The 57671-nt window shown below is 53.5% G+C and carries 54 protein-coding genes (2 of these 54 only partly in view); 23 read left to right on the forward strand and 31 right to left on the reverse strand.

Features of this window, described 5'->3' with window-relative positions; genetic code table 11:
- Positions 1-44, forward strand: partial view of a TRAP transporter substrate-binding protein gene (locus KIH26_RS11190; protein ID WP_213445245.1) — the 3' portion only. It extends 1078 nt beyond the left edge of the window; 44 of the gene's 1122 nt are visible here — the last part of the coding sequence; the start codon falls outside the window, past its left edge; it ends in the stop codon at positions 42-44.
- Here the strand turns inward: KIH26_RS11190 and KIH26_RS11195 are convergent.
- Together KIH26_RS11195 and mutL are read right to left on the reverse strand one after the other, a co-directional pair.
- Entirely contained in the window at positions 7-867 is an 861-nt protein-coding gene (locus tag KIH26_RS11195) for an alpha/beta hydrolase (protein WP_503005166.1), read from the reverse strand. The genes KIH26_RS11190 and KIH26_RS11195 overlap by 38 nt on opposite strands.
- Before the next feature lie 23 nt (positions 868-890).
- Entirely contained in the window at positions 891-2750 is a 1860-nt protein-coding gene (mutL, locus tag KIH26_RS11200) for a DNA mismatch repair endonuclease MutL (protein WP_213445247.1), read from the reverse strand.
- A 95-nt stretch (positions 2751-2845) separates the two neighbouring features.
- Between mutL and KIH26_RS11205 the strand changes: the two genes are divergently transcribed.
- Positions 2846-3256 (forward strand): hypothetical protein, encoded by a 411-nt coding sequence (locus KIH26_RS11205; RefSeq protein WP_213445249.1) that lies wholly within the window; start codon positions 2846-2848, stop codon positions 3254-3256.
- Positions 3257-3368: 112 nt separating this feature from the next.
- On the opposite strand, the gene KIH26_RS11210 is transcribed toward KIH26_RS11205, so the two are convergent.
- A complete protein-coding gene (locus KIH26_RS11210) occupies positions 3369-3959 on the reverse strand; it encodes a peroxidase-related enzyme (protein ID WP_213445251.1) in 591 nt (196 codons plus the stop codon).
- Between the two features lie 34 nt (positions 3960-3993).
- Between KIH26_RS11210 and KIH26_RS11215 the strand changes: the two genes are divergently transcribed.
- The gene (locus KIH26_RS11215) at positions 3994-4389 is read left to right on the forward strand and encodes a carboxymuconolactone decarboxylase family protein (protein WP_213445253.1); all 396 of its coding nucleotides are present in this window, start codon (positions 3994-3996) and stop codon (positions 4387-4389) included.
- A 6-nt stretch (positions 4390-4395) separates the two neighbouring features.
- On the opposite strand, the gene KIH26_RS11220 is transcribed toward KIH26_RS11215, so the two are convergent.
- Positions 4396-5283 (reverse strand): lysophospholipid acyltransferase family protein, encoded by an 888-nt coding sequence (locus KIH26_RS11220; RefSeq protein ID WP_249661168.1) that lies wholly within the window; start codon positions 5281-5283, stop codon positions 4396-4398.
- Positions 5283-6137, reverse strand: coding sequence for a lysophospholipid acyltransferase family protein (locus KIH26_RS11225; protein WP_213445256.1), 855 nt, complete (start codon positions 6135-6137; stop codon positions 5283-5285). Before KIH26_RS11225 ends, KIH26_RS11220 begins: the two co-directional genes overlap by 1 nt.
- A 149-nt stretch (positions 6138-6286) precedes the next feature.
- Between KIH26_RS11225 and metK the strand changes: the two genes are divergently transcribed.
- The 7 genes from metK to apbC all read left to right on the forward strand — a co-directional run bounded on the left by metK (position 6287) and on the right by apbC (position 13074).
- Positions 6287-7468, forward strand: coding sequence for a methionine adenosyltransferase (metK, locus tag KIH26_RS11230; protein WP_213445257.1), 1182 nt, complete (start codon positions 6287-6289; stop codon positions 7466-7468).
- A gap of 237 nt (positions 7469-7705) precedes the next feature.
- The gene (locus KIH26_RS11235) at positions 7706-8350 is read left to right on the forward strand and encodes a hypothetical protein (protein ID WP_213445259.1); all 645 of its coding nucleotides are present in this window, start codon (positions 7706-7708) and stop codon (positions 8348-8350) included.
- 104 nt (positions 8351-8454) lie between these two features.
- Positions 8455-9408 (forward strand): phosphate/phosphite/phosphonate ABC transporter substrate-binding protein, encoded by a 954-nt coding sequence (gene phnD / locus KIH26_RS11240; protein WP_213445261.1) that lies wholly within the window; start codon positions 8455-8457, stop codon positions 9406-9408.
- A 12-nt stretch (positions 9409-9420) separates the two neighbouring features.
- The gene (gene phnC / locus KIH26_RS11245; RefSeq protein WP_213445263.1) at positions 9421-10182 is read left to right on the forward strand and encodes a phosphonate ABC transporter ATP-binding protein; all 762 of its coding nucleotides are present in this window, start codon (positions 9421-9423) and stop codon (positions 10180-10182) included.
- Between the two features lie 79 nt (positions 10183-10261).
- Positions 10262-11050, forward strand: a complete 789-nt coding sequence (gene phnE / locus KIH26_RS11250) for a phosphonate ABC transporter, permease protein PhnE (protein ID WP_213445265.1) — start codon at positions 10262-10264, stop codon at positions 11048-11050.
- Complete coding sequence (gene phnE / locus KIH26_RS11255) at positions 11047-11871, forward strand: phosphonate ABC transporter, permease protein PhnE (protein WP_213445267.1); 825 nt, start codon at positions 11047-11049, stop codon at positions 11869-11871. The genes phnE (KIH26_RS11250) and phnE (KIH26_RS11255) overlap by 4 nt, the downstream gene beginning before the upstream one ends.
- 114 nt (positions 11872-11985) lie before the next feature.
- Positions 11986-13074 carry an iron-sulfur cluster carrier protein ApbC gene (gene apbC, locus KIH26_RS11260; RefSeq protein WP_213445269.1) on the forward strand — a complete coding sequence of 363 codons (1089 nt, stop codon included), beginning with the start codon at positions 11986-11988 and terminating at the stop codon, positions 13072-13074.
- A gap of 153 nt (positions 13075-13227) precedes the next feature.
- On the opposite strand, the gene KIH26_RS11265 is transcribed toward apbC, so the two are convergent.
- The 12 genes from KIH26_RS11265 to KIH26_RS11320 form a co-directional block, all read right to left on the reverse strand.
- Positions 13228-14109 carry an alpha/beta fold hydrolase gene (locus tag KIH26_RS11265; protein ID WP_213445270.1) on the reverse strand — a complete coding sequence of 294 codons (882 nt, stop codon included), beginning with the start codon at positions 14107-14109 and terminating at the stop codon, positions 13228-13230.
- Positions 14106-15185, reverse strand: coding sequence for a branched-chain amino acid ABC transporter permease (locus KIH26_RS11270; protein WP_213445272.1), 1080 nt, complete (start codon positions 15183-15185; stop codon positions 14106-14108). Before KIH26_RS11270 ends, KIH26_RS11265 begins: the two co-directional genes overlap by 4 nt.
- A gap of 8 nt (positions 15186-15193) precedes the next feature.
- Positions 15194-16180: a branched-chain amino acid ABC transporter permease gene (locus KIH26_RS11275; RefSeq protein ID WP_213446019.1), complete on the reverse strand. Its 987-nt coding sequence runs from the start codon at positions 16178-16180 to the stop codon at positions 15194-15196.
- A 2-nt stretch (positions 16181-16182) separates the two neighbouring features.
- Positions 16183-16908, reverse strand: a complete 726-nt coding sequence (locus KIH26_RS11280; RefSeq protein ID WP_213445274.1) for an ABC transporter ATP-binding protein — start codon at positions 16906-16908, stop codon at positions 16183-16185.
- Entirely contained in the window at positions 16905-17675 is a 771-nt protein-coding gene (locus KIH26_RS11285) for an ABC transporter ATP-binding protein (RefSeq protein ID WP_213445276.1), read from the reverse strand. Before KIH26_RS11285 ends, KIH26_RS11280 begins: the two co-directional genes overlap by 4 nt.
- Before the next feature lie 19 nt (positions 17676-17694).
- Positions 17695-19200 (reverse strand): extracellular catalytic domain type 2 short-chain-length polyhydroxyalkanoate depolymerase, encoded by a 1506-nt coding sequence (locus tag KIH26_RS11290; protein ID WP_213445277.1) that lies wholly within the window; start codon positions 19198-19200, stop codon positions 17695-17697.
- 156 nt (positions 19201-19356) lie between these two features.
- Positions 19357-20571, reverse strand: a complete 1215-nt coding sequence (locus tag KIH26_RS11295) for a substrate-binding domain-containing protein (protein ID WP_213445279.1) — start codon at positions 20569-20571, stop codon at positions 19357-19359.
- A gap of 138 nt (positions 20572-20709) precedes the next feature.
- On the reverse strand, positions 20710-22206 hold the full coding sequence (locus KIH26_RS11300; RefSeq protein ID WP_213445280.1) for a sigma-54 interaction domain-containing protein: 1497 nt from the start codon (positions 22204-22206) through the stop codon (positions 20710-20712).
- A gap of 114 nt (positions 22207-22320) precedes the next feature.
- On the reverse strand, positions 22321-23109 hold the full coding sequence (locus KIH26_RS11305) for a 3-hydroxybutyrate dehydrogenase (RefSeq protein WP_283770149.1): 789 nt from the start codon (positions 23107-23109) through the stop codon (positions 22321-22323).
- Between the two features lie 21 nt (positions 23110-23130).
- Positions 23131-24666: a S1C family serine protease gene (locus tag KIH26_RS11310; protein ID WP_213445282.1), complete on the reverse strand. Its 1536-nt coding sequence runs from the start codon at positions 24664-24666 to the stop codon at positions 23131-23133.
- A 101-nt stretch (positions 24667-24767) separates the two neighbouring features.
- A complete protein-coding gene (locus KIH26_RS11315) occupies positions 24768-25874 on the reverse strand; it encodes a CaiB/BaiF CoA transferase family protein (protein WP_213445284.1) in 1107 nt (368 codons plus the stop codon).
- A gap of 287 nt (positions 25875-26161) precedes the next feature.
- Positions 26162-27745: a benzoate-CoA ligase family protein gene (locus KIH26_RS11320; protein ID WP_213445285.1), complete on the reverse strand. Its 1584-nt coding sequence runs from the start codon at positions 27743-27745 to the stop codon at positions 26162-26164.
- An 85-nt stretch (positions 27746-27830) separates the two neighbouring features.
- Between KIH26_RS11320 and KIH26_RS11325 the strand changes: the two genes are divergently transcribed.
- The 8 genes from KIH26_RS11325 to fdhF all read left to right on the forward strand — a co-directional run bounded on the left by KIH26_RS11325 (position 27831) and on the right by fdhF (position 40364).
- Entirely contained in the window at positions 27831-28766 is a 936-nt protein-coding gene (locus KIH26_RS11325) for a helix-turn-helix transcriptional regulator (RefSeq protein ID WP_213445287.1), read from the forward strand.
- A gap of 63 nt (positions 28767-28829) precedes the next feature.
- Entirely contained in the window at positions 28830-30488 is a 1659-nt protein-coding gene (boxC, locus tag KIH26_RS11330; RefSeq protein WP_213445289.1) for a 2,3-epoxybenzoyl-CoA dihydrolase, read from the forward strand.
- Between the two features lie 229 nt (positions 30489-30717).
- Positions 30718-32145, forward strand: coding sequence for a benzoyl-CoA 2,3-epoxidase subunit BoxB (gene boxB, locus KIH26_RS11335; protein ID WP_213446023.1), 1428 nt, complete (start codon positions 30718-30720; stop codon positions 32143-32145).
- Positions 32146-32282: 137 nt separating this feature from the next.
- Positions 32283-33590, forward strand: coding sequence for a benzoyl-CoA 2,3-epoxidase subunit BoxA (boxA, locus tag KIH26_RS11340; protein ID WP_213445291.1), 1308 nt, complete (start codon positions 32283-32285; stop codon positions 33588-33590).
- Positions 33591-33598: 8 nt separating this feature from the next.
- Positions 33599-34801 (forward strand): 3-oxoadipyl-CoA thiolase, encoded by a 1203-nt coding sequence (pcaF, locus tag KIH26_RS11345; RefSeq protein ID WP_213445293.1) that lies wholly within the window; start codon positions 33599-33601, stop codon positions 34799-34801.
- A 9-nt stretch (positions 34802-34810) separates the two neighbouring features.
- Positions 34811-35752: a LysR family transcriptional regulator gene (locus tag KIH26_RS11350; RefSeq protein WP_213445294.1), complete on the forward strand. Its 942-nt coding sequence runs from the start codon at positions 34811-34813 to the stop codon at positions 35750-35752.
- Between the two features lie 71 nt (positions 35753-35823).
- Positions 35824-37569 carry an NADH-ubiquinone oxidoreductase-F iron-sulfur binding region domain-containing protein gene (locus KIH26_RS11355; protein WP_213445296.1) on the forward strand — a complete coding sequence of 582 codons (1746 nt, stop codon included), beginning with the start codon at positions 35824-35826 and terminating at the stop codon, positions 37567-37569.
- Positions 37566-40364: a formate dehydrogenase subunit alpha gene (fdhF, locus tag KIH26_RS11360; protein ID WP_213445298.1), complete on the forward strand. Its 2799-nt coding sequence runs from the start codon at positions 37566-37568 to the stop codon at positions 40362-40364. The genes KIH26_RS11355 and fdhF overlap by 4 nt, the downstream gene beginning before the upstream one ends.
- Positions 40365-40407: 43 nt before the next feature.
- On the opposite strand, the gene KIH26_RS11365 is transcribed toward fdhF, so the two are convergent.
- The 6 genes from KIH26_RS11365 to KIH26_RS11390 form a co-directional block, all read right to left on the reverse strand.
- A complete protein-coding gene (locus tag KIH26_RS11365) occupies positions 40408-40575 on the reverse strand; it encodes a hypothetical protein (RefSeq protein ID WP_213445300.1) in 168 nt (55 codons plus the stop codon).
- Positions 40576-40642: 67 nt separating this feature from the next.
- Positions 40643-42934: a RelA/SpoT family protein gene (locus tag KIH26_RS11370; protein ID WP_249661170.1), complete on the reverse strand. Its 2292-nt coding sequence runs from the start codon at positions 42932-42934 to the stop codon at positions 40643-40645.
- 113 nt (positions 42935-43047) lie between these two features.
- Positions 43048-43251 carry a DNA-directed RNA polymerase subunit omega gene (rpoZ, locus tag KIH26_RS11375; protein WP_213445304.1) on the reverse strand — a complete coding sequence of 68 codons (204 nt, stop codon included), beginning with the start codon at positions 43249-43251 and terminating at the stop codon, positions 43048-43050.
- A gap of 46 nt (positions 43252-43297) precedes the next feature.
- Positions 43298-43918 (reverse strand): guanylate kinase, encoded by a 621-nt coding sequence (gene gmk / locus KIH26_RS11380; protein WP_213445306.1) that lies wholly within the window; start codon positions 43916-43918, stop codon positions 43298-43300.
- Between the two features lie 163 nt (positions 43919-44081).
- A complete protein-coding gene (locus KIH26_RS11385) occupies positions 44082-44723 on the reverse strand; it encodes a hypothetical protein (RefSeq protein ID WP_213445308.1) in 642 nt (213 codons plus the stop codon).
- Between the two features lie 96 nt (positions 44724-44819).
- Positions 44820-45749: a YicC/YloC family endoribonuclease gene (locus KIH26_RS11390; RefSeq protein ID WP_213445310.1), complete on the reverse strand. Its 930-nt coding sequence runs from the start codon at positions 45747-45749 to the stop codon at positions 44820-44822.
- Between the two features lie 9 nt (positions 45750-45758).
- On the opposite strand from KIH26_RS11390, the gene KIH26_RS11395 reads away from it, so the two are divergent.
- The 5 genes from KIH26_RS11395 to KIH26_RS11415 all read left to right on the forward strand — a co-directional run bounded on the left by KIH26_RS11395 (position 45759) and on the right by KIH26_RS11415 (position 49737).
- Positions 45759-46757: a serine/threonine protein kinase gene (locus KIH26_RS11395; protein WP_213445311.1), complete on the forward strand. Its 999-nt coding sequence runs from the start codon at positions 45759-45761 to the stop codon at positions 46755-46757.
- A 20-nt stretch (positions 46758-46777) separates the two neighbouring features.
- The gene (locus KIH26_RS11400; RefSeq protein WP_213445313.1) at positions 46778-47686 is read left to right on the forward strand and encodes a PP2C family protein-serine/threonine phosphatase; all 909 of its coding nucleotides are present in this window, start codon (positions 46778-46780) and stop codon (positions 47684-47686) included.
- Between the two features lie 171 nt (positions 47687-47857).
- Positions 47858-48583, forward strand: a complete 726-nt coding sequence (gene rph / locus KIH26_RS11405; RefSeq protein ID WP_213445315.1) for a ribonuclease PH — start codon at positions 47858-47860, stop codon at positions 48581-48583.
- Between the two features lie 45 nt (positions 48584-48628).
- Positions 48629-49234: a non-canonical purine NTP pyrophosphatase gene (locus KIH26_RS11410; protein ID WP_213445316.1), complete on the forward strand. Its 606-nt coding sequence runs from the start codon at positions 48629-48631 to the stop codon at positions 49232-49234.
- A gap of 170 nt (positions 49235-49404) precedes the next feature.
- A complete protein-coding gene (locus KIH26_RS11415) occupies positions 49405-49737 on the forward strand; it encodes a YegP family protein (RefSeq protein WP_213445318.1) in 333 nt (110 codons plus the stop codon).
- A 31-nt stretch (positions 49738-49768) separates the two neighbouring features.
- On the opposite strand, the gene KIH26_RS11420 is transcribed toward KIH26_RS11415, so the two are convergent.
- From KIH26_RS11420 to KIH26_RS11455, 8 genes are all read right to left on the reverse strand, one after another.
- Positions 49769-50905 (reverse strand): glycosyltransferase family 4 protein, encoded by a 1137-nt coding sequence (locus KIH26_RS11420; RefSeq protein ID WP_213445320.1) that lies wholly within the window; start codon positions 50903-50905, stop codon positions 49769-49771.
- Positions 50906-50945: 40 nt separating this feature from the next.
- Entirely contained in the window at positions 50946-51698 is a 753-nt protein-coding gene (locus KIH26_RS11425; RefSeq protein WP_213445322.1) for a glycosyltransferase family 2 protein, read from the reverse strand.
- A 3-nt stretch (positions 51699-51701) separates the two neighbouring features.
- The gene (locus tag KIH26_RS11430; RefSeq protein WP_213445325.1) at positions 51702-52739 is read right to left on the reverse strand and encodes a glycosyltransferase family 2 protein; all 1038 of its coding nucleotides are present in this window, start codon (positions 52737-52739) and stop codon (positions 51702-51704) included.
- Between the two features lie 285 nt (positions 52740-53024).
- The gene (locus tag KIH26_RS11435; RefSeq protein WP_283770150.1) at positions 53025-54107 is read right to left on the reverse strand and encodes a glycosyltransferase; all 1083 of its coding nucleotides are present in this window, start codon (positions 54105-54107) and stop codon (positions 53025-53027) included.
- The gene (locus KIH26_RS11440) at positions 54104-55066 is read right to left on the reverse strand and encodes a glycosyltransferase (protein ID WP_213445328.1); all 963 of its coding nucleotides are present in this window, start codon (positions 55064-55066) and stop codon (positions 54104-54106) included. The genes KIH26_RS11435 and KIH26_RS11440 overlap by 4 nt, the downstream gene beginning before the upstream one ends.
- A gap of 67 nt (positions 55067-55133) precedes the next feature.
- Entirely contained in the window at positions 55134-55790 is a 657-nt protein-coding gene (locus tag KIH26_RS11445) for an acetyltransferase (protein WP_213445330.1), read from the reverse strand.
- Positions 55791-55816: 26 nt separating this feature from the next.
- Positions 55817-56899, reverse strand: a complete 1083-nt coding sequence (locus tag KIH26_RS11450) for a DegT/DnrJ/EryC1/StrS family aminotransferase (protein ID WP_213445332.1) — start codon at positions 56897-56899, stop codon at positions 55817-55819.
- Between the two features lie 25 nt (positions 56900-56924).
- Positions 56925-57671: the 3' portion of a class I SAM-dependent methyltransferase gene (locus tag KIH26_RS11455; protein ID WP_213445334.1), read on the reverse strand. 99 nt of this gene lie beyond the right edge of the window; 747 of the gene's 846 nt are visible here — the last part of the coding sequence; its start codon lies off the right edge, out of view — the gene reads right to left on this strand; the stop codon is at positions 56925-56927.

Raw genomic sequence — 57671 nt, forward strand, 5'->3', positions numbered from 1 at the left:
CGAAAGCTACGAAGGTTTCAACTCCAGCGAAAAAAGCGCCTTGATCGCCTCGCGGTATTGCGTTCGACCGATGCTGTTGGTATTGTGATGCGAGCCACCTTGAACTAACTCGAAACGCTTGGGGCTCGCTGCGGCTTCGTACAAGCGTTGCCCCAGCGCGGGAGCAATCACACGATCCTCACTGCCGTGAACAACGAGGATCGGCGAGCCAATTTTTGCGACTTTCTTCTCAGAATCAAAACGCTGAGAGATCAGCCATCCCAAGGGGAGCCAGCCCCACTTCAAGGTGTTGAAGACATCAGGAATCGAGGTGAAAGTTCCCTCGACTATCGTGCCACGCTCGTCGCTCACTTTGCTGGCCAAATCAATCGCAATTGCGCCACCTAATGAATGCCCAAAAATCAGGCGTGGCTGATTGGGATATTTTTGAGCAATCCAATTCCAAGCGGCTTGCGCATCCTCATACGCCTTGTCTTCAGAGGGTGGCTCGGCCTCACTCTTGCCAAAGCCCCGGTAATCCACCGCCACCACATTGAAACCGAGATCACGCATGCGCTCAATGCGCCAAGCGCTGCCCACCACATTCCAACGCGCGCCATGCAAGTACAGCAACACCGGCTTGGCAGGGTCATTGCCATTGATCAGCAAATGCAGCTTGGTCGGTTTGCCCGTCTCTTTGGAATCAAACGTGACCCAAGCCTCATCCATGCCAGCGGCCATCTCAGCGGTGTTGCCCCAAGTGCGATCAGTTGGGCTGAAAATCCATTCGCCTTGCTTTTCATGAAGCGCTGTGCAACCTGCAAACAATGCCGTGGAGAGCAGGGCTGTGATTGTGAGGCGAACGAGATTTTTGCGCATGGAATGCATGACTCACTCGGTTGCACAAAAGTTCAGCGTCCGCGCAGGAAAAGCGCGTCTAATTCTTTGATGCTGATTTGTCGCCAGGTGGGACGACCATGGTTGCATTGGTCGCTGCGCTCGGTGGCTTCCATTTGACGCAGCAGGGCATTCATCTCTTCCAGCGTGAGCACGCGGTTGGCGCGCACTGCACTGTGGCAGGCCATGGTGGAGAGAATTTCGTGCTGTGCTCTCTGGATCACGGTGCTGGCATCATGCTGCGCAAGCTCGCCCAAAACGCTGCGAGCCAGCTCTACCGCATCGCCTTTCGCCAGCGTGGTGGGCACGGCGCGCACGGCCAGCGTCTTCGCAGAGAAGGCGCTGATGTCGAGGCCGAGTTGTTCTAGGGTGCTTTGGTGCGCTTCGGCTGTCGCTACTTCTACAGGCGTGGCGGCGAAAGTGGCGGGGATGAGCAGAGGTTGAGAGGCGATTCGCGCCGCATCGATTTGCGTTTTCAATCGCTCATACACAATGCGCTCGTGCGCGGCATGCATGTCGATGATGACCATGCCTTGCGCGTTCTGCGAGAGGATGTAGATGCCATGAAGCTGCGCGATGGCTTTGCCCAGCGGCCATACCTTGGATGCATCTTCGCTTGTAGTGATCGGCGCGAAAGTGGGGGCAGAGTTTGAGGGGCTGTTTGTTGTGACGGTTTGCGAGGAAGATGGCCAAAGCTGAGCCACATCACGTACCTCATTCATTCCTAAATTAATAGCACTCTGCGCAGAGTATGCGCCGATATACTGCTGATTTCTCTTAAAAATATCGGGTTCAAAAGGGCTTGGAGCAACTTGAGTGGGAATCAAACCCTGCTCTGCTTGCGCCGCTTGCATCGCGCTCCTGGGCGCAGCCAGTACACCATGCACCGCATGCCGCACCGCTTGATGAATCTCGCGTGAATCCCGAAAGCGCACTTCAATTTTTGTGGGATGGACATTCACATCCACACGCGCCGGATCAATCTGTACAAAAAGCACATACACCGGCTGCCGCCCGCCGTGCAGCACATCTTCGTAGCTGCTGCGCACGGCATGCTGCACCACCTTGTCTCGTACAAAGCGGCCGTTCACATAAGCGTACTGCTGATCTGCGCGTGAGCGAGCGGCATCAGGCAGACCGGCAAATCCAGTGACGCGCACTGCGCCCTCAAAGTGATCTATGGCAAGCGCTGCCTCAATAAAGTCATCGCCTAACACATCTTGAACACGCTGCTTCGCATCCGCAGCGCGCCACTGCTCTAATAATTTTCCTTCATGCCATACCGCAAAGCCCACATCAGGCCGTGCCAGTGCATGGCGGCGAATGGACTCCAGGCAATGCGAAAGCTCGGTGGCATCGCTCTTTAAGAATTTGCGGCGCGCGGGTGTGGCGAAAAATAATTCTTTCACTTCAACCGTCGTACCCTGTGCACGTGCAGTTGGCGTGAGCTCGCCAGAGCGACCATCGAGCAACCAAGCGGTGATTTTAGAGTCATTTTGGCCACTAGCCAGCGAAGAGATTGCGCAGTCAGCTATTGAATTAATAGCAGCTAGCGCCTCGCCACGAAAACCCATTGTGCCCACGGATTCCAAATCAGAGAGCGTAGAAATCTTGGAAGTGGCATGCCGCTTGAAGGCGAGCGGTAACTGGCCACGCGGAATGCCGCAGCCATCGTCCTCCACAATGATCGCTCGCACGCCGCCGCCCAATAGCCGCACAGTGATCTGCGCAGCGCCCGCATCCAGCGCGTTATCCACCAACTCACGCACCACAGAAGCAGGCCGCTCCACCACTTCGCCTGCTGCGATTTGGCTGATCAATTCATCGGGCAGCTCGCGGATGACGGGTGAGGGTGGAGAAAAGGGGGCATTCACAAGTAGATTTTAGTGGAGCAGTGATAAGCTAGCTTCGTGTTGATAACTTCTTAGGGAGCACAACGATAATTCGATTAACACCCAACACGGTTCAGTTGCCCAAGTATTTTTGGGCTCTGTTTGCTTTGTATTCCGTGGCGAGCCTCACGCATTTTGTGCATAACGCGGAGTTCATTGCCATTTATCCCAATATGCCAAGCTGGATCACGCGCGAGACTGTGTATTTGGCTTGGCTTGCGATTGGCTGTTTAGGCTTAGCGGGACTCTTGATGTGGCGCTTTCGATTATTCGCCTTGGGCATGTTATGCATGGGTGCTTATGGCGCCCTGGGTATTGACGGGCTGGCGCATTACACCTTAGCGCTGTGTGGTGAACATACCTTAGCGACCAACTTCACGATTTGGTTTGAGGTGATCACAGGTTTTGTGCTGTTGATCGTTGCGGGGATGTGGCTGGGGCGCTGGGTTTCGGAATTTATCTCATCGCGTCACAGCTCTGGGTTGTGATTGGGTTGTTTTACGCAGCGACATAAAGGAGGAGACGGCGAAGCCGGCGGGGGACAGTCGCGGAGTAGAACAGCCCAAGCGCAACCGTAGCCGCGCTACATCAGCAAGATGTTCAGGTTTTATTCTTAGGCACCCGCCCCATCAAGTAAAACTCAGGATTGGGCATCATTCCGCTGAACGATGCCATGCGGTTGGATAGGCCAAAGAAGGCCGTGATCGCAGCAATATCCCAGGCATCTTCGTCGTTGAAACCATGCGCATGCAAAGCCGAAAAGTCAGCATCATTGATTTGATCTGAATGCTGGCACACCTTCATCGCGAAATCCAGCATGGCTTTTTGGCGTGGCGAAATCTCGGCTTTCAAATAATTCACAGCCACCTGATCGGCCACCAAAGGCTTCTTCTCATAAATCCGCAAAATCGCACCATGCGCGACCACGCAATACAGGCAATGATTCGCCGCGCTGGTGGTGGTAACGATCATTTCTCTATCACCCTTGGTGAGCCCTGATTCACGCCCGACTGTCTCGGGCACCATCAAGGCATCGTGATACGCAAAAAATGCGCGCCACTCGGCGGGGCGACGGGCGAACGCGAGAAACACGTTCGGAATGAAACCGGCTTTTTCTTGCGTTTCAAGAATGCGAGCCTTGATGTCTTCGGGCAACGTGTTGAGGTCTGGGTGAGGGTATCGTGTATTCATGATGGCATGATAGAAGTTTTTTGAAAGGTACACCATGAGCAAGATTTCTCCCGAACCCAAAGGCGATCCGATTTATGACAAAGGCTTGGCACGTCGTAAGGCAGTGTTGGGTGAAGAGTATGTCAACGGCGCGTTTGCGCGCTCAACAGACTTCACTGCGCCGCTGCAAGAGCTCGTTACGCTTCACGCTTGGGGCAACACATGGCAACGTGAAGGCATTTCCCTCAAAACACGAAGCATCGTGACGGTATCGATGTTGGTCGCCATGGGCAAGATGCATGAGCTGAAAATCCATGTGCGTGGCGCGCTCAATAACGGCGTCACACCCCAAGAGCTTCAAGAGATTTTTATGCACGCTAGCGTGTATTGCGGCTTTCCGGCGGCAGTAGATGCATTCCGTACGGCATCCGAAGTGATCGACGCGAAGTAAAAGCCTTCAATAGAAAGACGGCTCGCCTGGCGGGCGGGTCTTGAAGCGCTTGTGAACCCAGTAATACTGATCCGGCGCTTCTGTCACAAGCTCTTGTAGCTCGCGGTTCATTCTTACGGTATCGGCACGCGCATCTCGCGTGGGGAATTGCTCCCATGGCGCAGAAAAATTCACTTCATAGCCCGTGCTTGTCATGGTGTTAGCGAGCGTGATGACTCGCGCTTTGCACAGCCGCGCAAAGCGCGAGAGTGAAGTCACTGTCGCGGCATTCACATCGAAGAATGGCACGAATTCTGCCCCATGGCTGCCGAAATCCATGTCCGGCAGCAAATACAAAGCCTCGCCGGACTCCACCGCAGCAGCGATTTCTCGCACGCCTTCCATGCGCGCAAACAGTCGCAGGCCACCAAAGCGCTCTCGACCTTGTCTGATCCAATCGTCCACCACCTCATTACGCTGGCTAGAATAGATGCTGCACAGGGGGCGAAGCTGCTCTTTGGTGATGGCTACACCACCAGCGTCCAGTCCCACGAAATGCGGCGAGAAAAGCACCAAGCGTGGTTCTTCACGAAGGGCATTCACATCCCCGGTGATTTGCAAGCGCGTGGCCAATTGCGCACGCGTGCCATGCCAAAGCCAGCTTCGATCCAGCCAAGCTTGCGCAAAGCGCACGAAGACTTGGCGTTCAAGTGCGAGGCGCTGCTCGAGCGGCAACTTTGGAAAACAAAGAGAGAGGTTGGTACGCACGATTTTTCGGCGAGGCCAAACGAGTAGATACAGAACTTGCCCCAGTAGCCAGCCCATACCTCGAACAAATGGCAGAGGCAGCGGTGCGATGAGGCGCATGAAGAGCACTCCACCATGGCTGAAGATACGCGACAGAAACTTCATCATCAGAGAGATCCTGGTGGCGACAGCATATCATCCGCGCGCGGTTGCTTGTAGCGCGCATAGCCCCACAGATATTGTTTGGGGCATTCGCGCACCAAACTTTCCATAGCGGCGTTGATTTGCGCTGCTGATTGCTCTGGTGTATCAGAAAGCTCTTTGGCGAATGGTCGCAGATGCACGCAATAGCCTTTGCCTCCGGGCAGACGCTCTCCCCAAGCGAGCAAGATAGTGGCTCCAGTTTGCTTGACAAGTCGTGCTGGCAAGGTCATGCTGTAAGCGGGTTGGCCGAAGAATGAAGACCATACTCCCAAGCCAAGGGGCGGAACTTGATCTGGCAAGATGCCAAGCGCCTGTCCACTGCGCAACGCTTTCACGAGGGTCTTCACGCCGGCAAGTGTGGCTGGCGCAGCAGTCAAGCCGGATCGATGGCGCGATTGGCTCATCAAGCTTTGCAGCCAGGCTTTGCGAGCAGGACGGTAGAGCACCGTGATGGCTTTACCTTGGGGAGCGTAGCGTTGTGCATAGGCTTGCGCCGTGACTTCGAAGCAGCCCAAATGCGGTGTAAGAAATACGATGCCCTTACCACTGGCATGCGCTTCATCAATCAGCGATACACCATCCCATTGGATCGGCACAGGCGCTCCCCACCACAAGCGCGGCAGTTCGGCGACCATACGGCCTGCATGCGCTACTGAACCGCGTACTTGGGATGGTGTGTAACCAGCCAAGCGCGAATTCGTCGCAAAACGGCGGCGATAGGTGGGGGATAACATGTAAGCCAGCCAGCCCAGTGCTGCGCCTAAGCCATGCAGTAGAGGCAGCGGCAGGCCAGCGAGTGACTTGAACAGGGATTCCATCAAATTTGTTAAAATATTGTTGTCGCTGAGTTAAACCGAGCAACTTGCAGAGCGACGTTAAATCTATCTGCTAAAGCGTTCGCCAAGCACTCAAGAGCATTCAAGAGTTTGCGGCAACGCAGATTCATCAACATTGGAGTGTTACACAAATGGCGAACGATTTTCTCTTTACCTCTGAATCCGTCTCAGAAGGCCATCCCGATAAGGTGGCTGATCAGATTTCTGATGCGATTCTGGACGCAATTTTCAAGCAAGACCCCCGCAGCCGCGTCGCTGCGGAAACGCTGTGCAACACCGGCCTCGTCGTTCTCGCTGGTGAGATCACCACCAACGCCAACGTCGATTACATCCAAACCGCGCGCGACACCATTCAGCGTATCGGCTACGACAACACCGATTACGGTATTGACTACAAAGGCTGCGCCGTTATGGTCTGCTACGACAAGCAGAGCAATGACATCGCCCAAGGTGTGGACCACGCCTCTGATGACCACCTCAACATCGGCGCGGGCGACCAAGGCCTAATGTTTGGCTACGCATGCGATGAAACGCCAGACTTGATGCCAGCGCCGATTTACTACGCGCACCGCTTGGTCGAGCGCCAAGCCCAATTGCGCAAGAGCGGCAAGCTGCCCTTCCTGCGCCCTGACGCGAAGAGCCAAGTGACGATGCGCTATGTGGACGGCAAGCCTCACAGCATCGATACCGTGGTGCTCTCCACGCAGCACGATCCCGATCAAAGCATCGACATGAAGACCCTCAAGCCCAGCTTTTACGAAGCTGTGATTGAAGAAATCATCAAGCCCGTGCTGCCCAAAGAGTGGCTGCAAAACACCAAATACCTGATCAACCCCACGGGTCGTTTCGTGGTGGGTGGCCCTCAGGGCGATTGCGGCCTGACTGGTCGCAAAATCATCGTAGACACCTACGGCGGCGCATGCCCGCACGGTGGCGGCGCGTTCTCCGGTAAAGATCCATCCAAAGTGGATCGCTCTGCCGCTTATGCTGCCCGCTATGTGGCGAAAAACGTGGTGGCGGCAGGCTTGGCCAAGCAATGCCAAGTGCAGGTGGCTTATGCGATTGGCGTGGCCAAGCCGATGAACATCACGGTGTATACCGAAGGCACTGGCGTTATATCTGACGACAAGCTGTCCGCTCTCGTGGCTGAGCATTTCGATCTGCGCCCGAAAGGCATCATCCAGATGCTCGATCTGCTGCGCCCGATCTATCAGAAGACGGCTGCTTATGGCCACTTCGGCCGTGATGAGCCGGAGTTCACTTGGGAGCGTACGGATCGCGCCGCAGCTCTGCGGAACGCAGCAGGCCTGTAAGGCTCGTTGCTCAGCAGCGAACTGCGGGCGGGGGAGCGCTCACCATCGGGAAGCGATGTGATGCGTTCACCACAAGGCTGCTGCACTTAAAGCGGCTGCTGGTCTGTAAGCTAGGTTTTTCCTATTCAAGAGCCCGCTTCATGCGGGCTTTTGTGTTTTTGTCTCCCTACTTCTGAGGATGAAGTTTCCCCAGCATTTGCTTACAGTGAGTTTTGATCCATTCACGAGGAGCTGTCGATGAAAACTACACGAGGTCTTATTACTCTATGTGTGCTTGCCGGTCTATCGGCGCTGGCACAAGCGCAGAGTGTTCCAAAGATCAAAGACGGCGATAAATTGGCTGTTGATTTTTCGACCTATGACACCCGAGGCAGAGAGGTCTACGTCGCCAAGGTCGATAAGATCGATTCATCGGTCAGCATGCAAGAGAAAACCTATACCTGGACATCGCCTCTTTCAACCACGATCTATCAACGCGGTACGCATACGATCACAGATCGTGCGCCGCCAGGGGGTGCGATGCAAGAAGTTCCCGAAAAGCAGCGATTCAGCTGGTTTCCTGCAGGCGGGGATTTCAGCAAAGTGCAGAGTGGTTCAGTTGGAATTCACAATCAGCGTTGTGGCGAAGGTACTTTCAAATATGAGGCTGCATCTGCACCAGTCAAGTTCAAAATCAGTATCGCTGGTCAAGCCTTAGAGTTGAATGGCCAAGAAGTCACGTTCAAAGGCAAATGGACCAACACCTGCGGCACGGGTGATCAAGTCATTCGCTATGTGTATTCTCCGGATCTTGATTATGTTGTGGAGCGCGATCTCAAGGTGTTTCAACCCAATGCAATTTTGAGCACTGGGAACAACGTGAAAGTGACGGCGGTGAACTGAAGCTATTGCTATCTGCGCGACTTTCCTCCGCAAAAACCCGCTTGACGCGGGTTTTTGTTTTGATGACAGTCATGGTTTTGTCATTCAAAAGATTCGGAGAAACCATGAAAAAGTACATTCTCACAGCCTTGGCTGCAGTTGCCAGTTTGCTGGCCGTGAACGCGCAGGCTCAGGACGCTTGTCCTCATCGCGGTGATTTGGATGCGCTGTATTGCGATGCGAATAAAGATTTGCTCGCTGATGTGCCCAAAGATGCTTCCAAACTGAAGAATCCCTCCACACTGATCTTCACCTACACACCTGTGGAAGACCCTGCGAAGTACGAAAACATTTTCAAGCCTTTCACCGATTACCTCGGCCAATGCACAGGCAAGCGCGTTGTGTTCTTCCAAGTGCAAAACAATGCCGCGCAAATCGAAGCCATGCGCTCGGGGCGTTTGCATGTGGGTGGTTTCTCCACAGGCCCCACGGTGTTTGCCGTGAACAAAGCGGGTGCGATTCCGTTTGCTGTGAAGGGCGATGCCAAAGGCTATCAAGGCTACAACCTGATCACGATTGTGAAGGCAAGTAGCCCGTTCAAAACCGTGGCAGATTTGAAGGGCAAGAAAGTGGCGCACACCTCGCCATCATCGAACTCTGGCCATCTTGCACCGCTCGCTCTCCTGCCTGCGCAAGGCTTGGCGCCTGGCAAAGATTACGAGATCAAATTCTCCGGTAAGCACGATCAATCCGTGCTCGGCGTGAACACGGGCGACTACGACGCCGCGCATGTGGCCAGCGATGTCTTTGAGCGCATGGGTGATCGCGGGCAGATCAAGGAGGCAGATTTCCGCGTGCTCTATCGCAGCCAAATCTTCCCCACATCGAGCTTTGCCTATGCGCATGATCTCGCGCCCGAGCTGGCCACCAAGATGCTGAAATGTTTTGCAGACTATCGCTTCCCAGACGATATGAAAAAGAATTTTGATGGCGCGGATCGTTTCGTCGGCATCACCTATGCCAAAGATTGGGATGTGGTGCGCACAGTCGATAAAGCTGCTGAACAAGCGAAGAAGTGATTCGCCAACTTCATGGCGACTTCACTTCATATCAAGGGACTGGTTAAAGAATACGTCCCAGGCAAACCTGTGCTCAAAGGCATTGATCTGCAATTCAATGCCGCCCAACTCGTGGCCATTATCGGCCCGAGCGGTACAGGGAAATCGACCCTGATTCGCTGCATCAATCGTTTGGTGGAGCCCACCTCAGGCAGCATTGAACTAGATGGCAGTAATCTTGTGAACTTGCGCGGTGACGCACTGCGCGCCGCGCGCTCACGCATCGGCATGGTGTTTCAGGAATACAACCTCGTGGAACGCCTCTCGGTGATGGAGAATTTGCTCACGGGTGTCTTGGGTCGCACGAGTGCTCTGAAAGCGTGGTTACGCAAATTCGATTCAGCAGATATTCAAAAAGCATGGGAGACACTGGCGATTGTTGGTCTGCAAGATTTCGCTAACGCACGCGCTGATTCGCTCTCAGGTGGTCAGCGCCAGCGCGTGGGTATCTCGCGCGCCGTGATGCAATCGCCTTCGCTGCTACTCGCTGATGAGCCCACCAGCTCGCTCGATCCGAAGACTTCGGTAGAGATCATGGAGCTGTTGCGCAATGTGGGTGAGCAGCGCGGTATTCCAGTGATTGTGAACATGCACGATGTCGATCTGGCCAAACGCTTTGCTGCTCGCATCGTGGGCATGAGTGGTGGGCATGTGGTGTATGACGGCGGCGCAGAGGGCTTGAATGATGAGGTGCTCAAGCAAATCTATGGTGGTGAATCATGGTTATCTGCGTGATGCCTCTGTCTGATTACTATCAAAATAGTAGCACTTTGCGCAGATTTTACGCCGCCGAAGTGCCATTTTCGCTTAAAAAATGAGCGCTGTACCTGTACACATTCGCCCGTACCGCATGAGCACGCAAGCGCGCTGGGGCGCGCTCGTGCTCTTCATCATCTTTGCCTGGGCGCTCAGCCGCATTGATATTTCTTGGGCGCGTTTTCTGCTCGGTACAGAGAATGCTGCGAAGTTCGTCGGTCGCATGTTTCCGCCGATTTTTAATCCGCGTGATGAGCTGATCAAAGGTATGTGGGAGACAGTGCAGATCGCGATTTTGGCTTCTGCGCTTGGGTTGCTGCTTTCGCTTCCCGTGGGCTTGCTGGCTGCGCGCAATCTCATGCCCGCGTGGGTCACATGGCCTGTGCGTCTCTTCATTACGCTGTGCCGTACCTTTCATCCTGTGATCGTGGCGATTGTGTTTGTGAAAGCCGTGGGCTTTGGCGCACTCGCTGGCATTTTGGCTTTAACGGTGGCTTCGATTGGCTTCCTCGGCAAACTTTTCACCGAGGCGATTGAAGAAATCTCCATGAAGCAAATCGAGGCTGTGCGTGCCACGGGCGCGAGCTTTGCCAATGTGCTTACTTTTGCCGTTGTGCCGCAGGTGATTTATCGCTTTATCGGCTTCATCGCCTATGAGGTGGACAGCAATTTGCGCAATTCCACCATGGTCGGTATCGTCGGCGCGGGCGGTATTGGCGGCACGCTGTTTGCCGCTTTCCAGCGATTTGACTATGATTTTGTATTGGGCATCGTGATATGCATCATCGCGCTCATCATGCTGGGCGAAGTGCTGCAAATCGCGGTGAAGAAAGTGTTTAAGCAATGAGCACTTCTTCAATCGATAAAGAATGGCAGCGCTTCACGCCGCAAGAGCGTTTGCAGCGTTTCACAGTTTATGCCTTGTGCCTGCTAGCGGTGGTCGTCTCGTTCAAAGCAGTGAACGTGATTCCTGAGTTCCTCTACGATGCCCACACACAGATGAAAGATCTGCTCGTGCGCATGTGGCCGATTGAATTCAAGTTTTACTACACGCCGCAAAACACCGGTGCGCAAACGGTACATCAAGCCTTGATGGATACCCTGGCGATTGCTTTCCTTTCTACGGCCTTAGGCATCTTGCTCGCCACGCCGATTGGCTTTCTCGCAGCAAGAAACATCAACAAAATCTGGTGGCTCAATGCGATAGCCCGCTTCATCTTGGTGGCCACTCGCAGTATCTCCACCTTGCTCTGGGCGCTGTTCTTCGTGGCCATGTTTGGCCCCGGCGCGCTCGCGGGCACTTGCGCGATAGCCTTCCACAGCATCGGCTTCATTGGCAAGATGCTCTCTGAAGCGCTGGAAGAGAGCAACAAAGGCACGATAGAAGCGCTCACGGCCACGGGTGCGCCTTGGTACAGCCGCATCGTCTATGGCTATTGGCCGCAGGTGCAGCCAGCGTTTGCCTCCATCGCATTGTTCCGCTGGGATATCAATGTGCGTGAGAGCGCTGTGCTCGGTTTGGTAGGCGCGGGCGGTATCGGCATGGCACTCAATGCGGCCATCGATGTGTTTGAATGGGATCGCGTCGCGCTTGTGCTACTGGTGATCTTTTTGGTCGTCGTCGCTGCAGAAATTGTTGCAACGCAACTGAGAAAGCGTTTGATCTGAGCCAGACCCGAACAAACATCACAAATTCCGAGTATTTCTTGAGCTCCAGAATTTAAATCATGCCTTAGGTACACTAAGGCATTCATTTGCACTATTTTTTGATTAGCACTCTTCATGGCCACCAACGAACAGATTCTCGATGCGCTCAAAAGCGTGATTGATCCCAATACTGGCAAAGATTTTGTTGCCAGTAAATCCATCAAAAACTTGCAGGTGACAGACGGCGATCTAGCCTTTGATGTTGAGCTGGGCTACCCCGCCAAGAGCCAGATTCCTGCGTTTCGCAAAGCTTTGATCGCAGCGGCCAAGGGCGTGGCTGGCGTGGATAACGTTTCTTGCAACGTGACCACAAAAATAGTTGCGCATGCAGCGCAGCGTGGCGTGGCGCTCATGCCCACAGTGAAAAACATCGTGGCCGTGGCTTCCGGCAAAGGCGGCGTGGGCAAGAGCACCACCACGGTGAACCTAGCGCTTGCGCTGGCTGCCGAGGGCGCGCGCGTGGGTATTTTGGATGCGGATATCTATGGCCCCAGCCAGCCGATGATGATGGGCATCGAGGGCCGCCCCGAGAGTGAAGACGGCAAGACCATGGAGCCGATGGAAAACTACGGCGTGCAGGTGATGAGCATTGGTTTCCTCGTGAATCAAGACGAAGCCATGATCTGGCGCGGCCCCATGGCTACGCAGGCGCTGGAGCAACTGATTCGCCAGACGAATTGGAAAGACCTAGATTATTTGATCGTGGACATGCCACCTGGCACAGGTGATATCCAACTGACCTTGAGCCAACGCGTGCCCATGACAGGCGCAGTAATCGTCACCACGCCGCAAGATATTGCTTTGCTCGATGCGAAAAAAGGCGTAGCGATGTTTGAAAAAGTCGGCGTGCCGATTTTGGGCGTGGTCGAAAACATGTCCGTCCACGTCTGCGAAAAATGCGGCCACACCGAGCATATCTTTGGCGAAGACGGCGGTAAACGTTATGCAGCAGAGAAGGGTATTGATTACCTTGGTGCACTGCCGCTGAACCTTAGCATTCGCGTGAACGCAGACAGCGGCCGGCCGACGATGGTGACTGATCCTGACGGCGAAATCGCTGGTATTTACAAAGCAGTTGCTCGCCAAGTAGCCATCAAAATTGCTGCAAAGGCTAAAGATTTCTCATCGAAGTTTCCTTCAATCAAGATCAGTAAAGACACCTGATTTTTAAGCCTTTTTGCCATGTAGCCGGCATCTAGACTGCGCTAAATGCTATCTAATTTATAGTGAATCTGTGCGCTTTGAAACGCTCATGAAGGCCAATTTCATCGATGCATCATCGCGGCTGATTCGACGTGAGGCAGCTTGACGAGGCGCCTAGTCGTTCAGAACAGCCGTGCTGTGTGATTGCAGAAACTCTGTCACCATCACACACTGTGCTGGCACATTAAGTGCAGGGGCGTGACCACAGCCTGCAATTTCTTCTACGCGCAGTAGCCCGAGTCGCCCGGGCCCGCGCGTGTGCATGCTTGCCACCACCGCGCGGCTCACCAAATCAGAGCGTTCACCGCGCAGGCAGAGCACAGGAATATCGATGGCATCGTAGTGCTGCCAGATCAAATAATCATTGGGATGTGCCGTGAATTGTTGCACCATGGCGGGATCATAGTGCGGCGTGATGCGCCCATCAGGCAAGCGGCGCACCGAGGTTTCTGTGAGGCGCAGCCATTGCGTATCGCTGAGCCAGCCGTAAGGTTCATACACGGTCTTGAAGAAAGCTTCAAGCTCAGTGACCGTTTCAAAAGCAGGCGGCTGGCCCGCATAGGCACGGATGCGCTCCAGTGCTGCGGGAGCTAACTCGGGCGCATTGTCGTTCAGCACCAAGCTACGGATGCGCCCCTTCAACAGCCCTGCTGCGCATACGGTGCCAATCGCACCGCCCATGGAAGTGCCCACCCAATCCAGATGATCAATCTGCAATTGATCGAGCAAGCTCTGAGCGATTTGTGCGTAAAAGGAAAGCTGATACTCCTGCGCGGGCAGCGGGCTCCATTGGCTCAGGCCTCGGCCAATGGTGTCTGGGCAAATCACGCGGTAGCCGGCTTGCACCAGCCAGGCCGCGAGATCATCCATGTCTCGCCCCGTGCGCGCTAGCCCATGCCAAGCCACGACCACGGGCGCGTCCGCATCGCCCCAGTCCATGAAATGAATTTCGCGCCCTGCGCAGCGCAGGTAGCGTGATTGCATCGATGCGCTCATGCTTTCAGCTCCTTGGCCGCGCTGCGCTCACGCAAACGCCCGACCACACCCGTGGGGAAGTAATACACCGAGAGCACAAACAAGAGCCCGAGCCAGAGCAACCAACGATCTGGCGACAGCAAGGCAGACAGCATCGACACACTCGAAGCTGCTTCGCTGCCCAATCGCAAAATATCTTGCAAGTAACTTTGCGCCACCAAGAAGATAGCTGAGCCAATCAATGCGCCATAAACCGTGCCCATGCCGCCAATCACCACGATGAGCAACACATCCATCATGATTTCAAATGACAGTGAAGTATCTGGCCCGTTGTAGCGCAGCCAGAGAGCGAGCATCGCTCCTGCTAGGCAAGCAAACAGCGCTGAGGCAATGCTGGAGATGGTGCGATAGACCACCACACGGTAGCCAATGGCTTCGGCGCGAAATTCATTTTCACGAATGGCTTGCAGCACGCGGCCAAAAGGCGAGTTCACAATACGCAGCATAGCCAGCAGCAAGACCACTGCTACGACGAACAAGAGGTAGTAGCACACGAAGCGCCCATTGATATCCACACCCAGCAAGGGGCTCTCCAGCAACTGAAATCCGGGCGACAAGATTTCTGGCACTTTGAAGGTGAGCCCATCTTCACCGCCGGTCACTTCCGAGAGTTGCGAAGCAAGCGTCTGAAAAGCGGCAGCAAATGCCAGTGTGATCATGGAGAAGAAAATTGCTCGAACGCGTAGAGAAAAGAGGCCAATTGCGAGTGCCAACACAAAAGACACTGCCAGCGCGCCAGCCAGCCCGATGGCCAATGCTTGCCAGCTCGCGCCCCAACGCGTCGAAGCAATCGCAATGCCATACGCGCCAATGCCAAAAAACATGGTGTGCGCAAAGCTCACAATGCCGGTGTAGCCCAGCAGTAAATCAAAGCTGGCTGCCAACACCACAAAGATCAAAATCTTCGCGGCTACATCCATTGCTTTGATGCCTGGAAAGAGGAAGGGCGCAAAAGCCAAAGCCAAGGTAATAGCAGCCAGTACAACAGCTAACACGCGGCTGCGCGGCAAATCATGAGAGAGAAGTCTGTGCAACATGGTTCGCCTTATTTGTTGAGCGCATACACGCCCTGTGGTCGCCACAGCAAGATGGCCATCATCAACGCAATATTGGAAAACAATGCCAACTTAGGAAATAGAAAGCCGGTGTAATTGGCCATCAAGCCCACCAGCAGCGCGCCAATCAGCGCGCCACCGGTAGAACCCAATCCACCGATGATGAGTACGATGAAGATGAGCACGTTGACCTGACTGCCCATCTGCGGAATCACGTTTTGTTGATACAGCCCCCACATCACACCGCCTAGGCCAGCCAATGCGCTGCCGATCATGAACACACCGATGAACAAACGCTTAATGCGATAACCCAAAGCTTCCACCATCTCACGGTCTTGCACACCGGCGCGGATCAGCAGGCCAATCTTGGTACGCGTGAGCGTCCAGATCAGCATTGCAAATACCATGAGGCCGACGACGACTGCGATGAGGCGATACTTTTCTACCGCCGCATCGCCCAGCAACACCGTGCCGCGCATGCCCTCGGGTAATGGCAGTGGGATTTGCAGCGGCCCCCAGATCACTTTGATGAGCTCTTCGCCAATGATCATGCCGCCCATGGTGATGAGGATTTGCTTCAAGTGATTGCCATACACAGGCCGCACGATGAAGCGCTCAAATGCCAGCCCCACCGCGCCCGCCACCAGCATCGCCACGATCATGGCGGGCAACACGGCGAGCATGTTCATCCACAGGCTGCTTGATGAGGTGTAGTCGCCCATGCTGCCCAGAACACTGGTAGCCACAAATGCGCCGAGCGCGATGAACACACCATGGCCAAAGTTGAGCACATCCATCAGGCCAAAAACTAGCGTGAGCCCCGAGGCGATGATGAAGATGATCATGCCCATGGCCAAGCCTGCCACGGTGAGTGTGAGCCAAGTGGAAGGCGAGCCAATGAGCGGCAAGACCAAGAGCGCCAGCACAGGCACGAGCGCCACGGGCTTCCAATCAAGGTCTTTCAAAGTAGTTTGCATCGTCATAGTGCCAGCCCCAGGAGAGAAGATTGCAGGGCTTCATCATTTGCCAAGGCTTGCATGCTGCCGCTGTGCACAACACGCCCGTTGTCCATCACGGCCACGCTGTCGCCCAAGCGTTTGGCGAAATTGAAGTTTTGCTCCACCAGCAAAATCGTCACGCCGCTGGCCTTGAGCTGGGCGAATGCAGCAATCATGTTGTTGATGATGGCAGGGGCCAGCCCTTTGCTCGGCTCATCAATGATCAGCAACTCGCGTGGCTCCACAATGGCGCGGGAGACTGCCAGCATCTGCTTTTGTCCGCCAGAGAGCTTGCCTGCGGGATGATTCCAGAATTTTTCTACCGCTGGGAAGAGTGAAAAAATCCATTGCAAACGCTTCTCATCGAGCTGAGTCAAGCGCTTGGCGCTTCGTGCGGCGAGCAGCATGTTTTCTTTCACCGTTAAGTCTGCAAAGATGCCCATGCTCTCAGGCACATACGCAATAGAGCGCTGCGCGATCTCAGGCGTACTGCTGCGCGAGATATCTTGCCCGGCAAATTGGATGCTGCCTTGTGAGGCTTGCCACAAGCCCATGATGGTGCGCAGCGTGGTGGTCTTGCCCGCACCATTGCGCCCCAGCAGCATGGTGAGCCGGCCTTTGGGCACGGCCAAATCCACGCCATGCAGGATGTGATACGCGCCGATATGGGTGTGAACACCACGCAGCTCTAAAAGATTCTCGCTCATGCGGCCTCCTTGGCGATGCCCAGATAGGCCTCTTGCACCACAGGAGAGGCAATCACCTCAGCTGGCTCGCCATCGGCCACCAAGCTGCCGTTGTGTAGCACGATGATGCGATCCGCGAGCTCGCGCACCACATCCATTTTGTGCTCCACCAGCAAAATCGTTTTGCTTTTATCGGCCTTGAGTTGACGAATCAAATTCAGAATCACGGGCGCTTCGGCTGCATTCATACCTGCAGTGGGTTCGTCAAACATATACACCTGCGGATCAAGCGCCATCAGCAAAGCCACCTCTAGCTTGCGCTGATCGCCATGCGGCAAGCTGGCGACTGTGTCGTTACGGCGCTGATCGAGCGCCACTGTGTCAAGAATCGCCATCGCTCTGTTCGTCAGTGCAGCATGATCACTCCAAATGCTCCACAGATTCAGGCCACGGCGATGCTTGCCCTCAGCAACAGCTTGCACTGCTAACCGCACATTCTCCAGAACCGAGAGGCGAGGAAATAAATTCGTGAGCTGAAAAGCGCGCCCCAAGCCTGCGCGCGTGCGCTGCGAGGTGCTGAGGCCTGATAGATCGCGCCCACCCAAATGCACACTCCCTGCGCTGGCGGCAATCTGCCCAGAGATCAAATTGAAGTAGGTCGTCTTGCCTGCGCCGTTGGGGCCAACAATGGCCGTCAACGTGCCCGGCTGGAACACGCAACTGACCGCATTCACGGCCACATGCCCCCCAAATCGAACCGTCAGTTCTCGTGTTTCCAGTGCGCTCATGTGTCAATCAAAGAAGATATCAAGGGCAGGTGCCAATGACGTAATAGTTAGAACCCGTCTTCTTGAGTGTGTTGCTCACGAAGATGTTGTACAAGCCCATGCTTTGGCCAGAGCCATTGGCATAGGTCAAACCTAAATAGACATAGGCCCGCCCAGCCAACACATGCGAATAATTGCTCGCTGTGTAGCAAGTGGCTGGCGTAGCTCCTAGTGTCGTGCCAGAAGCTGCGGCAGAGGTTGCACCTTCCACGCCATTGGCATCTGCAGCGCGCACGGTCCATTGATAAGTCGTGGCCGCTGTTAAGCCGTTGTCGGTATAGTTCAGCGCATTCACACCCAGTGCGTTGACCTTGTTGCTGTTGCGATAAACGTTGTAACTCGCTGCGCCAGACACAGCATTCCAACTGATCTTCATGCTGGTGGTGGCAGCATTGGATGTGAGCACGCCAGTGGGTGCAGCGAGCGTGGTCGTGCCACCACCGCCACTGCCGGATGACACGCGATCGACCATGGCTTTGAGCGCTGTGACTTGCGTGCCGGCCTTCTGTGCGAAATTGCTGCCATACCAGCCGATCCAATCCCAGCAAGCATTGGGGTTGGGCAGGGAGCCGCTAGCGGCCGTGCTGCGGCTGATGCTATCGACCTTGGTTTGCGGGAACAGCACGATCACGCTGTTGGTGTCTGCCCAGCGGGTGTAGCCGGTGTTTTTGATGTATTTGTCGCCGATATCGCTATAGCTTTGTTTGCAGCCATGCAAAGCCACATGCAGTTTGCATTGGCTACCGCTGGCGCAATTGGCGGGCACATAGAGCCAGCCTGTCGAGGCCATGCCGGGGTTGCTGGTGAACTGCGATTGATTGAACTGAATATAGTTACCAGCTGCCGGTGCGTTGTTGCGTGGATTCAATGCGCCATAGAAATGTGTGAGCACTTCTTTTGCGCCATCGTAGCCGCAGTTGCTGATGTAGGGCGATGCTGTTGTCGAACAGGTGTTATTGCCTGTTCCATCAAAGTCTGTAGGAAAAACATGCGCTGTACTGCTGCGCTTGATGTATTTCAGATTGCTGGCTGCCACGCCATTATTGCTGTATTGCGTTTGCAGCGCATTCATCGGATTAGGGCCCACGGTGGTGTCGCTGTTGCCCACAAACATGAAGATTTTTTGGCCAGCCACATTGGCGCGGTTGTCAATCTGCACACTGCTCCAACTGTCGATGGTGTTTTGCATGTTCGTCAGCATCGTGGCAGAGATCGTGGCGTTGTTCATGCAAGCGGTGTAGTTGCTTTGCCCGGCGCACATGTAGGGGCCGCCCGCAAACACGCCAATGCCTTTGAACACCGATGAATGCGCCATGCCCAATTGATTGGCCATGAAGCCGCCCGCCGATAAGCCCGATACCGTGATATTGGTTTTATCGATGTTGTAAGCGCCGAGATTGGCTTGCGCTTGGGCTGCGCCTGAAAACGCCAAGCTGATGACGGCTGCGCTCGCAGCAAGCCTCAGCTTCTTCCAAGATGAATCCATCAGATGTCTCCTAAAGTTTTGGGTTGAGATGCGCCCCTGTGTGTCCAGGAGTTCCTACACGTCTACCTGCAAAAAAGGGGTGGCCACCCCTGTGGGCAAGGCTGCTGCGCAAGGCTGTAGCAAAACGCCACAGCGAGGCAGCTGCCTCCCAAAACTTCAGCGCTTGTTTCGGATCGGCACGTTCATTTCTGCCGCTGGGATTTCACGCACCAGTTGCAAATCAGGAATTGCGCCCGGTCTGGCACCTGGTGCCACGCGGAACTGATACATGGATTGCATGGCTTGGTGGTCTTCCTTGCGGAAGGTCATCGTGCCCTTGGGTGTGTCAAAACTCAAGCCTTCCATGGTGGTTATCAGCTTATCGGTATTGGTATCGCCATTGCTTTTCTTCAGCGCGGCCACCACGGCGGAGGCAGCTGCAAAGCCACCAGCGGTGAAGAAGTCAGGCGGGCTTTTGAAGCGGCTGTAGTGATTGGTCACGAGCCAGAGGTTGGCGGCGTTTTTCGGAAAACCGAAGTAATAGTAGGTCGCGCCCTCCATGCCTGGAAAGTTCATATAGGCATTCATCGCCGGCAGGATGTTGCCGCCGGTGGAGATTTCAATGCCGTAGCGCTTCAAATCCAGATCAGCAATTTTGAAAGGATTGCCAGCACCCGCCCAGATGATCCAAATCACTTTGCGGCCAGGTTCGTTCTTTAGCTTATCGATCAAGCGCTGCGCGCCAGCGGTGAAGTCTGTGGTGTTGGTGGGCAGGTATTCTTCATGAACAATTTTTGCTTTTTTGATCGATTCTTTGAAAGCTTTCACACCATCGCGGCCAAAGGCGTAATCTTGCGCGAGGGTGGCAATCGTTACGCCCTGCTTATCCAGTGCAGCGGCATTGGCAATCGCATCTTGGCTGCTGTTGCGGCCCGTGCGGAAGATGTATTTGTTCCACTTGTCGCCTGTGATGGAATCTGCCACAGCTGGCTCGACCAATAAGATTTTTTTGTATTCCTCGGCGACAGGCAACATAGCGAGCGCTACGCCGGAGGAGGTGGGGCCCACGGCCAAATCCACTTTGTCATCAGAGTAGGCGGTGGCAAGGAGTGATTTGCCCAAATCAGGCTTGCCTTGATCGTCTTTCTCCACCACCACGAGTTTTTTGCCAGCCACTGTCATGCTGCCGCCTGTGGCGTACTCCAAACCCATTGCGAAGCCTGTAGCCGTTTGCTTGCCGTAGGCTTCGAGCGGGCCAGTGCGGCTGTAAATCAAGCCGATTTTGATGTCTTTGTTTTGCGCCCAAGCGCTAGAAGTCAATGCGCCGAGAGCGGCAAAAGTAGCAAGTGCTGCCAAGGCTATGCGGCGCGCCGTAATGGGGCTTCTGTTCATCTTGTCTCCAATATGGATTGTTGTGATGACCAATACAGTGCACGCTTCGTGCCAATCATTAAGCCTTTGATTTCATTGAATTTTTTCTGAATAATTTCAAATGATGTGTTTTTATCAGACATTTGAAGTGTCTGAAATTCAATCAATTGTATTTATTTCAGACAATTCCGAGGCTTGTAACGCATAGAGCTTGGCGCGGGAAATACCCAGCAATTTGGCTGCAGCTACCTTGTTGCCATGTGTGGCTTGCAGCGCCGCGGCAAGTGCTTCCGCCTCCAACTCAGCCACCTGCTCAGCCAGCGGGCGCAGATCGGCTTGGCGCGGCGTAGCGCTAACAGTTGGCGCTGATTCCAATATTTTGGGTGCAGGCTCCACGCCCGATTCGCGCAGCAGCTGCTCCAGAAAACCCGCCTCAATGCGCAGTGCATCGCTGCGCAGCAAAGCTTGCTCCAGCACATTACGCAGCTCGCGGATATTGCCTCGCCAATGCTGGTGCATGAGCAAAGCCACGGCTTGATTGCTGAACTCTGGCGCTGCCGTGCCATTGCGCAAGCTCATGTCTTCAGCGAGCAATTCAATCAGCGCGGGAATATCACTTGCGCGCTCGCGCAGCGGTGGTACGCGGATTGGCAGCACGTTGAGTCGATAAAACAAGTCTTCGCGGAATTTACCTTCTCGCACCAGCGCATGCAAATCCCGCGAAGTGGCGGCTACCACGCGCACATCCACACTGATGAGTTGATTCGAGCCCAGCGGCTCAATCTCGCCTTCTTGCAGCGCGCGGAGCAGCTTGGCTTGCAAGCCGGGCGGCATATCGCCGATTTCATCAAGGAAGAGCGTGCCACCATCAGCCAGCTTGAATTTGCCCTGCCGACCTTTGCGATCCGCGCCTGTGTAGGCGCCGGGCGCGACGCCGAAAAACTCTGCCTCCAGCAAGGTATCCGGAATCGCAGCGATATTCACGCTCACCAAAGCCGCACTGCTGCGCGGCGAGCTCGCGTGGATCGCATGCGCAAGCAATTCTTTGCCAGTGCCCGTCTCGCCCAGCAGCAGCACGGGGCTGCTCGATTGCGCCGCGCGGCGCGCTTGGCGCTTTACCTCCGTGGCCGCTGGGCTGCTGCCCACGAAGCTGGCAAAGGTGTATTTGTTGCGCCGCTGGCCCGCAAGCTCGCGCCGCGCATCATCAAGCTCGCGCTGCATGCGCGCGAATTTGCTGATGAGGGGCTGAAGCGTTGTCTCGGGATGATCAAACAGCACAATGCCCAGCGCACCAATCACACGCCCTGCATCGTCTTTGATCGGAATACGGCTCACTACAAACGTACCCGCTTTGTTGGTGAGCAAATCAATCAGGATGGGCTTGCCCGTCTCCAGTACGCGATGCATCTGCGTGTTTTGTACGACACTAGACACGGCATGGCCCACAAAATCGCTCTCTTGGGCATAGCCTAGCGCAGGCAAGAAACGGCGGTATTGTTCGTTGATCCACACCACACGCGCCTTGGCATCCACCAGTAGCATGCCTTCACTCGCGCCCGCAAACACGCCAAACAGCGAATGCGCAGCAAGCTCAAGAATGCTTTGCGCATCTTGCGGGAGCGTGCTGGCTAGCGCCGAGGTGGGGGGAGTCTTCATGCGGGGATCATGGCGGCAAATCGAGAGTATTAGCTCAGTGAGCCATCATTTTTAAGTCTTTTAGGGCATTAGCCGGCATAGATACTGCGCGGAGTGCTATCAAATCAGTAGTGATTACTGCGCCGTCCAGCCGCCGTCAACTGCCCATGCTTGGCCGCGCACGTTGGCTGCTGCGTCTTGGCAGAGGAAAACGGCTAATTCGCCGAGTTGCTGTGGGGTGGTGAATTGTAGGCTGGGTTGTTTTTCGCCGAGGAGGTCTTTGCTGGCCTGGTCTACGCTGATGCCTTCTCGCTTGGCGCGATCATCGATTTGCTTTTGCACCAAGGGCGTGAGCACCCAGCCGGGGCAGATGGCATTCACTGTGATGCCTGTGGTGGCAGTTTCAAGAGCAACAGATTTGGTGAAGCCCACAAGGCCGTGCTTGGCTGCCACATAAGCAGATTTGTCTTTTGACGCGACGAGGCCGTGCGCGGATACGACGTTGATGATACGGCCCCAGTTTTTCGCGCGCATGCCGGGCATGGCCAGGCGCGTGGTGTGGAAAGCGCTGGAGAGGTTGATGGCGATGATGGCATCCCATTTCTCTACGGGGAAATTTTCCACGGAACTCACATGCTGAATGCCTGCGTTATTGACCAAGATATCAACCATACCGAATTCTTTGACAGCGAAGGCAATGAGTTGCTCGATCTCAGGGGGCTTGCTCATGTCAGCGCCGTGATAGGCCACTTTTGCTCCAAGCTTTGCAATTTCTGAGCGTGCGGCTTCAATGATGGCGGCATCGCCGAAGCCGTTGAGCACGATGTTGGCACCTTGTTTGGCCAATTCAATCGCGATGCCTAGGCCGATGCCGCTGGTGGAGCCGGTGATGAGAGCAGTTTTGTTTTTGAGAGACATATTCATGGTCAATTTTGGGTGGTGAGTTTAGCGTTTGATCAAAGGCCAAGCATCCAATAAATCTGCCGAGGCTTGGAAACGGATGCCGTTGTCGTTCAAGATTTCTTCAGTGGATTCGAGCATTTTCTGATGTGGCAGCACGATAGATTCAGCGGATTGCTGATCGAATTTGATCACGACCAGTTCAGTTTTTAAGTCACGAAGTATTTCAGCCATATGGCGCAGGCTGCGCACAGGAATATCATTGATAGATTGCACGACCGAGCCAAAGCGGTTGTCATAACCCGAGACGAGACGATGCGGGAAGAAGGGCGCGCTTACGACCACCAAATCCTCACGTTTGGCGTTTGGCTCATCGGCCAAGCGTGTGACCAGAGGCTGCGCATTGAAGGCGAAGCTGTTGAGCGAGCCGGCGTTGTTGTTGAAGAAGGAACGAAATTCCCAAGTGGCGCGTGAGAAGACCATGGGGCCATAGATGAAATATGAAGGGTATGAGCCATCCAGCGTATCGACCAAGCGCGGTCTGCGCGCCATGACCGGCAATTCAATATTCAGGGGTTTGCCTTGGCGCACCACGGTCAGCGGCACCTTGCCATTCTTCGCAAACTTCTGCACATGGTATTGAAAGCGCACATTCACATCACCTTGTAAGCGCACAAGGCCTTGGTTGTCGATGTCGGTGTTGCCAATGCGGGTGATGATGTCCCATTCTTTGAGAGGGTAACTGTCTTCTTTTGACATCGGGCGCTGCACGACCATGCCACGCACAGTTCTTTCAGCTTTCAGGAAGCTGCGCAGCGCCGGGTTCTCCAGCGTTTGCAGCTCGTCGTAAATCGCGGGTTTGCCATCGTATTTGCCATCGGTGATGTCATTCAAGAACAGCTCGACCTCTTCGTTGGGAATGATGTAGCCAATGTTTTGAGCGCTGCTGATGATGGAGTAAGCCACGCCGATCATTTTGTCGCCCGCAAAAACGGGGCCTCCGCTGTTACCAGGATTGATGGCAGCATCGACCTGGATGCGCAAGCCCTGTGTGGGGAAGTTGTAGGACACGTATTCAATGCGCGAGACGATGCCTTTGGTGATGGAGAGCGAATTTCCGCCAAACGGATAACCATAGGCCAGCACTTCGTCTTTCACCTCAGGCAATACGCTGGCGCGCTGTGGCACGGGGCGGTTAGCGAAGAAACTGTTGTCTTCCAATTCGAGCACGGCCAGATCAATGCCGCGCGCAATCGCGATGACTTTCGCATTGATCTTGTCGCCGCCTTCTTTGGCGCGCACTTCCACCTTGCTGGCGTAGTTCACGACATGCGCATTCGTTAAGATTCGGTTGCCTTCGATCACCACGCCCGAGCCCGTGGTCTCGTTTGGTGCAGCTTTGTTCCAAGGCCGGAAGAGATCAGGCTGGCGCACTGTGCTGAAAATCTTCACTACCGAATTTTCAAGCTGGCTAGAGCGTGCAGGGCGTTGTGCAGACTGTGCTTGTGCAGCACTGCAGGCCATCAAACACCACGCCAAAAACAGGGTGGGTAAACGAGAAAAATGGGCAGAGGTAATCATGATGCGAGCTGCTTCAAAGACAAGCCTCTACTGTAGCGCCACAGTTGCGAACAGTCACAAAAATTACGTAACAAGCCCTGTTTAAGCGCCGTATTTACACTTTAGCGCTCAGGTGGAGGCAGGCTATAGCTCGCTGGTGTGCGGCTGAGTTTGATGGGAGAGGCCACGCCTTTGTAATCACCGATTCGCACGACCATATCTCGGTGCTGGGTGTGTTCGTCGCTTAAAGCCGCTTGGATATCCTGAATGGGCGCGCAGGGCACGCCTGCTCGGATGAGCAGATCGGCCAAGGGTTTGCAAGCGAAAAGTTTTAGCTTGTCTTCTAGCAATTCCTTGAGGGCGACACGGTTGATATTGCGCTGTTTGTTGCTTTCAAAGCGCGAGTCAGCGGCGAGCTCGGGTGCGCCGATTGTTTTGACTAGTGTGGTGAACTGGCCATCATTACCCACGGCGAGGAAGATGGGCTCTGTGCCTGTGGCAAAGGTATCGTAGGGCACGATGTTTGGATGCGCGTTGCCGCTTCGTCCCGGCACGCGGCCATCCAGTAGATGATTGGCGCTGTGTGGGTGTAAGAGTGCGAGGCCGTTGTCGTAAAGAGAAGATTCAACGAACTGGCCTTTGCCGCTGGTGTGGCGCTCTTGCAATGCGAGCAGGATGCCAAGCGCGGCGCTCATGCCGGTGGCGACATCAACGACAGGTATGCCCATACGCAAAGGCTCACCGTCTTTTTCGCCATTGATACTCATCAGGCCGCTCATGGCTTGAATCGCCGCGTCATAACCGGGCAAGCCGCCCAGTGGCCCATCTGCACCGAAGCCACTCACTCTGCAATGGATCAGGCGCGGGAATTTCGCATGCAGCGTGTCAAAACCCAAACCCCATTTTTCCATGCTGCCGGTTTTGAAGTTTTCTACCAAGACATCTGCCGTCGCAAGCAGTTTGAGCAGCTCCTCGCGCTGCGCATGATCGTACAAATCCATGGTCATGCCACGCTTGTTGCGGTTGAGGCCGAGGAAGTAGCTGGCTGTGCCTTGCGCATTAAACGGAGGCCCCCAGCCGCGTGTTTCATCGCCTTGGGGTGGTTCGATTTTTAAAACGTCAGCGCCGTGGTCAGCCAAGATTTGTGTGCAGTAGGGGCCACCTAATACTCGCGAGAGGTCGATGACTTTGATGCCTTGGAGAGAGCCTGTGTTTGCTGGAGGTTGCATTGAATGATTATCTTCGAGAGCGGAAGATTTCTTCTGGGACAGAGCGGCTTCGAGTTTGAGGCATTTCCCCCGCTCTCATGGTGGAGTACCATAAATCGATCGGTGGAAATGCCTCAAACTCGCAGCCTGTTAGCTACTTCACGATCTTCGCTCGCAGGTGGTCGAGTTGTACAAATCTGGCCTGTGATTGGGCTATCTCCCGCAACGAAATAAAGGGGGAGACGGCGTAGCCGGCGGAGGACATTCGTGGAGGGGGATAGCGCAAGCGCAGGCCGAGAGTGCAAAAATCAGCCCCTTGAAGCCTCCAAATCCCGCAATTTAAAACGCTGAATTTTCCCAGTAGCCGTCTTTGGAAGCTCACTTACAAACTCAATAAAACGCGGGTATTTGAAAGGTGCGAGCTTCTCTTTCACGAAAGCTTTGAGCTCGTCTTCAGTAGCAGTTTGCCCAGCTTTGAGCACAACAAAGGCTTTGGTCTTGGTGAGGCCTTCGGCATCTTCTTTGCCGATGACTGCTGCTTCGAGCACGGCGTTGTGTTGCACGAGCGTGGCTTCGACCTCGAAGGGCGAGACATACACGCCGCTGACCTTGAGCATGTCGTCGCTGCGGCCTGAGTAGGTGTAGCTGCCGTCGGCGTTTTTCACATACTTGTCGCCGCTTTTCGTCCACGCGCCTTGGAAGGTGTCGCGGGATTTTTCTCGGTTGTTCCAATACATCAGGGCAGCGCTGGGGCCATGGATGTAGAGATCGCCGGGCTCGCCATCTGGCACGCTGCCGCCGTTCTCGCCTCGCAATTCAATCGTGTAGCCTGGCACAGGCCAGCCTGTGGTGCCGTAGCGCACTTTGCCGGGAAGGTTGGAGAGGAAGATGTGCAGCATTTCGGTGGAGCCGATGCCATCGATGATTTCTACGCCGTAATGCTTTTCAAAACGCTGGCCGATGTCTGCTGGTAAAGCTTCGCCGGCGCTGGAGCACATGCGCAGCGCGACTTCGTTTTTGGCGGGAAGATTAGGCGCGGCCAGCATGCCTGCAAACCCAGTAGGTGCTCCGAAAAAGATAGTGGGCTGTGCAGTATTCATGCCGGCGATCTGGCCTTTCCATCTTGAAAACACGGCATCAGGTGTAGGCCGCTCGGCCATGAGGATGACGCTTGCGCCCACGCTCAATGGGAAGCTCAGGCCATTGCCCAAGCCGTAGGCGAAGAAGAGCTTGGCGGCGGAGAAACACACATCGTTTTCCTTGATGCCGAGCACGCCTTTGCCATACAGCTCGGCGGTGTAGTAAGCATTCGCGTGGGTATGCACTGTGCCTTTGGGGCGACCTGTGGAGCCGGAGGAATAGAGCCAGAAGGCGGGTTCGTCGCCTTGTGTGGGGGCGTTTTGCGTGAGAGGCGTTGCTTTGAGCAAATCAGCCCATTCGGTGCAGCCTGCGGGCAAGGTAGTTGTGGGGCGCGAGACGTAAACCGCTTTGACTTCGTTGGGTGCGCTTTGCATCGCTGATTGCAATGTTGGCAGCAAAGCGGCAGATACGAGAGCTGCTTGAGAGCGGCTGTGCGCAAGCATGTAGGCGTAATCTTCCTTGGTGAGCAAGGTATTCACCGCTACGGGCACGATGCCGGCATACAAGCAACCGAGGAAAGAGACGACCCAATCTGTGCAGTCGTGCATGAGCAGGAGCACACGCTCTTCGCGACGCAGGCCGCTGGCTTGCAGGCTGGCGGCGCAGCGTTGAATCTGATCTGCGAGCTCGCCATAGCTCAAGCTGCCTGCATCGTCAGTCAGCGCGGTTTTGCTGGGGTGGCGGGCATTGGCGGCGATCAAATGTGCAGCAAAATTAAACTGCGTGGGCGGTGCTTGAACATGGCTGGACATGCTGTCTCCTCAACTCTTCGTTTGACGTAGCATCTGGCTTGATGCAAAATAATTCCAGTCGAACTATAAATCCACTGAAATACCTATGTCAAGCAATATATTGCATGTTAACCCGGCTGAAAGCGATACCGAAGAAGCCAAAAACCCATTTTTGGTGGCTTTGGGCGAGCGCGTGCGCAGCCAAAGAGCGCGTCGGGGCTTGACGCGCAAGGCGCTGGCTGCCGCTGCCGATGTCTCGGAGCGGCATTTGGCCAATTTGGAATATGGCGTGGGCAATGCCTCGATCTTGATCTTGCAGCAGGTGGCCGATGCGCTGGAATGCCCGCTGGCTGAGCTGCATGGGGATGTCACCACATCGAATCCAGAGTGGCTGATGCTGCGCAAGCTCTTGGAGCATGCCAACGAGACACAGCTGAAAAATCTACGTTTGAACATTGCTACATATTTAGGAGCGCCTCGCGCAGATTCTATGCCGGCCACTAGCCCAAAAGCCTCTCAAAGAATCGCTTTGATCGGGCTGCGCGGGGCGGGTAAATCTACACTGGGCAGGATGCTGGGCGAGGCTCTGGGCTACCCGTTTTTTGAGATGAGCGCGGAGATTGAGAAGTTGGCAGGCACTTCTGTGGCGGAGATTCAGGCGCTTTATGGCGTGACAGCTTATCGCCGCTATGAGCGCCGCGCGTTGGAGACGCTGATTGGCCAGCATGAACAAGCTGTGATTGCCACGCCGGGCGGCTTGGTGAGCGATGTGACGACCTTCAATGCCGTGCTTACGCATTGCACCAGCGTGTGGCTCCAAGCTGAGCCGCAAGACCATTTGCAGCGTGTGCATGCGCAAGGCGATATGCGCCCGATGGCGGCGAGCAAGGAAGCGCTGGATGATTTGAAGAGCATTTTGGCAGGGCGATCGGCGTTTTACTCTAAGGCTGATTTCACGCTCAATACAAGTGCACAGGCGTTGCCAGAGTCATTTTCCTTGCTGCAAAAGCTGCTCGAACCGGTCACAAGTGCAAATTTATGAAAAATATTGCATGAAGTCTAAATATGCAATATAATTCATAAAATCAACCTGAGGACGACAATCATGAGCAATGACCTTCGCGTGAATTACCAAACCCAGCCCAGCCAATATAAGCACTGGAAGCTGGAGTTCAACGGCTCCGTGGCCACTCTCAAGGCCGACTTTGATGAGAACGCAGGCCTGCGCCCTGGCTACAAGCTGAAATTGAACAGCTACGACCTCGGCGTGGACATTGAGCTCAACGACGCGATCAACCGCATCCGCTTCGAGCATCCTGAAGTGCGCACCGTGGTGCTCACCAGCGCGAAAGAAAAAGTGTTTTGCTCAGGCGCAAACATCTTCATGCTTGGCGTTTCCAGCCATGCGTGGAAAGTGAATTTCTGCAAATTCACGAACGAGACGCGCAATGGCTTGGAAGATTCCTCCGCGCACAGCGGCTTGAAATTTATCGCCGCGGTGAACGGCGCATGCGCAGGCGGCGGTTATGAAGTGGCGCTCGCTTGTGATGAAATTATTTTGGTGGATGACCGCAGCTCCGCCGTGAGCTTGCCCGAAGTGCCTTTGCTCGGCGTGTTGCCCGGCACAGGTGGCCTCACCCGCGTGACGGATAAGCGTAAAGTGCGCCACGATCTGGCCGATATCTTCTGCACCAGTGTGGAAGGCGTGCGAGGCAAGAAGGCGGTGGATTGGCGCTTGGTGGATCAAGCGGTGAAGCCTGCGCAGTTTGCCGAAGCTGTGCAAAAGCGTGCTTTGGAATTGGCTGAAAAGAGTGATCGCCCAGCGGACGCGAAGGGTGTGGCACTCACGCCTTTGAACTGCAAGATTGAAGCCGATGCGCTGCGCTACTCGAATGTGGCGGTAGAGATTGATCGCGCCAAGCGCATCGCGACTTTCACGGTAAAAGCACCAGTCGCCTCGATAGAATCTGCGCAGAATGCTATCGAAACCGCAGCATCCAATTGGTATCCCTTCGTGCTCGCGCGTGAGCTCGATGATGCGATTTTGCAGATGCGCACGAATGAGCTCGATATCGGCACATGGGTCTGGAAGACGCAAGGCGATGCTGCGAACGTGCTCGCGATGGATTCAGCGCTCATGGCAAACAAAGACCATTGGTTTGTGCGCGAAACCATTGGCTTGCTGCGCCGCACCTTGAGCCGCATTGATGTGAGTTCGCGCAGCTTGTTTGCCTTTATCGAAGAAGGCTCATGCTTTGCGGGCACATTCTTGGAGCTGGCGCTGGCCTGCGATCGCTCTTATCAACTTGCATTGCCGGACGACGAAGCCGCAGCACCCAAGATTACGGTGAGCGATGTGAATTTCGGTTTGTATCCGATGGCCACAGGTCAAAGCCGCTTGGCGCGCCGCTTCTACGACGAAACACCAGCGCTAGAAGCCGTGCGCGCCGTCGCAGGCAAGCCGCTCGATGCAGATGCCGCATTCGCCGTCGGCCTCGTCACAGCGAATCCAGACGATATCGACTGGGCAGATGAAGTCCGCATCGCCTTGGAAGAGCGCGTCGCCATGAGCCCAGATGCCTTGACCGGCATGGAAGCCAACCTGCGCTTCAATGGCAAAGAAAACATGGTCACCCGCGTTTTTGGCCGCTTAACCGCTTGGCAAAACTGGATCTTTCAACGGCCTAATGCCGTGGGGGAGAAGGGCGCTTTGAAGGTTTATGGCAAGGGCGATAAGGCGGCTTTTGATTGGAATCGAGTTTGATGGTTGGTTGGTGAACCGACTAATAGAACGCAAAAGACGCAGAAGAAACGCAAAAGGCGCAAAAGTGATTTGTACAAATTCTTTTCAGCGAATTTTGCGTACTTCTGCGTCTTTTGCGTTCTCTTCTTTGTTCGCCACAACCATTAACTAAAGCAAAGTATCTCGTTGTGCAGCAAGGCAGGTGGCTTGCTGTAACCGAAACATCTCCACCGTTGTTTTAAGAGCAGACATCATGAGCATCAACTACAGCGAGAAAATCCCGAACAACGTCAACCTCAGCGAAGACCGCACCTTGCAGCGCGCGCTTGAAGGTTGGCAGCCGAACTTCATCAATTGGTGGGATGAGATTGGCCCCGAAGGTGCGGAAGCGTCTGATGTGTATTTGCGTACTGCAGTGAGCGTTGATCCCGCAGGCTGGGCGAGCTTTGGCCATGTGAAGATGCGCGATTATCGCTGGGGCATTTTCTTGAACCCTGGCCAGCAAGATCGCAAGATTCACTTTGGTGATCATCTCGGCCAAGATGCTTGGAATGATGTGCCCGGCGAATACCGCGCCAATCTGCGCCGCATCATCGTCACGCAGGGCGATACCGAGCCAGCTTCTGTGGAGCAACAGCGCCACCTCGGCCTCACCGCGCCGAGCATGTATGACCTGCGCAATCTGTATCAGATTAACGTCGAAGAAGGCCGCCATTTGTGGGCGATGGTCTATCTGCTGCACAAACATTTTGGCCGCGATGGCCGTGAAGAAGCTGAGGCGCTGCTCGAGCGCCGCAGCGGCGATGCCGATACACCGCGCATCTTGCAAGCGTTCAACGAAGCCACGCCTGATTGGCTCGCTTTCTTCATGTTCACCTACTTCACCGATCGCGATGGCAAATTCCAGCTTTGCGCATTGGCAGAGAGCGCGTTTGAGCCACTGGCACGTACTACGAAATTCATGCTCACAGAAGAAGCGCATCACATGTTTGTGGGCGAGAGCGGCATCAGCCGCGTGATTCAGCGCACTTGCCAAGCGATGAATGAGATGAAGACGGATGATGTGAAGAAGCTTCGTGCCGCTGGTGTGATTGATCTGCCTACCGTGCAGCGTTATTTGAATTTCCACTTCTCGGTCACCATCGATTTGTTTGGCGCAGACGAATCATCGAACGCTGCCACCTTCTACAGCACCGGCCTCAAAGGCCGCTACGAAGAAGGCAAGCGCACAGACGATCACCAATTGCGTGGCCAGAGCTATAAAGTGCTGGAAGTTGTAGGCGGCGAGTTGAAAGAAAAAGAAGTGCCGATGCTCAATGCGCTTAACGAAGTGCTGCGCGATGATTACATCAAAGATTCCGTGGCCGGCGTGGGCCGCTGGAACAAAGTGATCGAGAAGGCGGGCATTCCGTTCAAGCTCACCACACCACACAAAGCCTTCCATCGCAACATCGGTGCGCTGTCTGGCGCAAAGGTATCGCCAGAAGGCCGCGTTGTCTCGCAAGCCGAGTGGGATGTGAAGAAAAACGAGTGGCTGCCAACTGCCGAAGACCGGGCTTTCGTCGCAAGCCTGATGGGCCGAGTCGTCGAGCCAGGTAAATTCGCCAACTGGATCGCGCCACCTGCGATGGGTATCAACCGCCAGCCAGTTGAGTTTGACTACGTACGCTTTGCTTGATGATCAAAAAAACTAGGTAACGCGAAAAACGCGAAAGTGACGCGAAAAGCGCGAAAATTTAGGACGATTTCTTTTTTGCGTTTTTCGCGTACTTTTAGCGCTTTTCGCGTTACATAGTTTTATCTAGGAGCTGAGCAATGGGCGCTAACGAAACCACCCTCATCAAGCAACACCTGATCGACCCAGTGATTTGCATTCGTTGCAACACCTGCGAGGCCACATGCCCCGTCGGTGCGATCACGCATGATGATCGCAACTATGTGGTGGATGCCGAGAAGTGCAATAGTTGCATGGCCTGCATTTCGCCTTGCCCTACGGGCTCGATTGACAACTGGCGCAGCATGCCCAAGGTCAAAGCCTATTCGGTGGCCGAGCAGCTCACATGGGAAGATTTGCCGGCTGAGTTGTCTGAAGCGCAGTTGGCTGAAAGCGGCGTTTTTAGCGATTCTTCAGAAGAAAATAAGCAAGTAGCCGGCATAAATACTGCGCAGAGCGCTACGAATTCAGTAGCGTCCGACAGCAGCGATGCAATGCCTAACTACGGCGCAACGCTGCCGCCATGGTCAGCCGCGCATGGCTACACCAATCTCTACGGCCCCAAAGCTGCGCAGAAAACCATCACAGCCACCGTTGCCGGCAATGTGCGTGTCACAGAAGTCGGGAAGACGGCAGGCAGTGATTACGACACGCATCACATCGTGCTCGATTTCGGCAGCATGCCTTTCCCTGTGCTCGAAGGGCAAAGCATAGGTATCATTCCGCCCGGATTGGATGAGCGTGGTAAGCCTCATCATGCGCGGCAATATTCCATCGCCAGCCCACGAAATGGCGAGCGACCCGGCTACAACAATTGCTCGCTCACGATCAAGCGCGTGCTACAAGACTATTCCGGTAAACCTGTGCGTGGCGTAGGCAGCAATTTCATGTGCGATCTCAAGGTGGGCGATAAGGTGGAAGTGATTGGCCCTTTTGGCACCAGCTTCCTCATGCCCAATCACCCCAAGAGCCATATCGTGATGATCTGCACCGGCACAGGCTCAGCGCCGATGCGCGCGATGACGGAGTGGCGGCGCAGACTGAGACAATCCGGCAAGTTCGAAGGCGGAAAACTGCTGCTCTTCTTTGGCGCTCGCTCCCAGGAAGAGCTACCTTACTTCGGGCCCTTGCAACAGCTGCCCAAAGATTTCATCGAAACGCATTTCGCCTATTCGCGCACTCCCGGTCAGCCGAAAAAATATGTGCAAGATGCGATGCGCGAGCAATCTGCCTCACTCGGTTTACTTCTGAACGACCCAAAGGCCTATTTCTATGTCTGTGGCCTCAAAGCCATGGAAGAGGGGGTGGTGCTCGCGCTCAAAGACATCGCTACAGGCGCTGGCTTGAACTGGGATACAGTGGGAGCCAGCCTCAAACAAGAAGGCCGATTGCACTTAGAGACTTATTGAGACTTTCCATGAACCACGCTTACATCGTTGATGCCATCCGCACACCTTTTGGCCGCTACGGCGGCGCATTGTCAACAGTGCGCACCGATGATCTCGGTGCGATCCCTCTAAAAGCTTTGATGGCGCGAAATACGGCGGTGGATTGGGAAGCGGTAACGGATGTGATCTATGGCTGTGTGAACCAAGCGGGGGAAGACAATCGCAATGTGGCGCACATGGCTTCGCTTTTGGCAGGCTTGCCTTTTCAAGTGCCGGGCAGCACGGTAAACCGCTTGTGTGGCTCAGGCTTAGATGCAATCGGCACGGCATCCCGCGCCATCCGTGCGGGAGAAGCTACATTAATGATAGCGGGCGGCGTAGAGAGCATGAGCCGTGCGCCTTTTGTAATGCCCAAAGCCACGAGCGCTTTTAGCCGTGATGCTCAGATTTTTGACACCACGATTGGCTGGCGCTTCGTCAACAAGATCATGAAAGAGAAATACGGCGTGGATTCCATGCCCGAGACGGCAGAGAACGTGGCTGAGCAATTCAAGATCGAGCGCGAGGCGCAAGATCGTATGGCGTTGGCCAGCCAGATGAAAGCTGTAGCTGCGCAAAAATCAGGCTACTTTGATGCCGAGATCACCCCCGTCACCATTCCTCAAAAGAAGGGGGATGCAATTGTGGTGAGCCAAGACGAGCATCCGCGCGAAACTTCCCTTGAAGCTCTGGCCAAGCTCAAAGGCGTTGTGAAACCCGAAGGCACAGTCACTGCAGGCAACGCCAGCGGTGTGAACGATGGCTCATGCGCTTTGCTGCTGGCCGATGAAAAGACGGCAGCCAAATACAGCCTCACACCAAAAGCAAGAGTGGTCGGTATGGCCACGGCAGGCGTGCCCCCGCGCATCATGGGTATCGGCCCCGCGCCTGCCACACGCAAGGTGCTGGAGCTCACGGGCTTGAAGTTGGATCAAATGGATGTCATCGAGCTCAATGAAGCTTTTGCCGCGCAAGGCCTGGCCGTGTTGCGCGATCTGGGGCTCAAGGACGATGATGGAAGAGTGAATCCCAATGGCGGCGCAATTGCCCTTGGTCACCCGCTAGGCGCATCAGGTGCCAGGCTCGCCACCACAGCAGTCAACCAGCTCCACAAAACCAAAGGCCGCTATGCGCTCTGTACGATGTGTATCGGTGTGGGGCAGGGCATTGCCGTCATCATTGAACGCGTCTAAGCACGGTCCATGAACACTCTGACCGCCATGCGATATTTGCTGGCGCTGCAAGAGCATCAGCATTTTGGCCGTGCAGCGCAAGCCAGCCACATCACGCAGCCTGCGCTTTCTAACGCGATCAAGGCACTAGAGAGCCAACTTGGCGTGGTGATCGTCAAGCGCGGGCGCAGCTTTGCAGGTTTTACGGCTGAAGGTGAGAAGGTACTCGTGCGGGCGCAGCGCATGCTGCGCGAGTATGAGCAGCTCAGTGATGAGCTGCGCATGCAAACCGATGAGCCTGTGGGGCATCTTCGCCTAGGCGCCGTGCCCACAGCGATTCCAGTGGCCACACGCTTGGCCAACAGTTTGCAAATGCTGCATCCAGGCATTCATACCACGGTGCTTTCTTGCAGCTCGGATGAGCTGGAGCATGGCTTGACGGATCTCAAGCTGGATCTGGCCCTGGGCTATGAGGAGCGAGCCAACCAAGCCGTGCCAAAACTCACTCTGATCGCTCAGTATGAAGAGGCTTACTTTTTGCTCAAGAAGCCGCATGACAGTGCTGCAAACCAGCGGCCTGCGACCGCAGTGACTTGGCGCGAAGCCAGCAGTCAGCCTCTGTGTTTGCTCGCGCCGCCGATGCACAACCGCGTGATCTTGGAAGCCATGTTTAAGAAGCTAGGTGTGCAAGTCAAACCTGCGATGGAGACGAATTCATTGCTGGCTCTTGCCATCAGCGTGCAGGCCGGGCGTGTGCAGGCGATTGTGCCGGGGGCGATGGTAGGCGCACTCATGAACACATCAGGCTTGGTGGCTTGCCCACTGGTGGAGCCGCAGCTGCGTACGCCGATGGTGCTGATGCATCTGGCGCAAGGCTCGGGCAGTGTGGTGTTGGACGCGACTTTGCGCTTTGCCCAGAGCACAGATTGGCATGCGCAGCTCGCAAAGTATGCCGGAGCGCTGCAAATCTGATTCAAAATTTGAATCGCATCATCAGCGGATTCGATTAGACGCAGCTCGCAGCCTCGGCGATACTCGCAGGCATGACTCCAACAACGATTGAACGGCGCACGATTCCTATTCATGTGCAAACTGCACCTGCCAAAGCGCCTCCAAAGATTGGCAAACTCAAAGGCCGTCAAGTTGATCCTGCTGCGCGCGCTGAAGTGCTGTCGCTGATTGAGACAAGCCGCTGGCCGGGAGCGCTGCGGCGTGATTTGCTGATTGAGTATTTGCATGTGCTGAACGACCACTTTGGCGCTGTGTTTGAACGCCACATCGCCGCGCTGGCGGATGTGATGAGACTCTCACAAGCGGAAGTGTTTGAGGTGGCGAGCTTTTATCATCACTTTGAAATCTTGCGGGATGATGAAACCGCGCCTCGCCTGCGCCTGCGCGTGTGCAATGGGTTGAGCTGCGAGATGGCGGGTGCGAAAGAGCTGCTTGCCAAGTTACCTGCGTTGCTGCAGGCGGATGTGAGTGTGGAGCCGGTGCCTTGCATTGGGCGCTGTGAAGCTGCGCCGGCGGTTGCTGTAGGGCAACGCAATGTTGGGAAAGCTTCTGCTTCAGGTTTGACTTCATTTTTAGATCGAAAACAGCATGTGGCCGGCATAGATACTGCGCAAAGTGCTATTGATTTAATAGTATTTGATGACTATCTTGCTAGTGGCGGATATGGCCTGTTGCGCGATGTGGTGAGTGGAAAACGCGATCATGAGAGCGTGATCCTGGCTTTGGAGCATGCTGGCTTGCGCGGTTTGGGTGGTGCGGGCTTTCCTGCGGGGCGCAAGTGGCGGATCGTGCGCGATCAACCATCTCCTCGCTTGATGGCCGTGAATATTGACGAAGGCGAGCCGGGCACGTTCAAGGATCGCTGGTATCTGGAGCGTGATCCGCATCGTTTTTTGGAAGGCATGCTGATTGCGGCGCAAGTGGTGAGCATCAGTGTGATCTACATTTATCTGCGCGATGAATACCATGAGCTGCGGGAGATGCTGCAGGCTGAGCTGACCAAGCTGCAAAGCAATCCTCCCTGCGACTTGCCCAAAATTGAGCTGCGGCGCGGGGCGGGCGCATACATCTGCGGCGAAGAATCCGCGATGATCGAAAGCATTGAAGGCAAGCGCGGTGAGCCGCGCATGAGGCCGCCGTATATCGCGCAAGTGGGGTTGTTTGGCCGTCCCACACTGGAGCACAATTTTGAAACCCTCTATTGGGTGCGTGAGATTGTGGAGAAGGGCGGCGAGTGGTTTGCCTCGCATGGGCGCAATGGGCGCAAGGGTTTGCGAAGTTTTAGCGTGAGCGGAAGAGTGAAAACCCCCGGCGTAAAGCTCGCGCCAGCAGGGATCAGCGTGCGGGAGCTGATTGATGAGTATTGCGGCGGCATGGCAGATGGCCATGAGCTCTATGCCTATTTGCCGGGCGGCGCGAGTGGCGGCATCTTGCCAGCATCTCTATCGCATGTGCCTCTTGACTTCGATACTTTGCAACAGTACGGCTGCTTCATCGGCAGCGCGGCGGTGATTGTGCTGAGCCAAGAAGACAAAGCACGTGATGCGGCGATTAACATGATGAAGTTCTTCGCGCATGAGAGCTGCGGCCAATGTACGCCTTGCCGCGTGGGCACGGAAAAGTCTGCCAAATTGATGGAAGCGAAGGTGTGGGATCAACCGACTTTGAAGGATCTGAGCACCGTGATGGTGGATGCCAGCATTTGCGGCTTGGGGCAGGCTGCGCCGAATCCAATGCAAAGTGTTTTGAAATACTTCTCTGACGAGGTGAAGGCATGAGCGCCCGTGACATGATCAGCTTTGAGTTGGATGGCAAGCCTGTGCAGGCCATTCCCGGAGAGAGCATCTTGCAAGCGGCCAAGCGCAGCGGCGTGGAGATTCCGCATCTCTGCTTCAAAGAAGGCATGCGAGCCGATGGCAATTGCCGGGCTTGCGTGGTAGAGATTGAGGGTGAGCGGGTGCTCGCGCCGAGTTGTTGCCGCGCGCCTGCTGAGGGCATGAAAGTGAAGGCGCAGAGCGAGCGCGCCACCAAGAGCCAGAAAATGGTGTTGGAGATGCTGCTCTCTGATTTGCCGGAGCAGGGCTATAAGTGGCATGAAGATGATGCGAGCCAGCCGCATGGCGAGTTGAGCCAATGGGCGAGCGCGATGAATGTGCAGGTGCGTCCTGAGTTGATAGCCTTGCGCCGTGAGCAGCCGAAGGCTGATCTCTCACATCCTGCGATGGCGGTGAATCTGGATGCTTGCATCCAATGCACGCGCTGCGTGCGGGCTTGTCGCGAAGTGCAAGTGAACGATGTGATTGGCTATGCGCAGCGCGGTAGCCATTCGAGCATTGTGTTTGATCAGGGTGACGCTCTTGAAGCGAGCAGTTGCGTGGCTTGTGGTGAATGCGTGCAAGCCTGCCCCACTGGCGCGCTGATGCCGAAAACTCAGATCGGCTCACAGAAGGTGGACAAGAAAATTGATTCGGTCTGCCCGTACTGCGGCGTGGGTTGCTTGATCACTTACAACGTACGTGATGAAAAAATCGTGAGCGTGGAAGGCCGCAAAGGCCCTGCGAATGATTCTCGGCTTTGCGTGAAGGGGCGCTTTGGTTTTGATTATGTGCATCACGAAGGGCGTTTAACGAAGCCTTTGATTCGTAAAGAAGGCGTAGTTAAAAGTATCTTGCCGCGCGATGCAGATTGGAGTGAAGTCTTCAGAGAAGCGACTTGGGAAGAGGCTTTGAATCTTGCGGGCGGCAAGCTCAAGGGCTTGCATGATCAATATGGCGCGAAATCGCTTGCAGGCTTTGGCTCAGCCAAAGGCAGCAATGAAGAGGCCTATCTTTTCCAAAAGCTGGTGCGCGCCGGCTTTGGCTCGAACAACGTCGATCACTGCACGCGCTTGTGTCATGCCTCATCCGTTGCAGCGTTGCTCGAAGGAGTAGGCTCTGGCGCGGTGAGCAATCAGGTCAATGATGTGGCGCACAGCGAAGTGATCCTCATCATCGGCTCGAACCCGACATCGAATCACCCAGTCGCGGCTACTTGGATGAAGAATGCTGCCAAAGAAGGCACGAAGATTATTTTGGCCGACCCGCGCCGCACCGATATCGCGCGCCATGCCTGGAGGAGCCTGCAATTCAAGCCCGATACCGATGTGCTGCTACTCAATGCCATGCTCTACACCATCATCGAAAAAGGGTTGATCGCCGGCGAATTCATTGCGCAGCGTGCTACTAATTTTGAAGCACTGAAGACGCAGGTGGCGAATTTCTCTCCCGAGGCGGTGGAGCATGCCTGCGGTATCGATGCAGCCACCATTCGCGAAGTGGCCACCACTTTTGCGACTGCCAAGAGCGCGATGATCCTCTGGGGCATGGGCGTGAGCCAGCATGTGCATGGCACGGATAACGCGCGCTGCTTGATCGCGCTTTCTACGATCACGGGGCAAATCGGCAGGCCGGGTACAGGCTTGCATCCGCTGCGCGGGCAAAACAATGTACAGGGCGCGAGCGATGCGGGCTTGATTCCGATGATGCTGCCTAATTACCAGCGAGTGGACAATGCGGCGGCGCATGCTTGGTTTGAGAATTTCTGGAATACGAAGCTGGATGACAAACCCGGCTACACCGTGGTCGAGATCATGCACAAGGCGCTTGCCGAGGAAAACGATCCGCACAAGATTCGCGGCATGTATGTCATGGGCGAAAACCCGGCGATGAGCGATCCTGATCTCGCGCATGCGCGCCACGCGCTGGAAAGCTTGGAGCACCTCGTCGTGCAAGATATTTTCATGACGGAGACGGCATGGCTGGCCGATGTGGTGCTCCCCGCCAGCGCTTGGCCGGAGAAGACGGGTACGGTGAGCAACACCGATCGCATGGTTCAACTCGGCCGCCAAGCATTGCCGCTGCCCGGCGATGCAAAGCATGATTTGTGGATCATTCTGCAATTGGCCAAGCAGCTCGGTTTGAATTGGAACTATGCTGGCGTTAACGATGAGAGCCAAGGCAGTGGTGTAGCGGCGGTGTACGAAGAGATGCGCCAAGCCATGCACACTGCGATTGCGGGCATCACTTGGGCGAGATTAGAAAAAGAAGGCTCAGTGACTTACCCATGCCTGTCTGAGGCCGATCCCGGCCAACCCATCGTCTTCCAAGACAAAGTACCCACGCAAGATGGCCGCATCAAGCTCGTGCCCGCAGGCTTCATCCCAGCCAACGAATCACCAGACAGTGACTATCCGTATGTGCTCATCACAGGCCGCCAGCTCGAGCATTGGCACACCGGCTCCATGACGCGACGCGCGAGCATGCTCGATGCGATTGAGCCGCTGGCCACGGCCTCGATCAACTCCGCTCTGGCCTCTCAATTGAAGATAGAGGCTGGCGCGATGATGAAAGTCGCGTCAAAACGCGGAGAGATTGAGCTGCAAATGCGTATCGATGAAGGCACGCCAGCTAATACGGTCTTCATCCCATTCGCCTACGCCGAAGCCGCAGCGAATTTACTGACCAATGCCGCGCTCGATCCGTTTGGAAAAATTCCCGAATTCAAATACTGCGCGGTAAAAATAGAAAAGCCCTGAGAAGGTATCACACCTTCTCAGGGCTGATTGGGCAAGCCTTGACTTAACCGCCTTTTTTGGCGCGCTTGCCAGCGTTTTTCTTATTGCGAGTAGCGCTACCGCGCTCCAAGCTTACTTTTTGGCCACGGTTCACGGGGCGGGAAACACCGTTAGGCAGTGCCGGTGGGGGCGTGCGCTTGCGGTCTGCTTCGGTTCTGATTTTGTCGGCCATGAGGAAACTCCAATAAATTAGCGATTAACCCGTAATTAGGCCACAGATTCAGGGCTAAATCACACGATCAGCCAGTAATCCGCTTCGCCTTGTTCACCCGTGCGGTGCGAGCGAGCGTGCGCAGCACGGCATCCAAATGCGCGGTATCGCGCACATCCACCACAAAGCGCAAATCAGCCGTGGGCGCGCCCACCTCGCTATCGCGCCCTAAATCTACGCTCTTGATATCGGCCTCAGCGCTGGCCAAAGCCGCTGCGACCTTGGCGAGCACGCCTTTGCCGCTTTGCACGGTGACGACAATAGTGGTGGAGAAGGCGCGCAAGGGCTCGTCGCTCCATTCCACGGCGATGAAGCGCTCTTTGTCTTTTTGCATGAGCTTTTGCGCCACGCTGCACGTTGCGGTGTGCACATGCAAGCCTTCGCCGCGCCCCAGATAGCCGGTGATCGCATCGCCGGGAATGGGCTGACAGCAGGTGGCGTATTGCACCGTGCCGCCATCGCGGCCATCGAGCACAATCGCGCCTTGCGAGATTTGCTCATGCGCGGTGAAGCGCTCTTTGCTCATGAGCAGCGGATCGATCTTTTGGCCTGCTTCGGCGAGGAGAATCACCAAGCGCTTGGCCAAGATGGAAGCTACGCGCTTGCCCAGACCAATATCAGCCAGCATCTCGGTGCGGCTCTGATTACCCGAGAAGCGCAAGAGCTTGGCCCATAGCGCTTGGCTGGCTTCATCCGTATCTGGCAGGGCATTGATACCTTCTGCACGCAAGGCTTGCAGGAGTAGCTTCTCACCCAAATCTTCTGATTCGTGCAAGGACAGCGTTTTGAGGTGATGGCGGATTTTGCTGCGCGCACGCGCGGTGCGCACAAAGCCCAGCCACGCAGGATTGGGTTTGGAGAATTCTGCCGTGATCACTTCAATCACATCGCCATTTTTCAGCTCCGTGCGCAGCGGCACTTGTTCGCCATTGACCTTTGCGCCCATGGTGTGATCGCCCACATCGGTGTGTACCGCGTAGGCAAAATCCACCACCGTTGCGCCCCGCGGCATGGCCATGATTTCGCTCTTGGGCGTGAACACATAGACCGCGTCAGGGAAGAGATCAATCTTCACATGCTCCCAGAAATCCGATGCATCGCGGTTTTCGTTGTGAATATCCAGCAGGGATTTGAGCCACTGCGTGCCTAAGCGATCGGCTTCTTGCGCCGAGTTGCTGGATGCTTCGGGCGCATCCACGCCATCAAGCGCCTGCTGTTCGCCATGCGATTTATAGAGCCAATGCGCGGCCACGCCGCTCTCGGCCACCACATGCATGGGCTCGGTGCGCATCTGGAATTCCACATTCACACCGCTGGGGCCCACCACGGTGGTGTGCAGCGATTGGTAGCCATTGATCTTCGGAATGGCGATGTGATCTTTGAATTTGCCGGGCACGGGCTTGTAGAGCTGATGCAGCACGCCAAGCGCCGTGTAGCAATCGGTGATGCCCGGCACGATGAGGCGGAAGCCATAAATATCCGTGACTTCGGCGAAGCTCAGGTGCTTGCTGTCCATCTTTTTGTAGATGGAAAAGAGCGTTTTCTCGCGGCCTGAAATCACGATAGGCAACTTGGCTTGATCAAAGCTGGCTTCGATATCGCGCTCCACTTTTTGAATCAAATCACGCCGGCGGCTGCGCGCCTTTTGCACAGCGCGGGTGAGCGTGGCATAGCGCCATGGGTGCAGATAGCGAAAGCTCAGGTCTTGCAGCTCGCGATAGGTTTGATTGAGGCCCAGGCGGTGTGCAATCGGCGCATAGATATCCAAAGTCTCACGCGAGATGCGCGGCCACTTGGCGCGGGGCATATCGTCCATCGTGCGCATGTTGTGGCTGCGGTCAGCGAGCTTGATGAGGATCACGCGCACATCGCGCGCCATGGCGAGAAGCATCTTGCGAAAGCTCTCGGCTTGGTTTTCTTCGCGGGTGTTGAATTCGAGTTTGTCGAGTTTCGTGAGGCCATCGACCAGCTCGGCCACCGGTGAGCCAAATTTTTCAATGATCTCGGCCTTGGTCACGCCGCAATCTTCCAGCGTGTCGTGCATGAGCGCCGCCATGAGGGCTTGCGCATCGAGCTTCCATTCGGCGCAGAGCGAGGCGACGGAGATGGGATGCGTGATGTAGGGCTCGCCATTGCCGCGCATTTGGCCGAGGTGGGCTTCATCGGCGAAGCGATAGGCTTTGCGGATGCTCTCTACGTCGTCTGCTGCCAGATAGTCTAATTTTGCGGTGAGCGCGGCAAAGCTGGCCGCTGCTGCATTGGCAGCTTCTGCGGCTAATTTCGGGCTTTTGGCTGGCGCTTTAGCCCGTGTGGGTTTCATCACGGCGCTCATTGGATTCACGTATTTCAGTCACATGGTAGCAAGAGAAGCAATTCCCATGCAAAAAGCGCCTGAAAAGGCGCTTTTTTGATGGATCAATGTCGTAACAATGATCAGATAGGCACTTTTTTCAGCATTTCCGTGCCGATTTTGCCAGCGGCGATCTCGCGCAGGGCGGTCACGGCGGGCTTGTTTTTGCTCTCCAGCTTAGGCGTGTGGCCTTGGCTGAGCATGCGGGCGCGGTAGGTGGCCGAGAGCACGAGCTCAAAGCGGTTTGGGATCTGTTTGAGGCAGTCTTCAACGGTAATACGAGCCATTTGGGCAACTCCAGAGGTAAAAAGTGACGAGTTTGAGCAGGGAAGCTCAGTGAATATTCAGTGCAAGGAAGGTGGCGGCTTTGGCTCGGCGCTGGGCTGCAAACTTCAGCCTTTGCGCAGAAACGATGGCTTTCAGATCGAACAAAGCCCGCTCAAATATCTCGTTGATTATAACGAAATCGAAATTCCGAGCCTGGGCGATCTCATTGCGTGCATTTTGCATGCGCAGCTCGATACTGTCAGTCGTATCTTCCCCGCGCCGCTCAATGCGGCCGCGCAGCTCCTCTAAGCTTGGCGGCAAGATGAAAATCAGCACCGCTTCGGGGAAGAGCTTTTTGATCTGATACGCACCTTGGTAGTCAATCTCCAAGATCACGTCTTCCCCGCGCGAGAGGCGGCTCTCAATCGCCATGCGCGAAGTGCCATAGCGCTTGCCATGCACATGCGCCCACTCGAAGAAGGCTTGTTTTTCGATCAGCGTATCAAATTCCGCATCGCTCACAAAATAGTATTCACGCCCATGCTTTTCCTGCCCACGGGCGGCGCGCGTTGTGTGCGAGACGCTGGGCTGCACCTGAGAATCCAGCTCCATCAGAGCTTTCACAAGGCTAGATTTGCCTGCGCCACTAGGGGCTGCGACAACGAATAAGTTTCCGGGGAATTCCATAGCTTATTTTAATGAGTTTTTGACGTGTTTTTTAGGCTTTTTAGCCATATCGCCGGCATGGAATGTGCGCGGAGTGCTATTGAATTTATAGTGACTTTGAGGTTTCTATCTGAGCATCGCACCTACGCCTGCGCGAGACGCTGCGCCCGGCCTGCCTTCTTTTTCAGCGAACCGTGCTCTGTGGTAGCAGAGACTGAATTGTTTGCGTAAAAGCTTTTAAGTCCAATAGATGAGATCCACCTGTTGTGGGTTTCGAAACTGGTACTGCTAGCCAATGATGTGGATTTGCGAAAGCTACCTCAAGACCAATTGGCATGGGTTGCGCTTGTAAATAACGTGTTGCGTCATTCTTGGTCAAATGATCCAAACTGTACGCATCGCCTTTACCGCACCAAAGTACGACTTGCCCGAACGAATTCCACAGGTTAACCACACCCATCTCGATATGCGCTGGTACTGCTTCAAACAATGTAGTTTCAATTCCGAAATACCGTTGAAAAAGTTGGGCTGCCCGAGACACACTCAAGCTTTGTTCGTTTAGCAGGTTTAAGGTGAGTTCTTCAATCAGCTTTGCATCGTATTGGGTCATTTGCGGTCGTATGCCAATAAATGATTCACCGTTAGGGTGTTCGTAGAACACTTCAAAGGCAACATTATTGCCAACGTATGAGCGGATTCTGTTCACGTCATGCGCGTTGAGTTCGCCACCAACGGGAATGCTGAGGCAGCTCTCCCAGTTGCCATCGAAACCGATTTGCACAAATTTCGCTTTACCAAAAATCTGGGTGATACTAGATACGTCCATGGTGACTCTCATTTGCTTGAAAAATTAAGATCAAATCGCGCAATGCAGCAGAGTATTGGGTCAGGTCTTGCAATTAAGCATTTAAAAATCCTCTTACTACTCAATATTCTGCACCTGCTCACGCATTTGCTCGATCAGTACCTTCATATCCACACTGATGCGCGAGAGGGCGAGGGTGGAGGATTTGCTGCCTAGGGTGTTGGCTTCCCGGTGTAGCTCTTGGATGACGAAATCTAGGCGTTTGCCGAGTTCGCCGGGTTTGCCTTTGCCTTGCAGGAGATCGTCGATCTCGCCGAGGTGGGCTTCTAGGCGGGTGAGCTCCTCGGCGACGTCGATGCGGATGGCAAACGACGCGGCTTCTGTGAGGGCGCGTTCTTGGGCGGTTTGTGCGGAGAGTTGACCGCCGCTATCGGCTTGCTGCAGGGCTTCGTTGAAGCGCTGCACGTAGCGCTGTTGTTGCGCAGCCACAAGCTCGGGCACCATAGGGAGGGCGGTTTTGACGAGCTCGCGCAACTGGCTGGTATGCCCGGCGAGCATGGCGGCTAGGCGTGTACCTTCGCGTGCGCGGCTGGCGATGAATTGGGTGATGGCCTCGCCCGCCAAAGCGAGCAGGGCGGCGCTGTGATCTACATCAGATGCTGTGGCTTGGCCTGCGCCTAAACGGAGCACATCGGCAACGGAGAGTGGCTGCGCCTGCGGTAGCCAAGCCATGATTTGCTCCTGTGCGCGGGAGAGCTGTTGCAGCAGGGCGGGGCTGGGTGAGGCTTGAGCGGGGGAGGCGTTTGAATGCTCGTGGATCACATAGGCGCGCATTTCGAGCTTGCCGCGCTTGATACGGCTTGTGAGAAGCTCGCGCAAGGCAGTCTCTTGGCTACGCAGCTCATCGCCGAGCTTGAAGCTCAGATCGAGAAAACGGCTGTTGACGGAGCGCAGCTCCAGCCCAAGGCGTGGCGCGGCTGTCGCTTCAGGGTGAGTGGGAGGGGAGGATTGCAGGCTGGCGTAGCCTGTCATGCTGTAAACTGACATGTAAGCATTATGTCCAAAGTCAAACCCGCCTCCCTGCCGCCAGATACCGTCATTGGCGGCTACCGTGTCGTTCGTAAAGTCTCTGCCGGGGGCTTTGGTGTGGTGTATCTCTCGGTGGACAGCGAAGGCCAGCAGGTGGCCATCAAAGAATATTTGCCGTCGAGTTTGGCGACGCGTGCGCCGGGCGAGCTGCTGCCTCAGGTGCAGCCAGATAAATTGTCGCTCTATCGCTTGGGGCTGAAAAGCTTCTTTGAAGAAGGCCGCTCGCTGGCTCAGATCTCTCACCCTTCGGTCGTTTCCGTGTTGAATTTCTTCCGCGAAAACGAGACGGTTTATATGGTGATGAACTATCTGGAGGGCGCAACCCTGCAAGATTTCATCATCACAGCGCGTGAATTAAAGAAGCAAAAAGTCTTCCGCGAATCCACCATCCGCAGCTTGTATGACGAAATCCTGCGCGGCTTGCGCATCGTGCATCAGCACAAGATGCTGCACCTCGATATCAAGCCCGCGAATATTTTCATCACCGATGACAACAAGGCTGTGATGATTGACTTCGGCGCGGCGCGCGAGGTGCTCTCCAAAGAGGGCAACTTCATTCGCCCGATGTACACGCCCGGTTTTGCTGCGCCTGAGATGTATCGCCGCGATGCGAGTATGGGCCCTTGGACAGATATTTATGCGATTGGCGCTTGTATTTACGCCAGCATGCAGGGCTATCCGCCCAATGATGCGCCGCAGCGCTTGGAGAAAGACCGTCTGTCTCTCGCCCTCTCCCGTCTGCGCGGTGTGTACTCCGACAATTTGATTGAAGTGGTCGAATGGTGCATGTCGCTTGATCCTTTGTCTCGCCCGCAATCGGTGTTTGCTTTGCAGAAAGAACTCTCACAAGAGAGCGAGCGGCGCTACACACGCCTTTCTGTGGGCGAGAAGATGCGGCTGCAATTTGACAATGTGGTTAACGATACGAAAAAAGCGGTGGGCAAAGCCACCAAATTTGGTAAATAAGCATGAGAAGCGGCAAGGCAATGAAGTTTTCGGTATTTCAAGTCAGCCGCAAAGGTGGGCGTGAGAAAAACGAAGACCGTATGGGTTACAGCTACACGCGCGAATCCGTGATGTTTGCTTTGGCCGATGGCATGGGCGGGCATCCTGAGGGTGAAGTGGCCGCGCAATTGGCGCTGCAAACGCTCTCTGCACTCTTCCAAAAAGAAGCGCGCCCGCTGATTCATAACGTGACCGAATTTTTGGCTATGGCGCTCATGGCCGCCCATCACCAGATCATTCGCTACGCCAGCGAAAAAGGTATGCTCGATACACCTCGCACCACACTCGTGGCCGGCGTGGTGCAGGGTGGCGCAGCGACTTGGATTCACTGCGGTGATTCACGCTTGTATTTCATGCGCGATGGCGAAATGGTCACGCGCACGCGCGATCACTCGTATGTAGAGCAGCACAGCGCGGGCATCATCAAACTCGAGCGCTTGAACCGCAACGTGCTTTTTACTTGCCTGGGTTCACCTACCAAACCTGTTTACGATATTTCTGGCCCGCATAATTTGCAGCAGGGCGATCGCCTCATGCTTTGCTCGGATGGCCTCTGGGGTAGTGTGAACGACAACGACATCGTGCACACCATGTGCAAAGGCCCTGTAGCTAATGTGGTGCCCGATGTGGTCGAGCTGGCGCTGCGCCAAGGCGGCGAACATTCCGATAACGTGACCGTGATCGCGATGGAATGGGAAACGCCCGATGCGTTTGAGTCCACGCAAGGGATTTCTACCGATAGCATCAGCGATGGTGTGTTTGCTTCGACCATTCAATCGGGTGTGTTGGACACGATGGTGGATGATCTCGATGATGCAGCGATTGAGCGCTCCATTGCAGAGATCAACGAAGCGATCCGCAAGACGGCTGCGAAATCGATCAAGCCTTAACCTCTGAATACCAACAGCCGGACTCAAAAGTTGCGTAAAAGACGCAAAAAAGAAAGTACAAAAAATGAGCTGAAGAGGTTGAGATGAGTTGCTAAGCTTTTCTAAATTTCTTCTGTATTTTTTGCGCCCTTTGCGTCCGGTATTTTCTCTTTGTCTCTTCTCTAAAAAACCATGACCTACCAACGTACCAACAACCGCGCAGCTAATTCACTTCGCCCCGTCAAGATCACTCGCAAATACACCATTCATGCCGAAGGCTCGGTATTGATTGAGATGGGCGATACAAAAGTGCTTTGCACAGCCAGCGTAGAAGAGCGCGTGCCGCCGCATAAGAAGGGCTCTGGCGAGGGCTGGGTCACTGCTGAATACGGCATGCTGCCACGTGCCACGCATGATCGTTCAAGCCGTGAGGCCGCAAAGGGCAAGCAAAGCGGTCGTACGCAAGAAATCCAGCGTCTCATTGGCCGCAGCCTGCGCGCTGTTTTTGATTTGAAGAAACTGGGCGAGCGCACCATCAGTTTGGATTGCGATGTGCTGCAAGCCGATGGTGGCACGCGCACCGCGAGCATCACAGGCGCTTACGTAGCTGCCATGGATGCGGTGAATTGGCTGATCGCGCAAGGCAAGATCACTGAAAGCCCTGTGACTGCGCCCGTTGCCGCGATTTCCGTGGGCATCGTGCAAGGCACGCCGCTGCTCGATTTGGAATACACCGAGGATTCTGGCTGCGACACCGATATGAATGTGGTGATGACCGGCGCTGGCCATTATGTGGAAGTGCAGGGCACGGCAGAAGGCGTGGCTTTTAGCCGCGATGAAATGAATGCTCTGCTGGGCTTGGCGGAAAAGGGCATCACAGAGTTGATCGCCATGCAAAAGCAATCACTCTCAAATTGATAGCTGCTCGCGCAGATTCTATGCCGGCGAAGTGCCTCTTTTGATATGAAAATCGTTCTCGCATCGAACAACAAAGGCAAACTCGCCGAGCTGCTGCCCCTTTTTTCCCCACTCGGCGTAGAGCTCATCACCCAAGGCTCGCTCGGCGTGCCCGAAGCGCCAGAGCCTTACAAAACCTTTGTAGAAAACGCGCTCACCAAAGCCCGTAACGCCGCGCAGCACACCGGCTTGCCATCGATTGCCGACGATGCAGGCTTGTGCATTGACGCTTGGGGGGGCTTACCCGGCGTGGATACCGCCTACTACTGCACCACGGTAGGCTACGAAAAAAGCGACGATAACAACCGCCGTGCTGTGCTTGAGCGAATGCAAGGCGAGAAGAATCGCCGCGCCAACATGATCAGCGTGCAGGTGGCTGTGCTCACGCCGCTTGATCCGCAGCCTTTGATTTCGGTCGGGCGCGTACAGGGCGAGATTTCGTTGCAAGAATTGGGCGATGGCGGTTTCGGTTTCGATCCCGTGATGTTCATTCCATCGCTAGGCAAGACCATGGCGCAGCTTGATGCCTCTCATAAAAACCAAATCAGCCACCGAGGCCAGTCTGCACGCATGATGGTATCGCTGATTCGGGAGAATTGGCTTGCAGCCTAGAGAGGCGAAAATCTCGGTGCTGAGTTCAATTAGATATAGCTGACACCATCCTCGATGGCTTTGTGACAAAACATAGTCTGTGGAAAAAGAACTTGCCAAAAGCATACTTTGGCGCTACAAAGCTGATACAGCATTTTTGCTGCAACCTATTTTCTAGAAGGAAGCGCATCATGGCAGGCAAGTTCGAGCTCAAAAAATCCAAAAATGACAAGTTCTATTTCAGCCTATTAGCAGGTAACGGCCAAACCATTTTGCAAAGCGAAATGTATGAAAGCAAGGCCAGCGCAAACAACGGTATCGGATCCGTGAAGAAAAACGCTACCAACGATGCCCGCTACGAGCGCCTCAACAGCACAAAAGGTGAGCCTTATTTCGTGTTGAAAGCGGGCAATCACCAAGTTATCGGCCAAAGCCAAATGTATGCCAGCGAGAAAGCGCGAGACAACGGCATCGAGTCTTGCAAAACCAATGCGCCAACTGCTCCCACAGACGATCAGACTTAAGCAGTTGGTTTGAACAAGAGCCGCCCGAGCTTCAGCCTGGCGGCTTTTTTGTGGCCCCGCGCGCTGGAGCGCGTAGCCAACGAGGCACCTTGAAGCGGATGATCATCAGGTAAGCCCCAACATAAGTCACTATAAACAAAGCGCAAAAGGCCATCAATATTGGTGTGCTGTACCAAAACAGCACTGCTGGAGCAACGGTGAGTCCAGAAAATGCCCAGAGATAAGGCGAAGTGCGGTTGTTTCGCATCAGCATCTGTCTCGTGGCATTGTCGTGAAACACACCGCGTACCAGTCTCTTGTAAACCAACTGATGAAAATGCATAGAGTCAGCCATACCTGGCGATTGCCCACGAACCAGCTTTCGGTAAATTGAAAAAATCGTTTCCCAAACAGGGTAGATCAACAAGAGCATTACAAACCACGGCGAAACATTGGGATGCTTTTGAACCAAAGAAATGCTAGCAACAGCAATCACGATGCCCCAGAAATAAGAGCCTCCATCGCCTGCAAATATCAGGCCGCGTGGGTAATTCCAAAATAAAAAACCTAAAGTAGCGCCTACAACGCACACCATATATCCCGCCAATACGCGATCACCTTGCTGTAACGCGACATAAGCGATGGCTGAACACACCATCACAGCAACCATCCCCGCCAAGCCGTTGTAGCCATCAATGATATTCATAGCATGAGGCAAACCTGCCATGCCTGCAAAAGCCAATGCAATACCTAGCCATGGCATGCTCATCCAATAGCCATCCAAGCTAGCAATTCCTAAGCGAGGCACAGACAAACTCAACAACCAGCAAGCCAGAGCAGCAGAAGCCATGCTGGCAAGTAAACGCCAACGTACGCCGAGCCGTTGCGTCAAATCATCCACCAACCCCGCGGTAAAAGCTGGAGAGCAAACCAGGAGCCACAGTAATGAATTTTGTAATGACAAGGGTGCATTGTTGAGAGAGCCAGTCCAAGCTAATGCCCATGCACTGAGCCATGCCAAAACGCTTGCAAGAGCAACAGCTAGCCCACCAATCCGAGGCACACTACCTTGGTGAAAACGTTGCGGCAAATTTGAATCATAGTTTTGCGCATGCTCGCGCGAGCGAGAAACGATGATCACGCAAATTAACCAAGCCAATACTGCAGCAATGAAAACTAAGAGAAGCACTTTGTATAGAGCCAGATGAGCACCGCTCTGGCAGTTTGTTTTATCGTGCTTTGATTTTAGAGCGATTCCAAAGGTAAGCCCAGAACGCTTTCGAGCACCATAATTTGAGCAAGCTCATAGCATGCCATTTGAAATGATCAAACTTCTTCAATGTGTTGCGGCGCGTATCGTGGATGATAGAAAAATCGGCTTCTACCATCTTGTAGCCTGCTAACTGCAAACGCAAACAAATATCTACGTCTTCGCAATACAAAAAATATTTCTCATTAAAGCCTCCCAGTTCTTGATAGACCTCTGAGCGAAACGCCATGAAGCAGCCGCTCACCCAATCAGGCTGAGCTTGTCGCTGCGTGGTACGGAAAGAATAGCGTTTGAGCAAAGACCAAGGCGTCACCAGCTCCCGAGCGAATTCCAGAACATCACCCGTCGGGCTGATCTGCTTCGGGTAAGCCATACCATCATACTTTAGCGAAACAGCAGCCAGCAGAGCATCGAGCTTCGTAGCATGCAAACGAATGTCAGGATTCACCACGCACCACAGACCCGCCCCGGCCTTCTCGAATGCTGAGTTGTGATTAGAGGCAAAGCCTTTCGGGCTTGTATTTCGAATGACGGTTAATGGCCAGCGGGAGAGTTGCTGAAATTCAGCCTCCGTGCTTGTTTCCAATTCAGGCGCATTCAATGTCAACAAAAGATGGAGAGAGTGCGCCCCCGAGTAAGTATTGAAATCAGCAAGTAAATCACAAACGGCTTGGCTATGCGCATGGCTCACGATAGAAAACGATATCTGCATGAATCAATCTTTTCCAAACCGCCGACCAGATTTAGCTCGGATAGATTTAAAACTCCAAGGCCAAAGTCGTTTGTCTAAGGCCAGCCAGATATCCCCCAATGTTGCCACGCGCTTTGACTGAATCTGATGGCGTTTTCGCCACATTTTAGGCAGGCCTTTGATGGCATCCCATTTTGCCCGCCAGATCACACGCCCTTGGCCTTGGCAAGTGAAATAGATCAGCTCCACAACATTCAGGGCCAAGTGCAATGGAAGGAATAGCCAAAAGAGAATTCCTGGCATATTTTTTACATAGCACCACACCAAATTGCGCCGCCCGTGATAAACCGAAAAATCACTCCGATGCCCCCCTGTACTCTGCGACCCCACATGATAGACCACAGCACTAGGCACCTGCAAGGCGCGATGCCCCATTAGACGAAGGCGAAAGCCTAAATCAACATCTTCCTGGTAGCAAAAAAAATCTTCGTCGAATCCGCCTAGGGCCTCAAATACGTCGCGGCGGATTAGCATTGCGGCTCCGCACACGGCAAAAGTTTCATAGGGTTGAGAGAGAGTGGTACTGAGAGCAGCCTGGTGATGAAAGCCATCCCTCCAGCTGAACCCACTGAAATGAAAAATATCACCCAAGCCATCCAATAAGTGGCGCTGGCAAGCAGAAACTAAAGAAAAACCAAAAACTGAAAAATCAGGGTGTGCTTGTGCTTGCTCGATAATTTTTAGTAATGACTCTTCAGCAAGCATTGCGTCTGGATTAATCAGTAATAACCAGTTGGCATCAAACTCAGTTTGTGCCCCCAGATTATTTGCGGCTGCAAAGCCTATATTCGTATGATGTAAAGTTGTGAGAAGTCGTTCATCTTGCAAAAACAATGGCTGGTTCGTAACCTCGCTATTATTGTCCCAAATATGTACTAGAAAGTCTTCAGTTATGCCGGCTGATTCAGCATGATGAAAGGAATCCAGTAACGAACGAAGTGTTTCGCTGATTTGTACAGAACCACAATTCCAGGTAACTATAACGGCAAGCAGTTTGTGCATATCAAGTGATCGATTCTGCGAATAGCGCACGTGCTAAAAAAGCAGAGGGCTAATACAATATGTGGCTTACCTAGTAAAAATTTAGATAGGCATCAGCTTTAAATTTTGAGATTACTAAACTAAGCGCGTCAAATCTAATTACAATTTTTATTCTAGATTGTTACTAGATTGTTAGAACGTGGCACATCATTGAGTGGTACTGGAATTTAGGACTGGCCCATGGTATTCACTATATTAAGAATCTTAGCACTACAAAATTCACCAAAGGGTATTTCAAATAGTAATTTAGAACTTAAGCTTTTCTAAAAATTTTCGTAAAATATGGCTGACCTTTGATTTGTGACTGCTGACAGTAGCAAAAATTTTAGGCCGTAGTACATCTACATCCCCAAGTAGATCATGAAACCAGCGATCGCCAAGGTTGTACTGTTCAACCATAATTTTGTAATGTGGCGGACTATTAAGCAAAGCATTTAACTTTTGTATTCCAATCATCTGATATGGTTTTCCAAGCCACTGGTTTGGAGTTATGTACAAGAGTGCTTTCTCTATATCAAGATGAATATCAGATTCGATTATTTTTGATTTCAAAAGATCTGAGAAACCATCAACTAGCATCTCAGAGTTGACACCATCAAAAAAATCTTCGGCAATTAGATAGTGCTCGTTTATTGTCCGGATAGAGTTGGGGACTGTCTGACTACTGGCATTTTCACCTGGCATAAGGCGAAATGCAATGAACTCTTTGTCCAATACATGAATATCGAAATGCTTTACTAACCGTATCCACATATCTAGATCTGGCAATTGACGTAACCTGTTACTGTAAACCCCTAGATTTGTATAGCATTCCCTCCTAATCAACATTGTAGGGTGGCAAATACAGTTGCCCAACTCGAAAAATCTACGAAGCCAAGCTCCTCTTGAACGATTGGGTTGATCAAAAACATCACCAAATGACATCATGGATTTTGCCAGAGGCGCATTATTCTTGTCTATAAAGCGTGCTTTTCCAAAACACGCAGCCACAGCTGGATGATCTCGCAAGTATTGAACTTGGCATTTGAGCTTTGTATTGTCACACCAGTAATCGTCTGAGTTTATCAACGCTATAAATTCACCGGTGGAGCGGTGAATCAACTCATTGGTCACTACACAGGCGCCACGATTAATTTCGTTAGGAAAAAATTTTATGCGAGGATCCTTGATAGAAGCAACGACTTCTCTTGTGGAGTCAGTGGAACCATCATCAGAAATGAGGAATTCGAAATCTATGCTTGTCTGCGCAAGCACACTATCAATTGCATCTATAACAAAATTGGCGTGGTTGTAAGTCGCCATGATCACAGAAACTGTAGGTGAACTCATTTTTTCTCACGCAAACTCAGGAGCTGAACGACTAGATTTTTAAATCTCAAAGGCAGTACTTTCTTAACTAAATTTTTCAAGGTGAAAGAAAGAGTACCAATCAAAAGAAAGTATCCTGAAACTCTAGGCCGTATTTCAGGAATGCTTAAGGGAGATTTAATTTGTAATGTTGCTATCACCCTCTTCAGGCGAAAAGAAAGTAACTCAAATTCTGTATGAAAAACATAGTCTGTGAGCTTGTCGTAGGCTGGAATCAGTTCTAGTTGAACCTTAAGTTTCTCAATATGTGGAGATTGCGTCCAAGTACCAGCCGTATGCAGGCGGTATACAGCCATAGGAGTTTCAATAAACCCAATCAAGCTGTTGCGAGCAATTACTATATTTGTGATCCAGTCATAAGACTTGATATTAAACAATGCATCAGGCAGTCGTGCCAATGCTGAGCGACGGTACATGCAAGTAGAAAAATTGCCTACGATATTGTCTGCAATCAATTCTCGAGCTGATATAAAACGATGTGAGTTAGATACGGGCATACGAGGGGTAAACTGTGAACTTTCCTGCTCGTAGATATAATAATTCACAGAACACAAATCAGCTTCCCAATGCAGTGACAAGAATTCAACTTGCTGTTGTAACTTGTATGGGTTTATCCAATAGTCGTCGCCTTCCAGTACTGCTACATATTCGCGTGAACAGGTGGCAAAACCGCGCTTGTAGTTTTTTGTGATACCGATATTCGCATCACTATCCAGAAAAATGAAGGTGAAGCGATCGTCTAGTCTTTCATAGGTTTTGATAATATCTAAAGTACTATCTGTAGACTTGTCGTCTGCAATAACTAGTTCAATAAGGCCGTTAAATTTTTGGCCGAAAAGGCTGTCAAGTGCCTGGCGTATGTACTTCTCTTGGTTATAGCAAACTAATAAAACCGAGATACTTTGATTTACTTGTGTCATTATCCAACCTTCTTGATAACGAGTGCTATTTACGTGGATAACTGAATTTCTAGTGCAATAAGCAGAATTATTTGCTTATTGGCCGCGCAGGATTGCCGACTACAGTTTCGTTTGCGGCAACATCTTTGGTTACTACTGCGCCCATTCCCACCACTGCGCCGCGCCCAATTATTCGGGGCTGACTGTATGTGCCTTGCTTTATTACCGCGCCTGCCCCAATGTAGGCGTGATCTTCAATAATGACATTTCCATTGCACTTAACGCCAGGTGCGAAAGTAACAAAATCACCGATAATACAATCATGCGCAACATAAGAATACATGTTAGCGTGGAAATGTTTTCCGATCTTAGTATTTGCAGTAACCATAGTGAATGGGGACATAATTGAACCAACACCAACGTTGCCAGTGTCGAAAATCATAGAGTTAGCCGCAGTAATGGAAAACGCACAAGCCCTCCGCAGTTCGCAAATATCTGATATTCTTTCCCTTACCTTTGAAGAGCCTATAGCAACATTAAAAAAGCGTTCCCCAGGCAAAGACAAGAATGTATCTATGCTAATCACAGGAATGCCGTTTACTCTCTGAGCTTCAACATCGCCTTCGATAACAAAGAACAACTCCGCTTCTTCTGCTGAAAGTGAAGCTGCAAGCGATACGCGGGCTATATGCATTGTCTCTCTACCGTGTCCACCAGCCCCAACGATCCCATAATATTTTTTCATGCGAATCTCTTGCAAAAATTATCGATTCAATACCTGATAGACCTTTTGATGAGTCTGCAAATCATATCAATTTCCTCTGAGGATAAAGTGTGGTACAGAGGTAAGCAAAGAATGCGGCGAGAAATGTCTTCAGCGATAGGCGAAGTTTGATTATTTACGTACGGCAATTCAGAAAGTGATGGATAAAAATAGCGCCGAGGGTAAATACTGTTTAGATTAAGACTTTCCATGACCTGCAGTAAGATTTTTTCTGACTGAAATATCACTGGAAAGTAGGAGTTGTTGTACTGTGTATCGGGTAAGATTTTTTGAAATACGACGGGAAGGTTAGTTAGGTTGAGTTTGTATTGTCTGCACAGTATTTCGCGGGTTGCCAATATGTCTTGTAGGTACTTCAGATTTGTTAAACCCATTGCTGCATGCACTTCAGAGTTTTTACCGTTAACTCCTAAACCCCCAAACTCAGTCGCTGAAGTGTGACCGAAATTTCGCATCATCGCCATATTTTTCAAGATCTCAGGACTTGAGGTCACTACAGCCCCACCTTCGATCGTGTGAAATAATTTTGTGGCATGAAAGCTGCAGGTGGCTATATCTCCGTAAGCAAGTAGAGATTTTCCTTTGTATAGCGTACCAAAGGCGTGTGCCGCATCGTAAATAACCTTGAGGCCATGCTTTTTCGCAATTAAGTCAATCTCCTCAGTGTCACATGGGTTGCCAAAAACATGTGTGGCGAGGATTGCTGTTGTACGCGGAGTAATGAATTGCTCAATTTTCGATGGATCAATATTCAAGGTATCTTTGCAAATATCGACCATGACCGGGACGCAATTCTCCCAAACAATACTCGATGTAGTAGCCACATAACTAAAAGGGGTAGTTAGTATTTCCCCCTTTAAATCAAGTGCTCGAATGGCGATTTGAAGCGCGATAGTACCGTTACTAATGTAAAGAAGATGATTAACATCAAGTTCATCCTTCAGCCTTAGCTCAAGTTCGTTGACGAGTGGGCCATTGTTAGTGAACCATTCGCGATCCCAAATACCTTTTAGATACGCTTGAAATTCAGCTATGGGGGGGGTAAACGGTTTTGTTACTGTAATATTCATGGAAACACCATAGAAGAGTTGATATCTATACGTTTCTGTTAAAGAAGGAGTATATTTTTCCGAAGAGCGATGACTGAAAAGCTACCAACTTGGCTTGAGTGTGTGAGATTAAGACTTCTTGCTTGTGGATACTAGCTTCTAGCTCATGAATACGAGTTTCAAGCTGGTGAATGGTGGCGGACTGAACCTCTATGAAATCAGCACGAGCCTTTGACTCCATTGCAAGTCTGACTTTTGTCTGCTCAGCGATAAGACTAGGAGTGTTGTTCTGTGAACTCCAGCTTGCTTCATTTGCGTTCAGAATCTTAATTTCCAGATTGAAATCCAAAGCAGTGGATTTGCGAGCTTCGACGATTAACTCGTTATGAAACGGGCGTGTTTCTAACCCAACAAGGACCTCATCTTCGCTTGCACGATAATCTTGAAACGAAACCGACTTAAAGCCAGCCTCTCCTAAAACGCGAGTTAGTTCTTCTGCGTCATATAGAAAATGATGGCCCCAAGCCCGCATTCCCTCGTTAAGCATGAGGCATCTGGAAGCGGGCTGCCAAAGATCGCCCCATTCGTTAACTTTGTCAGAAAAATATGTGAAGACCAAGAATCTTAGATTAGGAGTTGTTATTCTTATAACACCATCTTGCGCAAGCAATCTGTAACACTCTTTTAAAAATTCTACAGCTTGGGCTCGAGTGATGTGTTCAATGAAATGCTCTGTAAAGATGTGACTGACGGTAGCGTCTTGAAAGGGCAGTGGTTGCGTAAGATCTAAATG

Origin of the sequence: Variovorax sp. PCZ-1, assembly GCF_018413605.1 — a bacterium.
In the GTDB taxonomy this organism is placed as follows: Bacteria; Pseudomonadota; Gammaproteobacteria; order Burkholderiales; family Burkholderiaceae_C; genus JANMDU01.

Excerpts from the sequence above, each read along its gene's own strand:
- KIH26_RS11220 (WP_249661168.1), bottom strand. The coding sequence starts at position 5,283 with ATGATGAAGTTTCTGTCGCGTATCTTCAGCCATGGTGGAGTGCTCTTC.
- KIH26_RS11265 (WP_213445270.1), bottom strand. The coding sequence starts at position 14,109 with ATGAGCGCATCGATGCAATCACGCTACCTGCGCTGCGCAGGGCGCGAA.
- KIH26_RS11350 (WP_213445294.1), top strand. The coding sequence starts at position 34,811 with ATGAACACTCTGACCGCCATGCGATATTTGCTGGCGCTGCAAGAGCAT.
- KIH26_RS11435 (WP_283770150.1), bottom strand. The coding sequence starts at position 54,107 with ATGAGTTCACCTACAGTTTCTGTGATCATGGCGACTTACAACCACGCC.
- phnD (WP_213445261.1), top strand. The coding sequence starts at position 8,455 with ATGAAAAAGTACATTCTCACAGCCTTGGCTGCAGTTGCCAGTTTGCTG.
- KIH26_RS11365 (WP_213445300.1), bottom strand. The coding sequence starts at position 40,575 with ATGGCCGACAAAATCAGAACCGAAGCAGACCGCAAGCGCACGCCCCCA.
- KIH26_RS11300 (WP_213445280.1), bottom strand. The coding sequence starts at position 22,206 with ATGAAGACTCCCCCCACCTCGGCGCTAGCCAGCACGCTCCCGCAAGAT.
- boxA (WP_213445291.1), top strand. The coding sequence starts at position 32,283 with ATGGGCGCTAACGAAACCACCCTCATCAAGCAACACCTGATCGACCCA.
- rph (WP_213445315.1), top strand. The coding sequence starts at position 47,858 with ATGACCTACCAACGTACCAACAACCGCGCAGCTAATTCACTTCGCCCC.
- KIH26_RS11270 (WP_213445272.1), bottom strand. The coding sequence starts at position 15,185 with ATGTTGCACAGACTTCTCTCTCATGATTTGCCGCGCAGCCGCGTGTTA.
- KIH26_RS11295 (WP_213445279.1), bottom strand. The coding sequence starts at position 20,571 with ATGAACAGAAGCCCCATTACGGCGCGCCGCATAGCCTTGGCAGCACTT.
- rpoZ (WP_213445304.1), bottom strand. The coding sequence starts at position 43,251 with ATGGCTCGTATTACCGTTGAAGACTGCCTCAAACAGATCCCAAACCGC.
- KIH26_RS11320 (WP_213445285.1), bottom strand. The coding sequence starts at position 27,745 with ATGTCCAGCCATGTTCAAGCACCGCCCACGCAGTTTAATTTTGCTGCA.
- KIH26_RS11280 (WP_213445274.1), bottom strand. The coding sequence starts at position 16,908 with ATGAGCGAGAATCTTTTAGAGCTGCGTGGTGTTCACACCCATATCGGC.
- KIH26_RS11395 (WP_213445311.1), top strand. The coding sequence starts at position 45,759 with ATGTCCAAAGTCAAACCCGCCTCCCTGCCGCCAGATACCGTCATTGGC.
- KIH26_RS11425 (WP_213445322.1), bottom strand. The coding sequence starts at position 51,698 with ATGCAGATATCGTTTTCTATCGTGAGCCATGCGCATAGCCAAGCCGTT.
- KIH26_RS11285 (WP_213445276.1), bottom strand. The coding sequence starts at position 17,675 with ATGAGCGCACTGGAAACACGAGAACTGACGGTTCGATTTGGGGGGCAT.
- KIH26_RS11410 (WP_213445316.1), top strand. The coding sequence starts at position 48,629 with ATGAAAATCGTTCTCGCATCGAACAACAAAGGCAAACTCGCCGAGCTG.
- KIH26_RS11445 (WP_213445330.1), bottom strand. The coding sequence starts at position 55,790 with ATGAAAAAATATTATGGGATCGTTGGGGCTGGTGGACACGGTAGAGAG.
- KIH26_RS11275 (WP_213446019.1), bottom strand. The coding sequence starts at position 16,180 with ATGCAAACTACTTTGAAAGACCTTGATTGGAAGCCCGTGGCGCTCGTG.
- KIH26_RS11310 (WP_213445282.1), bottom strand. The coding sequence starts at position 24,666 with ATGATTACCTCTGCCCATTTTTCTCGTTTACCCACCCTGTTTTTGGCG.
- KIH26_RS11415 (WP_213445318.1), top strand. The coding sequence starts at position 49,405 with ATGGCAGGCAAGTTCGAGCTCAAAAAATCCAAAAATGACAAGTTCTAT.
- KIH26_RS11210 (WP_213445251.1), bottom strand. The coding sequence starts at position 3,959 with ATGAATACACGATACCCTCACCCAGACCTCAACACGTTGCCCGAAGAC.
- KIH26_RS11430 (WP_213445325.1), bottom strand. The coding sequence starts at position 52,739 with ATGCACAAACTGCTTGCCGTTATAGTTACCTGGAATTGTGGTTCTGTA.
- KIH26_RS11235 (WP_213445259.1), top strand. The coding sequence starts at position 7,706 with ATGAAAACTACACGAGGTCTTATTACTCTATGTGTGCTTGCCGGTCTA.
- KIH26_RS11225 (WP_213445256.1), bottom strand. The coding sequence starts at position 6,137 with ATGGAATCCCTGTTCAAGTCACTCGCTGGCCTGCCGCTGCCTCTACTG.
- KIH26_RS11215 (WP_213445253.1), top strand. The coding sequence starts at position 3,994 with ATGAGCAAGATTTCTCCCGAACCCAAAGGCGATCCGATTTATGACAAA.
- KIH26_RS11290 (WP_213445277.1), bottom strand. The coding sequence starts at position 19,200 with ATGGATTCATCTTGGAAGAAGCTGAGGCTTGCTGCGAGCGCAGCCGTC.
- apbC (WP_213445269.1), top strand. The coding sequence starts at position 11,986 with ATGGCCACCAACGAACAGATTCTCGATGCGCTCAAAAGCGTGATTGAT.
- phnC (WP_213445263.1), top strand. The coding sequence starts at position 9,421 with ATGGCGACTTCACTTCATATCAAGGGACTGGTTAAAGAATACGTCCCA.
- phnE (WP_213445267.1), top strand. The coding sequence starts at position 11,047 with ATGAGCACTTCTTCAATCGATAAAGAATGGCAGCGCTTCACGCCGCAA.
- KIH26_RS11370 (WP_249661170.1), bottom strand. The coding sequence starts at position 42,934 with ATGAAACCCACACGGGCTAAAGCGCCAGCCAAAAGCCCGAAATTAGCC.
- KIH26_RS11400 (WP_213445313.1), top strand. The coding sequence starts at position 46,778 with ATGAAGTTTTCGGTATTTCAAGTCAGCCGCAAAGGTGGGCGTGAGAAA.
- KIH26_RS11385 (WP_213445308.1), bottom strand. The coding sequence starts at position 44,723 with ATGGACGTATCTAGTATCACCCAGATTTTTGGTAAAGCGAAATTTGTG.
- KIH26_RS11440 (WP_213445328.1), bottom strand. The coding sequence starts at position 55,066 with ATGACACAAGTAAATCAAAGTATCTCGGTTTTATTAGTTTGCTATAAC.
- boxC (WP_213445289.1), top strand. The coding sequence starts at position 28,830 with ATGAGCAATGACCTTCGCGTGAATTACCAAACCCAGCCCAGCCAATAT.
- metK (WP_213445257.1), top strand. The coding sequence starts at position 6,287 with ATGGCGAACGATTTTCTCTTTACCTCTGAATCCGTCTCAGAAGGCCAT.
- KIH26_RS11325 (WP_213445287.1), top strand. The coding sequence starts at position 27,831 with ATGTCAAGCAATATATTGCATGTTAACCCGGCTGAAAGCGATACCGAA.
- phnE (WP_213445265.1), top strand. The coding sequence starts at position 10,262 with ATGAGCGCTGTACCTGTACACATTCGCCCGTACCGCATGAGCACGCAA.
- KIH26_RS11450 (WP_213445332.1), bottom strand. The coding sequence starts at position 56,899 with ATGAATATTACAGTAACAAAACCGTTTACCCCCCCCATAGCTGAATTT.
- KIH26_RS11305 (WP_283770149.1), bottom strand. The coding sequence starts at position 23,109 with ATGAATATGTCTCTCAAAAACAAAACTGCTCTCATCACCGGCTCCACC.
- pcaF (WP_213445293.1), top strand. The coding sequence starts at position 33,599 with ATGAACCACGCTTACATCGTTGATGCCATCCGCACACCTTTTGGCCGC.
- KIH26_RS11315 (WP_213445284.1), bottom strand. The coding sequence starts at position 25,874 with ATGCAACCTCCAGCAAACACAGGCTCTCTCCAAGGCATCAAAGTCATC.
- KIH26_RS11195 (WP_503005166.1), bottom strand. The coding sequence starts at position 867 with ATGCATTCCATGCGCAAAAATCTCGTTCGCCTCACAATCACAGCCCTG.
- fdhF (WP_213445298.1), top strand. The coding sequence starts at position 37,566 with ATGAGCGCCCGTGACATGATCAGCTTTGAGTTGGATGGCAAGCCTGTG.
- KIH26_RS11355 (WP_213445296.1), top strand. The coding sequence starts at position 35,824 with ATGACTCCAACAACGATTGAACGGCGCACGATTCCTATTCATGTGCAA.
- KIH26_RS11390 (WP_213445310.1), bottom strand. The coding sequence starts at position 45,749 with ATGTCAGTTTACAGCATGACAGGCTACGCCAGCCTGCAATCCTCCCCT.
- gmk (WP_213445306.1), bottom strand. The coding sequence starts at position 43,918 with ATGGAATTCCCCGGAAACTTATTCGTTGTCGCAGCCCCTAGTGGCGCA.